Here is a 57527-nt window from a genome sequence, read left to right as displayed (position 1 = left end):
CCCGGATCGGGGCGACGGCCGGCGATCGGACCCGACAGCACAAGCAGGAACAGCGGCCACACACTCGATGTCGGGAAGATCGCCGCGACCACGAGCGCCACGAACAGTCGCGCTGCCGTTCGACATCGCGCTCTCTTGCTCTCTCACCGGGAGCCTGACGGACCCAGCCGGGAATGTCCACCGAGGGCAGGACGAGAAGGGCCAGGCCATCGCCACCACCGCATCCGAGAACGTGATCAATCGACGAAAGACCTCTTCGGTCTGACGTGCAACGGCCATGAAGCGTCACAGCACCGCCAACCGGGCCCCGACGTAGGAAACCTCGGAGTGCGAGACATCAGCCGGGCGAATCCTCAGCGGCCGAACGCCTCCGCGACAGCGGCCTCGGTCAGCCCGTAGTCGGCGAGGCTGTACCGGTGCTGCGGCTTGCGATCTCCCGACTTGCTGTCATCGTCGAGTGCCACCATGGCGGCGCGAGCGTCGTCGGACACCTCGGCACCGAGCGACTCATACACCCGCTCGACGGTCCCGAACGGATCGTTCCGCAGGTCACCGAAGTCGACGTCGACGAACTGAGCCGGGTCGTATTTCGCCCGCGCCGATTCGAACTCACGCAATCCGCGAGACCACAGCTCCAGCTGTGCCGCGCCGATGGTCTCGCCGACGAAGGTCGTCGACCATCCCGGTGTCGCGTTCTCGGCGAGGCTGCACATCGAGGCGATGATCGTCTCCGGAGGACGATGCGTCTGGATCACCAACGCATCCGGGTAGGCCTCCATCAGCGCGTCGAGAGCGAACATGTGACTCGGGTTCTTCAGGACCCAACGCTTCTCCGGATCGTTGAGTCCGATCATCTGCAGATTCCGCCGATGCCGACGATACGTCGGAGTCCAGTCCTGACCGGCCAGCCACCGCGAGTATGTGGGCAGGTAGGCCAATGACTCGTACGAGATCGACATGACGTTCTGCCGCAACAACTGCCAGCATTCCTCGACCTCGGCGGCGTCCATGTAGTGCAGGCCCATGAACTCCGGGTTGTCGACGTGGTGCTTCTCGAGACCCGCGTTGATCTGCTCGAACACCGGATTCGACGACCAGGTGTCGCGCGGCGGTCGCGGCTGCGGGAACTCCGCCAGCCACATCTCGAGGCCCTGATGGGACGGGTCCGCGGTGAGCAGTCGGTGCAGCGCGGTGGTACCGGTGCGTGGCAGACCGGTCACGAAGATCGGCCGGGTGATCGGGACGTCGGCGTACTCGGGATTATTCTTCCACGACGCCTCCGACAGCAGGCGGGCGATCAGCGCACCCTTGAGGAAGAACCGGAACATCTTGCTGCCCAGTTCGGTGAGGTCGGCGTCGCGCGCATACGATTCCAACAGCACCTCGAGCGCCTCGATGTAGTCGCCGCGATCACCGAAGTCGTCGAGCCCCGTCGCGCGGGTCGCCGCCTCGTGCAGATCGTCGACGGTGCCGACGTTTCTACGCAGCCCGCTCGCTTGGCTCCCGGCGCCTGGTGTACGCGGCCCGCTCGCTTCGCTCCCGGCGCCTGGTGTACGCGGCCCGCTCGCCGTCGGACTAGTCATGGTACTCACCGCAATTCACGTCCAGCGTGTGGCCGGTGATCGCACTGGCCATCGGCGAGGCCAGGAACACCACGGCCTCCGCGATCTCGTCGGGCTCCGGCAGCCGCTTGAGGTCCGATTTGCTCGCCGTCTGTTCGTAGACCTGTTCGGGGGTGATCCCGTACTTCTTGGCGACCTCGCCGAAGTACCACTTGAGCTGGTCGTCCCAGATGTAGCCGGGTGCCACCGTGTTCAGACGGATGCCCTTGTCACCCAGCTCGGTGGCGAGCGTCTGCGACATGGCCAGCATCGCCGATTTCGCCAGTTTGTAACTGCCGTAACGCGGTTCGGAGTGCCGGATCACCATCGAGTTGATGTTGACGATGGCACCCTTCGTGTTCGCGAGGGGCTCGGTGAAGGCCTTGATCACACGCAGTGTTCCCAGCACGGTGAGGTCCAGACTGGCAGCGATGAGGTCGAAGTCGGTGCGGGCCAACGGTTTCATCGACGGCAGCGCAAATGCGTTGTTGACGACGACGTCGACCCCGCCGAAGTGCTCGGTGGTCGCGGCGACCAGAGCGTCGACCGCGGCGTCGTCGGTGATGTCGGTCGGCACCACGAACGAGGTCCCGCCGGCCACGTCGATCTCGGCGGCCACCTCTTTCAGCCGCGACTCGGTGCGGGCCGCGAGCACGACCTTCGCACCCGCAGCCGCGGCGCGCAGACAGATGGAGCGGCCGAGCCCCGGTCCCACCCCGGAGACGACCACCACCTTGCCGGCGAGCAGGCCGCCCGTCGCGACACCCCCGGTCGTACGCTCGGCCGTCATCCCAGCATCCTCTCGGCGAAGGCGCGTTGACGCGCGGCGATGCGGTCGGCCCACCCGGCAGCATCGATGGAGTTGTGTGCGAAGTACGGCAGATGCGCCTCGACGTCGTCGAGGTCGATCACCTGGGCGCTCGGTCCGCCCTCCACCGGGATCGGGTGATCGACACGCTGCCACCGGAACTGCATGATGCCGGTGACACGGCCGGTGGTCTCGATCCAGTTGGCGACACCGGGATCTCGGCGCGACACCACCATCCGGATCATCCCGTCCGGATCGACCTGCGCCTGAGCGGAGTTGAGACTCGTCTGGTGGTTGACGTAGTCCAGCGAGATGTACCACATGCTGCCGAGCTGGAACCCCTGATAGGGGGCATCCGAGCGCGGCACCGTGATCACCATGGCCTCGTTGTCGGCGAGTCGAAAGTGCCCGACCGACGAGTACTGCGTGGCCAGGCCACCCGGCGTCAGCCGCGGGGAGGTGAACGTGTTGACCGGTTCATCGAGGTAGAACCACTTGGGAAAGTTGAACCAGGTGTTGATGCGGGAGGTCAGCATCTTGCCGGCGGTCACGTAGCGACGGGTCACCCGCGCCAGATCCGGCTCCTCGGGCGGCGTGCCGACGGTGTCCACACGTTCGATCGAGATCGTGCCCTTGGTCTGCGTCCAGTCGCCGTACACCTCCCGCACGGCCAGCATCGACGCGCCGTCGGGCAGGACGAAATAGTCGTCCCGCTCCTCGGCGATCGGCGGACCGAAGGTGATGGTGAAGTCACCGGCGGAGTCGATCGGGATGCGGCGGTCGTCGAACGCCTCGTCGCCACCCGGTACCGCGTCCGGGGTGTAGTCACCACTGAGCACCTGGAAGCTGAGGTCGGCCGTCGTACCCCGATGTCCGCGAACCAGATACGTGCCATCGGGCTCGACGTCGGCGTGGTAATAGAGGGTGTCGGGATTGTCGAGCCCCATCTTCGTCGTCGGCCCCGTCGACGTGATGAAGTTGGGATGGCTCTTCTGCCGCGACCGCACGAGCTGCACGATCGCGGCGATGCTCCCGGCCAGATAGTCGTAGCCCTCGGCGAGATCCTGCTCGCTCTCCACGAACTCCGCGGAGGCGATGAGCTTCTCGGATTCCGCGATGGCGTCGGTCAGCGGACGGGTGACGTCCACGGGTCGTTCGACGGCGGTTCCGGCCGTCGTCTGCGCCTCGGTGCTCATAGCCAGGTGTCGCCTCCGGTCCAGGTGAGGAAGTTCTCCAGTTCGGCCTGTGCGGGCGTGACCCGCGGATGCTCGGTGGACAGGTAGCCGCCGCGATAGAACAGCAATGGCTTGTCCTGCAGCACTTCTCCCAACGTGAGAGCACGCCCGATGACGATGTGATGGTCCCCGCCGTCGGCGATCTGGTCCACGTCGCACTCCACCCACGTGAGCGCGTGCCGGATGACGGGCAGCCCCGCAGGCGACGGATCCCAGGTGACGTTGCGGAACTTGTCGTCGCCCGGTGCGCCGAACGCAGCACTGACATCCTGCTGCCGATTCGACAGCACGTTGACGCAGAACTTGCCGGCCGACTCGATCACCGGCCAGCTGCGTGAGGTCTTCTTGGGACAGAACAGGACCAGCGGCGGGTCGAGTGACAGAGCGGCAAAGGACTGACAGGCGAAGCCGACCGGGGCTCCACCGGGGTCGATCGTCGTGATCACGGTGACGCCCGTGCAGAACTGGCCCATCGCCGTCCGGAACTGGCGCGAATCGAACTCCGCGGAACCGTAGGGAGTACGAGTCATGTCGGGACTCGCCATCTCAGCGGAATCCGACGGTGAAGTCATGGCCCCACAGGCTGACCGCGGTGCTCTCGCGGGCGATCCACTGGTTGTCGTCGACAGTTCTTCCCTCACAGCCGAACTCGATGTCGAATCCTCCCGGTGTCTTCATGTAGAACGACAGCATGAGGTCGTTGACGTGGCGGCCCAGCGTCGCCGACATCTTCACCTTCTTGCGTAGGGCGCGGTCCAGGGCGAGCCCGACGTCGTCGGAGTTCTCGACCTCGACCATCAGGTGGACGATGCCGGTGCTGTTCGGGATCGGCAGGAACGCCAGCGAGTGGTGACGCGGGTTGCATCCGAGGAATCGCAGCCACGGCGCCTCGTCGCCCTCTTCCCGACCGACCGCCTGCGGCGGGAGCCGCATCGAATCACGCAGCGAGAACCCGAGGACGTCGCGGTAGAACGCCAGTGCTGCCTTGTCGTCGTCGCAGGTGAGGACCACGTGCCCGAGTCCCTGCTCCTCGGTGACGAATCGATGTCCGTACGGACTGACGACGCGTCGGTGTTCGAGTGCGACACCGTGGAAGGCCTCGATGGTGTTGCCTGCCGGGTCGTCGAAGACGACCATCTCGACCACGCGACGGTCGGCGAGTTCTTCTTCCTTCCCCTCTCGGAAGATGACTCCCGCCGCCGCCAGTCGATCACGGACATTCTGCAGCGCTTCGGCATTCGGGCACTCCCAGCCCGAACTCCGCAGTCGGTCATGTTCGCCCGGCACGATGACCAGGCGCGCGGGGAAGTCGTCCATCCGCAGATACAGGGCACCCTCGGTGAGGCCCTTCCCCTCGATCATGCCGAGTACCTTGAGCCCGTATTCGCGCCACGCCTCGACGTCGGTGGCCTCGATCCGCATGTATCCGAGCGACCGGATCGGACTGTCACTCATGTGTTGATCCCTCTGTGTTCTGCCCCGTGCGGGGCGAGCGTGTCCCGAACTGCTCCCCGAGGAGCGAGCCTGCGAGCGTCACGAAGGGCGGCCCTTCGTGACGCTTGCTCGTTCCTCGCGGGCTCCTCATGGACCGGACGGACGTTCGACGGTGACATCGGAGAACTCAGACCATGGTGTCGCCGATGGGAATCCCGAACTCGCCGTTGCCGAAGGCGACATAGGCGCGTTCCGGATCGTTGGCGGCATGGACGCGCCCGGCGTGTGCGTCACGCCAGAATCGCTGGATCGGCGTGCCGTTCTCGAGCGCGTGGGCGCCGGAATTCTCGAACAGCAGGTCGATCGCGGCGATCGCGCGTCCGGTGGCGCGCACCTGGTCGCGGCGTGCGGCCAGACGCAGTTCCATCGGGATCTCCTCGCCGGCGAGGACGAGGTCGTATTCGGCCTGCAGGTTGCCCGACAGCTGCCGCCATGCGGCGTCGATGTCGCTGGCCGCCTCGGCGATCCGCACCTTGGCGAACGGATCCTCCTTGGCCTTCTCCCCCGCGTAGGCGGCGCGCACGCGCTTGCCCTGGTGTTCGACGTGGGCATGGTAGGCGCCGTAGGCCATGCCGACGATCGGCGACGCAATGGTGCTGGGATGGATGGTGCCCCAGGGCATCTTGTAGACCGGGGCGGTGTTCTGCTCGAGCCCGGGACTCTCGCCCATGCTCATCGTGCGCATGCTGAGCATCCGGTGACGCGGCACGAAGACGTCCTTGACCTCGATCGTGTTGGAGCCCGTGCCCCGCAGACCGACGACGTTCCAGACATCCTTGATCGTGTAGTCGCTGCGCGGGATGAGGAAACTCACGAAGTCGACCGGCTTGCCGTTCTTGATCACCGGACCACCGACGAAGACCCAGTCCGCGGTCTCGCAGCCCGACGACCATGCCCACGAGCCGTTCACCTTGTATCCGTCGTCGACGACCTCACCCATGCCCATGGGCGCGTACGACGATGAGATCCGGACGTTGGTGTCAGAGCCCCACACGTCTTCCTGTGCCTGCTGGTCGAAGAGGGCGAGGTGCCAGTTGTGGATGCCGATGATGCCCGACACCCAGCCGGTGGAGCCGCACGCCGAGGCGATCCGGCGGACCGCCTCGTAGAAGGTGACCGGGTCGACCTGGTAGCCGCCCCACTGTTCGGGCTGCATCAGTTTGAAGAAGCCCGCACCCTCCAGGCTCGAGATCGTCTCGTCCGGGATGCGACGCAGGTCCTCGGTCTGCTGGGCCCGCTGCTCCAGTTCCGGGAGCAGGGCGCTGATCTTCTCCAAGACCTGCTCGGCCGCTTCGCTCCGTCCGTGGCCGGACCCGCCGGCTGCGCTCCCGGCGCCGAATTGTGCTGGCATGTCGCCCGCTCCTACTCGTTGCTCGACGACCCTCCGGTCGCCCCTTATTCTCGTCTGTTCATGAGATTAGAACACGTTCTCATTTATGTCGAGCACGGGGCCTTTGTGCCCATTTCCTGGCCTGATCACGACCCGGGGCCGGGATCGGCTCCCCATTTTTGTAACATGTTCTAGTATTGGATCGAGGCGATTCGCACCGAACGAGCGAGTCACGCGCCAGAGGACAGGAGTGAGGGATGTCAGCGACACCCGAGACGATGACCGGCCAGGCAGCCCCTGGCGACGACGTCGACGTACGAGAGATCGACACCGGGGCACCCCCGACGCGTTTCGCGCGCGGATGGCACTGCCTCGGACTGGCCGAGGAGTTCCGGGACGGCACGCCGCACTCGGTGCACGTCTTCGGCACCAAGCTGGTGGTGTGGGCAGACCAGAGCGGTGAGGTCAACGTCCTCGACGCCTACTGCCGGCACATGGGTGGAGATCTCTCCCAGGGCAGCGTGAAGGGCGACAATGTGGCCTGCCCGTTCCATGGCTGGATGTGGAAGGGCAACGGACGCTGCGCGGGCGTGCCCTACGCCAAGCGCAACCCGAAGCTCGCCAAGACCCGGGCGTGGCCGACGATGATCCGCAACGGGCAGGTGTTCGTCTACAACGATCCCGAGGGCAACCCGCCACCGGACGAGTGCATCATCCCCGAGCTCGACGAGGTCGAGTCCGACGAGTGGACCAACTGGACGTGGAACCGGATCGTCATCGAGGGCTCGAACTGCCGCGAGATCATCGACAACGTCGTCGACATGGCGCACTTCTACTATGTGCACTTCGCGCTGCCCGACTACTTCAAGAACGTCTTCGAGGGTGAGATCGCCGCGCAGTACATGAACTCACACGGACGCCCCGACGTCACCCTCGGTACCAACTACGGCGACAGCCGCCTCGAGTCAATCGCCGCGTACTACGGTCCGTCCTACATGCTGAACCCGATGGTCCAGTACTACGGCGGGTACGCGGTCGAGACGATCCTGACGAACTGCCATTACCCGATCGACTCCAACTCGTTCGTGCTGATGTACGGCGTGATGGCCAAGGTGCCCGACGGGCTCACCGCCGAGCAGGCAGACAAGATGGCGAAGAAGATCACCGCGGGCGTCGAGGTCGGCTTCCTACAGGACGTCGAGATCTGGAAGAACAAGACTCGGATCGACAACCCGCTGCTCGTCGAAGAGGACGGCCCCGTCTACCAGCTCCGCCGCTGGTATGACCAGTTCTATGTCGACAAGGCCGACGTCGACGACGACATGACCCAGCGCTTCGAGTACGAGATCGACACCTCCAAGGCACTCGAGAGCTGGGGCATCGAGATCGAGGAGAACCTGAAGCGCCAGCAAGAGGAGGCAGCCGAGGACTCGGACTCCTCGGAGAAGTCCGGGTCGTCGGAGAAGGCGGAGGTCTGATCTCATGACGCGGGCGGTCGAGCGCGACGGGATCACCGGCGGGGAGTGGGCGAAAGCACCCGACTTCCACGGTGACCCCGATCGGCTCGCTGCGGTCAGCGCGGCGACTGCACGCGACCGCGCCCACTACCTGCGAGGCGGGATGAGCGAGATCGAGTGCCGATCGTGCCATGCCTGCGTGCTGGTGAAGAAGACCAGCTCGTTCCACACCAGCGTGCAGTGGACGACCGATGCGCGCGAACGATGCAACGAACTCGAGCCGGCCGACGACTCCGGCAAGGCACTGCTCCCGGGTGCGATGATGCCGACCTGCCCGCGACTGTCGGCGAGTATCGATCACGGGGTGGCCGAGGGGATCATCCCCGCAGAGTCGCCGGAGGAGGACCCGGACGGTTACTGGTGAGCGGACTCCGTTCGCCACTTCGGTAACATCTTCACCACTCTCCAGCGAAGGTCGAGACAAGTGGAGAACGGTCCGTCACCCTGAGGGCATGCCCAGTCTCCGGTGCCGCGCGGTCGGCGTTCTCTGCACCGCGTGCGTGGCCGCGGGCGTCTCGGTCACCTCGACCGGTCCGGTGTTCGCCGACACCGGATCCTCCGGGTCATCAGGGTCGGTCGAGATCTACCTCCCGGTCTCCAGCCCGGCCGGCATGCAGGCCCTGACGGCCGCGATGACGCAGGTCGGCCGACCGTACAAATGGGGCGGGACGGGCCCCTGGGCGTGGGACTGTTCGGGATTGGTCCAGTGGGCCTTCTCGACCGCGGGGATCCGCCTGCCCCGCACGAGCCAGCAGCAGGCCAGGGTCGGGCACGCCATACCGCTGTCGGCGCTGGCGCCCGGCGACATCATCGTCTTCTACCGGGACGCGAGCCACGTCGGCATCTACGCCGGGTTCGGTCAGGTGTTCAACGCCTACGGCCCGAACGGGGTGCCGATCGGCTTCACGCCGCTGAACCACTGGTCACACATCAAGACGATCCGGCGGTTCGGTTGACGATGCGGCGGGCAGACCGCGCACGCCGAGACGCATGACGATCGCGGTCACCGAACCGACGAGCACGACGGCCGCGACGACGAGCGTCCCGATCAGCCCGTAGCCAGGCATGAGGATCGTCGACGGCGCGTCGAGCGCCCCGAGCACACTGTCGTCGAACAGGTGCTCGTCGGGCGCGGTCAGCACGATCGCGGTCCACACCGTCACCGCCGCGGAACCCGAGGCCACTACCAGGATCGCCGGCCAGAACGCCGACTGCCGCCACCATCCGACAACGGCCGCGATGGCGATGACGGCCGCGAGCATGATCACGACCAGCGCCGGCCGCTGCGTGTGGTTCTCCAGGAACGCCACATCCTCGGGGGCGGCACCCGGCACCGAGACACGGCCCACCCCACTGACTTTCGGTCGGACACCCTGGTCGGACACGCCCCACGGCGCGAGGCCGAATGCGACGAGCAGCAGTCCGCCGACGAGTGAGGCGGGCCACAGGAAGCGGCGGACCGGATCGATACGAGATGTCAGGCCCACCCGGTCGGCGGGATCGGTCGGGTCGGTCACCCCTCCAGGGTGCCATGCGGCCAGAAGGGTTCCCGGCCACAGAGGGCGAGAAGACGGTCGAGCAGAGGTGCGTCGTCGGGCACCTCCACGACCGGACCGAACATGCCGTCGCGCTCGCTCTGCGGTTGGGGTGGATGGTGCAACTCGAAGACAGGTGCCAGCACGTCGTCGGCGACGCGATAGTCGCCGCCGACCGCCCGAGACACGTCCCATCCGTGCAGCACGAGCTCACTCAGCGCTGTCGTGCCCATGATCTCGGCCGGCGCGTCGACTCCGCCCGCCTGTGTCATCCCCTCCCACGCCTCGGCTCCACGCCAGCTCTGGACGAGATCGCGGAGGTTGATGGTCAGCTGTTCGCGCCAGTCGGCGGGCAGTTCGGCCGCGGCGGGATCGGGTGGCGTCGAGGTGAGCGGGCCGAACTCCTTGCGGCCCGCCGCCGCGAACGCCTGGCACAGTCCGATCACGTGGCCGAACAGTGCGGAGAGATCCAAGGCGTCACATTGTGTCGGACGGTGCAGCTCGTCGTCGGTCACCTTCGAAGCGAGGTGCAGCATCTCCTCCGCGGCCGCCTGCAGCTGATCGGTGCGGGTCGTCGGTTCGGTGCGGGTCGTCGGTTCGGTGTGCATGGTCGGTCCTGTCGTCGGCGGGTCGTCAACAGGTGTGACCGCGTTCGTCGTCGGAACTCACCGCACGAACAGATGACGAACACACGAATCAGCGACGCCGGCGATGAGTTCTGCGCACGCTGGGTGTCAGTCGCTATGAATCGACACCCTCTCGAAAGGATCTGTCATGTCCGACTACTCCGCGCCCCTCGGGGCGCCGATCTGGTTCGACCTCATGAGCAGCGACACGGGCAAGGCCGCGGGCTTCTACAACGCGATCTTCGGCTGGGAGGTGGAGGGTCCGCCCCAGGAGGAGTTCGGTGGCTATCAGAACTTCACCAAGAACGGGAAACGCGTCGCGGGACTGAGTCCGTACTGGGAGGCGGCGGGTGGCCCGCCCAACATCTGGTCGGTGTACCTGCACACGGCTGATGCCGACGCGACCATGAAGGCGGCTGAAGGCGCCGGCGCATCGACGATGGTGCCGCCGATGCCGATCGGCGACATGGGTTCGATGACGGTCGTGACCGACCCGGCCGGGGCCGTCATCGGTTTCTGGCAGCCGGGCAGTCACGTCGGGTTCACCGAGTGGGGCGACCACGGCACCCCGTACTGGTTCGAATGCCAGAGCAAGGACTACAAGAAGTCCATCGAGTTCTACACCGACGTCATCGGCGCGAGGGTCGAGGAGGTGGGCACCGGTGGCGACCCGCACGCGGTCGGTCCGGATTTCTACGGCCAGGTGTTCGTCGGCGAGAGCTCATATTCCGGGATCATGGACGCAGTCAAACTGTTTCCTGCCGAGGTCCCGTCGTTCTGGCAGGTGTACATCACCGTCGACGACGTCGCCGCGACGGTGAAGCAGTCCGAGTCGCTCGGCGCCGAGATCCTGATGGGCGGCGAGGTCACGCCGTACGGCACGCTCGCAGCCATCAAGGATCCCAATGGCGCCCTCATCTGCCTGGGGCATCCGCCGGCCGGGATGTAGACAACCGGACGCATGAAAGTCACCGCAGCGGCGGGCTGGGTGGATAGTCCACTTGTCCGCGCTCTGTGGTGACTTTCATGCGCACATCGACCTTTCGTCTTCTCAGACGCCGGCGTTCGCGTCCTGCTTCTTCTTCAGCTCGAGAGCGATGTCGATGAGCTGATCCTCTTGTCCGCCGACGAGTTTGCGATTGCCCGCCTCGATGAGGATGTCTGCCGCCGAGACGTTGTAGCGCTCGGCGTGACCTTCGGCGTGCTTGAGGAACGAGCTGTAGCACCCGGCGTAACCCATCATCATCGACGACCGATCGACCAGGCACTCCGACGGCATCACCGGACGCACCACATCCTGGGCGGCATCGGCGATCTTGAGGAAATCGACACCGGTGGTGATGCCCAGCTTGTCGCACACCCCCACGAACGCCTCGGTCGGCGTGTTACCCGCACCGGCACCGAAACGACGGATGGAGCCGTCGATCTGCTGCGCACCCGCACGGATCGCGTTGATGGAGTTGGCCACCGCGATATCGAGGTTCTCATGTCCATGGAACCCGACCTGGGCGTCGTCGCCGAGTTCGGCCCGCAGCGCCTGCACACGGTAGGTCACATCCTCGAGCACGAGCGCACCCGCCGAGTCGACGACGTAGACGCACTGACATCCGGCATCGGCCATGATCCGTGCCTGCTCGGCCAGTTTCTCCGGCGGCTGGGAATGACTCATCATCAAGAAACCGACGGTCTCGAGCCCGAGGTCACGGGCAAGCCCGAAATGCTGGATCGACACATCGGCCTCGGTGCAGTGCGTGGCGATCCGGCAGATCTGCCCACCGTTGTCCTGCGCCGCCCGGATGTCGTCCTTCGTACCCAGACCCGGCAGCATCAAGAACGCGATCTTGGCCTGCGTCACCGTCTCCGCGGCGGCCGTGATCAACTGCTGCTCCGGCGTCTTGGAAAACCCGTAGTTGAACGACGACCCACCCAACCCATCGCCGTGCGTCACCTCGATCACCGGCACACCCGCACCGTCGAGCGCGCCGACGATGTCGCGCACCTCCTGCTCGGTGAACTGATGCCGCTTGTGATGACTGCCATCACGCAACGACGAATCGGTGATGCGGATGTCGAGGGTGTCAGAGTATTTGCGTGCGTTCGCCATCAGGTCAGATGCCGCGGTCATGCCGAAACTCCCAACTTTGTCTTCGCGATCTCTTCGCCGACCTTGGTGGCGGCGGCGGTCATGATGTCGAGGTTGCCCGCGTACGGCGGCAGGAAATCGCCTGCACCTTCGACCTCGACGAAGATCGACACCCGCGCATGGCCGCCGTTGATCGTCGACGGCGGATCGAACTGCGGATCCTGCAACAGCCGATACCCCGGCACGTAGGCCTGGATCTCCTTCTCCCGCCGGTGGATCGACTCGGCGATCACGTCGGTGTCGGCATCCTCGGGGATCGCGCAGAAGATGGTGTCGCGCATGATCATCGGCGGATCGGCCGGGTTGAGGATGATGATGGCCTTGCCTCGCGAGGCACCACCGATCGTCTCCACCCCTTTCGACGTCGTCGCCGTGAACTCGTCGATGTTGGCCCGCGTGCCGGGACCGGCCGACACCGACGCCACCGACGCCACGATCTCGGCATAGGCCACCGGCACCACCGACGACACCGCATGCACCATCGGTATCGTCGCCTGCCCGCCACAGGTGATCATGTTCGTGTTCGGCGCATCCAGATGCTCACGCAGATTCGCCGGGGGTACCACCGCAGGACCCACCGCCGCAGGCGTCAGGTCCACCGCGACGATCCCGGCCTCCTCGTACTTGGGGGCATACTCGCGATGCACATACGCCGAGGTCGCCTCGAACAACAGATCGGGCCGCTCCGCCGACCCCAGCAGCTCATCGGCCCCGCCACTCATCGTGATCAACCCATGATCGGCGGCCCGCTTCATCCCCTCGGAATCGGCGTCGATCCCCACCATCCAGCGCGGCTCGATCACCTCGGATCGTTCCAGCTTATACATCAGGTCGGTACCGATGTTGCCCGATCCGATGATCGCTGCGGTCAGCTTCGCTGCCATGTACAACTCCTCTCGTTGGTTTCGCCCCGGTTCCTGAGGAGCCCGAAGCCCTGCGGAGGGCCGTCACGAAGGACCTGCCCTTCGCCTTCGTGACACTCGCAAGCTGCCTCCTCAGGGACCGAAAAGTCTGCTAGTCGAAATCGAGGGTGACCGAGCCGAGCCCGGCGAACTCGGCGACGAAATGATCACCCGAGGCGATGTCGATGGCGCGGGTCGCCGTGCCCGGCAGGATCACATCACCCTTGCGCAGACGCACACCGAAACCCTCGACCTTGCGCGCCAGCCACGACACCGCGTTCAGCGGGTGGCCCAGCACCGCCGACGAGTTGCCCTTCGCCACGATCTCCCCATTGCGGTGCAGCACCGCATCGATGTCCCCGGTGTCGATCTCGCTGATCGGGACACGCTGTTCCCCAAGAACCCAGCCGCACGACGACGCGTTGTCGGCGATCGTGTCGCACAGCGTGATCTTCCAATCGGTGATGCGCGAGTCGATCAGCTCGATCGACGGCACCACCCACTCCACGGCGTCGATGACGTCCTCGTTGGTGCAGCCCGCACCGGGCAGATCCTTGCCGAGGATGAACCCCACCTCGACCTCGACCCGCGGAAAACACAGCCGCGACCGATCGATCGGCGTCGACTCGAAGTACTGCATCACATCGAGCAGATGACCGTAATCGGGCTCGTCGACGTTCATCATCTTCTGCATCGCCTCGGACGCCAGCCCCACCTTGTGCCCGGCCACCGTGGCGCCGGCGTCGAGCCGCTTGCGGATGTTGATCAGCTGGATCTCGTAGGCGTCGACGACATCGAGCCCGGGATGGGCATCTGTCGGCCGGTCGATCGCCACCGCGGCCCGCTCCGCGTTCCACAGATCAGTCGCGATCTGCTCGCGAATTACCTGATCGACCGCCATTTTCTCCCCAATCCCATCGAGTGAACATGTTCTAGTTTAGAACATGTTGCAGTTCGGCGACATGCCCGATCAGCGACACGGTGTCATTCACCCGTGCGAACCGCCGTCGACCCGGATCCCGGCCCCGGTCATGGACGACGCGTCCTGACTCGCCGGCATCGCGACGACAGCGGCGACCATCTCGGGTCCGGCGAAACCCTGACCCAGGACCAGGGAACAGCGAGAACTCCGCATCGTCGGTCATCACCCGAGGCCATCGAGCCCGGCTCACGGCGGTGAACCCGGACACCCGCCTTGCCGCACTCCGCCGCCAGCGCGTGGGTCACCGCCATCGATGCCGCCCGGGCACGCAGCGCCCGCACTCACAGACATGCTCGCGGGTTGCTCCAGCGAAGTCCATCACGCCCGCAGCGGGACTCAGGCAGCGACCGGCAGCGACCGGCAGCGCCGGATGGGCACTCCATCCGGCCCGCCCCTGGCGCCCCATTTCTGTAACGTGTTCTAATTCTAGGGAGAACACGTTCCACCCGTGGCGCATGAAGGGACCCCCATGGCCGGCGCGACCGAACCCGCAGCACAGAACACCACCACTCCCGAGACGTTCGACGTCATCGTCGTCGGCGCCGGCGCGGCCGGCCTCAGCGCGGCCATCACCGCGGCGGCGAGCGGGCTGAAGACCGTGATCATCGAGAAATCCCCGTATTGGGGCGGCTCGACGTCCCGCTCGGGTGGCGGCGTGTGGATTCCGAACAACTCGGTACTGCGGCGCGACGGCGTCGACGACACGGTGGCGAAGGCGCGTGAGTACGTCCATGCCATCATCGGCGAGCACGCGCCGGCCGAGCGGATCGACACCTACATCGATCGTGGCCCGGAGGCGCTGGACTTCCTGATGAAGCACGCCCCGCTCGACCTGGAATGGGTGAAGAACTACTCCGACTACTATCCCGAGGCCCCCGGCGGCCGGCTCGCCGGGCGGTCCGTCGAGCCCCGCCCGTTCGACGCCCGCGCCCTCGGCGACGACCTGAAGACGCTGCACCCGCAGTACACCAAGGCCCCGCTGAACATGGTCGTGCTGCAGTCCGACTACCGATGGCTCAACACCGGTCTGCGCCACTGGCGGGGCCCGGTGCGGATGGCGAAGGTCGGTTCGCGGTTCTTCTGGGCCCGCTCGCGGGGCAAGAAGCTCATCGCGATGGGTGCCGCGCTGGCGGCCGAACTCCTGCTCGGCGTCCGACAGCTCGGGGTTCCGCTGCGCCTGAACACCGGCCTCACCGATCTGATCACCGACGACGGACGGGTCGTCGGCGTGATCGCCGAATCCGGCGGTGCCACCTACCGGATCCACGCCCGGCACGGGGTGATCCTGGCGTGCGGCGGGTTCGAGAACAACCCCGAGATGCGCCGTAAGTACCAGCGGGAGCCGATCGGTTCGGACTGGACGACGGGTGCACCGTCGAACACCGGTGACGGGATCAACGCGGGCCTGAAGATCGGCGCGTCGGTCGCCCTGATGGACGACGCCTGGTGGGGACCGACGATCCCACTGCCCCGCGGGCCGTGGTTCGCGCTGTCCGAACGCGCCGTCCCCGGCACATTCATGGTCAACGAGCGTGGTCAGCGGTTCATGAACGAGTCGCTGCCCTACGTCGAAGCGGTTCATCAGATGTACGGCGGCGAGTACGGCCAGGGCGACGGTCCGGGTGAGAACGTGCCGGCCTGGCTGATCATGGATCAGACCTGCCGCAACCGCTATCTATTCGCCGGAATCAATGCACGGCAACCGCTTCCGAAGAAGTGGTTCGACTCCGGTGTCGTCGTGAAGGCCGGCTCGATCCGGGAGCTCGCCGAGAAGATCGGCCTGCCTGCCGACGCGCTCGCACAGACGACGGAACGCTTCAACGGATTCGCACGTTCCGGTATCGACGCCGATTTCGGTCGTGGCACAAGTGGATACGATCACTACTACGGCGACATCACGAACAAGCCCAATCCGAGTCTGGGCACACTCACCAGGGCCCCGTTCTACGCGGTCAAGATGGTGCCCGGTGACCTGGGGACCAAGGGTGGCCTCGAGACCGATTCCGCCGGACGCGCTCTGCGAGCCGACGGATCGGTGATCGAAGGTCTGTACGCCGCCGGCAACACCAGTGCGCCGGTCATGGGCCACACCTATGCGGGCCCCGGGGCGACCATAGGACCAGCGCTCGTGTTCGGCTACCTCGCCGCGCTCGACACTGCCGCGAAGGCAGCGGCCACCTCCACCACATCGACCAGCACAGGAGCCTGAGACCGTGGCCATCGATCCGTCCGTGGCGCTCGGCGCCGAACTGCCCGAGGTCAGCTTCGAGTGGTCGGCGTCGGACGTCGCGCTCTATCACCTCGCCGTCGGAGCGGCCGCCGACCCGATGGACACCGCAGGACTCGCCTACGTCGACGACGTGTCGCCGAAGGTGTTGCCCTCCTTTGCCACCGTCGCCGCGTCGTTCCACGCGACCGAAGCGCCCAAGGTCTCCTTTCCGGGGATCGACATCGACCTCGCGAAGGTCGTGCACGGCAGCCAGCAGGTGACCGCGCACCAGCCACTGCCCGCGAGCGGCAAGGCGACCACCCGGACCACCATCGCGGAGATCCAGGACAAGGGATCGGCCGCGGTGATCATCCAGGAGTCGGTCACGGTCGACGAGGCCGGCAGCCCGCTCTGGACAGCCAGGTCTTCCATCTTCGCCAAGGGCGAGGGCGGTTTCGGCGGCGAACGCGGGACGTCGACGAAGATCGCCTACCCGGATCGCGTGCCGGATCACCGACTCTCGGTTCCCACCCTTCCGCAGCAGGCCCTCCTCTATCGGCTGTGCGGCGACCGCAATCCGCTGCACTCCGATCCCGCGTTCGCCGCGAACGCCGGATTCCCCCGCCCGATCCTGCATGGCCTGTGCACCTACGGCACGGTGTGCCGAGCGGTCACCGATGCTGTCCTCGACGGGGAAGCCGCGGCCGTTGCCGACTTCTCGGCCACCTTTGCCGGCGTGGTGTTCCCCGGCGAAACACTCGATGTCGAGATCTGGGACGAGAACGGCCGACTCCTGATCACCGCATCGGTGGCCGCCCGCGACGGCTCGCCCGCGCTGAACAATGTCGTTCTGTCCGTGGCGGGTTGAGGTCGTCGCGACGACCAGGTCACCACAGTGCCCGAAGAGCACCGTCACCACAGTGCCCGAAGAGCACCGTCACCACCGTGCCCGAAGAGCACCGTCACCACAGTGCCCGAGGAGCGAGCTTGCGAGCGTCACGAAGGCCCTTCGTGACGCTCGCCCCTCAGCGTCGTCGGCCTGACCCGCAACTCCGGGATCGAATACGGGCAGTACGGCATCACCGTGAAAGCCATTGCGCCCGGGTCGATCATGACTCCGATGGTCGAGGGATCGCTCAAGCAGATCGATGCCGACAACGGGGAAGAGGTCGGACGTGAGTTCGTGAGCAGCAGCCCGATGAAACGCTTCGGCCGCCCCCGGAGGTGGGCGCCCTCGTCGCCTTTCTGCTGTCCGGCCAGGCGTCGTTCATCAATGCCACCGTCGCGCCGGTCGACGGAGGTCAGGTCAGAGAAGTACTGATCGGCTAACCTCGACGCGGACCACATCCGCCGAGAAGTTGATGCCCGCCCGGGCGCCGAGGAGATCCCACATGAGTGATTCGCTTCAGTCCCTGCTCGACACCGACCGCACCGCCGTGGTCGCCGATCTGGCCGACGTGATCGACGCGGAGGTGTCCGACCAGAGGGGATTGGGCGGTGCCGCCGTCAAGACGGCCTATGCGGCCGCACAGAAGGTCAAGCCGGGCGTCGTGGCGTCCGCGACCGACAAGATGCTGCCAGACTTCCTGTCGGCTCTCGCACCGTTCTGGGATTCGCACCCGGCCGGGGTTGCGTTCGCCGATCATCTGGTCGCCAACGACGATGCGGTCGCCGAGGCCCTGCTGACCGTCACCGACGATCAGGCAGCCACTGCGAAGCCCGCCCTGGCCAAGGCCTACAACTCCTTGCGCGGTAAGGCCAAGGGCTATGTCATCGCGGCGCTGCCCCGTGTCGGCGGCGTCATCGAGAAGCACGCCGCCTGAATCACGACTTCACACTCTGCGCCTCGTCGAGTCCACTCGGCGGGGCGCAGTTGCGTCTCAGCCGGTCAGGCTGCCGACGTCACGATGACGAGAAGGCCCGCGACGACCGCGACCAGCGCCGCGAGCATCGACACCACACGCCATACATGTACGCGAACAGGTGTGTAGTCGGTACCTTGTGAAGAGGCGACCTGAGGTGAGGCCATGATCTCTCACTTTCGGTAGTCCCGGACGATTGACCAAGAGGACAGCTACCGGGTTCTTGTTACTGCAGTGATAAATGTGTCACATGTTGCATCAAGATGGTGGTCGCCCACACTGCGTGTCGCGATAACGATCAGGCAACACGTTCGGCAGGTACTGCTTCGAAGGGTGACGATGACGAGGTTGCGCTCCGCCGATCTCCGCTCGATCTGGTTGATAGCCATCGCGTGCGCCGCGGTCAGCATGGTCGTCGCCGCGATGGCCGCGCTCAACACCGCGCTGCCCGACATCGCGATCGACACCGGTGCCGACTCGGGCCAGATGACCTGGATCGTCGACGGCTACACCCTCGCCCTCGCCGCGCTCCTGCTACCGGCAGGTGCGGTCGGCGACCGTTACGGACGACGCGGCGTCCTGATCGTCGGACTGTTCGTCTTCGCCATCGCGTCCGTGCTGCCCGTGTGGATCAGCGATCCGACGCAACTGATCGCCACCCGGGTCCTCGCGGGCGTGGGCGCCGCGCTGATCATGCCGACGACGCTGTCCTTGATCACCTCCGGTGTCCCGGAGAGTCGCCGCGCGCTGGGGGTGAGCATCTGGGCCGCCGTCGCCGGTGGCGGCGCGATCGCCGGTTTCCTCGTCACCGGCATCCTGCTGGAGTTCTTCACCTGGCATTCGATCTTCATCACGTTCGCCGCGTCCGCGGTCCTGACCGCAGCACTGTGTTTCACCATCGGCAGTTCGCGCGACAGCAGCCCCGGACGATTCGACGTCGCCGGTTCGCTCACCTCGATCCTCGGCATCACCGGCATCGTGCTGGGCTTGCTCGAGGCCCCACATCGCGGCTGGGCCGATCCGCTGGTCCTGATCGGGCTGATCGGAGGGATCGTCCTCGTCGTGGCGTTCGTGTTCCTCGAACTGCGCCGCGCATCACCGCTTCTGGACGTCCGCCTCTTCACCAATCGCGCGTTCGGCTCGGGCTCCCTGGCCATCGCCATGCAGTTCTTCGCATCGTTCGGCGTGTTCTATCTGATGCTGCAGCAACTGCAGCTCGTCTTCGGCTACTCACCGCTGCAGTCGGCGTTCGCCCTCATGCCGATGGTGGCGGGAGTCGGGATCTTCGCGCTGCTGGGCAACTGGCTGGCGGTCCGCTTCGACGCCCTGCGCTTCGTCCTGGCCGGCGGCATCCTGCTCGCCGGCGTGGGCATCGTCCTGCTCGGGATCGTCCACTACGAGACGTACTGGACCGCCATCTGGATCATCGTGTTGTGCGCCATCGGCATCGGGCTCGCGACGGCGTCGTCGACGACCGCCATCATGTCGAACACCCCACTGGACAATCAGGGCGTCGGCTCCGCGGTCAACGACACGGCACGAGAGATCGGCGCGGCCATCGGGATCGCCGTGGCGGGCAGCATCATGGCGGCCGGCTATTCCAACCGGATCGGTGCCGTCGCCGACAACGCCCGCACCCAGCTGACCGCGGCCGGTGAACAACGCATAGCGGCCGGCGATCAGCTCGGCGGCCAGATGCTGGTGCAACAGGCGGGCCAGGCCGCCGACCACATCCGACGCTCACTGGCCGAGGCGACCGCCGTCGTCGAACGCCTCGCGGACCGTGCCGGACCGCTGGCGGCGCAGATCGCCCACGACGCCCAGGACGCGTTCCTGGAGCCGATGCGGCAGGCCTACATCGTCCTCGGGGCCGTCCTCGTCGCGAGTGCATTCGTCCTGGCGTGGCTCGCCCCTCGCCGGGTGGTGACCGTCTCCCCGGATGCTCCGACCGCCGGCGACGACATCCCAGCGGCCGACGGTGCGGCACAGGAGAATGTCGGTGTCGGTGCACGAGCGGCGGACGCGTCCGCTCCGCCGCGCACGGACACCGCTCCGGACTGACGGTCGTGTCGGCCTCCGGCGTCGTCGGCAGCATCATCGCCGTCGCGCTCCTGGTGATCGTCATCATCACGACGGTCGGTGCCCGGCGCATGCCGGCCGCGCTGGTGGCGGTGCCCGTCGCGATACTCGTTGTGCTGCTGGGTCTGACGGGGCTCGACGACGCGGTCGACGAGATCCGTTTCATGGCACCGACCATCGGTTTCCTGGCGGCGATGCTCGTGGTCGCGGATGTGTGCGCGCGTACCGGGGTGTTCACCTGGATCGGAGCAGTGCTTGCCACGTGGAGTCGGTCGTCACCGAACCGCCTGCTGCGCATCGTCTTCCTGGTGGCCGCCGTCACGACCGCCGTCCTGTCGATCGACACGACGATCGTGTTGCTGACACCCGTCGCGGTCGCCACGGCCCGCCGAGTCGGTGCGCGGATCGCACCAGTCGCCTACGCCAGCAACCATCTCGCGAACAGCACCTCCACGTTGTTGCCCGTCTCCAATCTGACCAATCTCCTGGCGTTCGGCGCGACGGGCCTGACGTTCCTGGGCTTCACCGGCCTCATGGCCGCGCCGTGGGCGGCCGCGATCATCGTGGAATATCTGATCTTTCGATGGTTCTTCGCCGACGCTCTCGCGGCGCCGTCGCCGCGACCGGCCGAGAGAGACGACACCGAGAGCGTCACCGGCTCGGCGACGGCCCCAGACGTGTCGGCCCCGCACGCACCGCGGGGAGTGCTGATCGCGCTGTGCCTGCTGCTGGTGGCCTTCGTCGTCGCCGAACCGCTCGACATCCCGCTGGCGGCGGTCGCCGGCGCCGGGGCGCTGATCATGGTGATGCCGTTGCTGTTCCGCGCGCCTGCGGAGACCCTCGCCCATACGGTCCGCGCGGTGAACGTCCCGTTCCTGGCCTTCGTCGCCGCACTGGGCGTCATCATCCTGCCCGTCCGAGAAGGGCCACTCGGAGATGTCGTGAGTTCGTTGATCCCGTCGGGTACCGGACTTCTGGCACTCCTCGGCGTCGCGGCGCTCGCGGCGGTGCTGGCGAACCTGCTCAACAACCTGCCCGCGACACTGCTGCTCGTGCCCCTGGTGGCCCACCAACCGGCCCTGGTGCTCGCCGTACTCCTGGGAGTGAACATCGGGCCGAACCTCGCCTACTTCGGGTCATTGGCGAATCTCCTGTGGCGCGACGTGATGCACCGCCAGGGCACGCACCCGGCATCGCGTCAGTACCTGATGCTGGGTGCGTTGACGGTACCGCCGACGTTGGCCGCGGCGGTCGTCGCGCTCTGGGCGGGGTTGTCGATCAGCTAGCGGCGCCTGCGGTCTCACCCGCCGCTGCCGCCGCAGATTTCGCCCACCGATAGTCGGCCTTGCCTGCCGGGGTCCGCTTGACCTCGTCGACGTAGACGACGGTACGCGGCACCTTGTAGCGGGCGAGGGTCTCTCGACAGTGCTCCTGGATCTCGTCCAACGACGGTTCGATCGCACCGTCGGCGACCGCGATGACCGCTGCGACCCGCTGACCGTAGCGTTCATCCGGCACCGGCACGACCAACGCATCCGCCACCGCCGGGTGGGCGTGCAGCGTCGCCTCGACCTCTTCGGCGTATACCTTCTCGCCGCCGGTGTTGATGCACTGCGAGCCGCGACCGAGGAACACGATGCTGCCGTCGGCCTCGACGGCGCCCATGTCACCGAGGATGGAGATCCGCGTACCGTCGGCCAGAGTCGGGAATGTCTTGGCGCTCTTCTCCTCGTCCTTGTAGTAGCCGAGGGGAACATTGCCGATGCGGGCGATGTAGCCGACCTCGCCGGAACCGGGCTCGATCCTGTTGTGCCGTTCGTCGACGACCATCATCTTGTCGGTCGGAGGCACCCGCAGGTTGCCGTTGTCGTCCATCATGATCTCGCCGTCGTTACCGGACTCCGACGCGCCGAAGTTGTCCCGCAGCACCAGATCCGCTTTCACCCCGAGGAACCGGTCGCGTACGTGCTGCGACCAGATCGCGCCGCCCGAGGTCACCGAGAACAATGACGACAGGTCGACCTCTCCGGCGCGGCGCTCGAACTCCTCGACCAGCGGCATACCCATCGCGTCGCCGACGATGAGGATGATCTGCACCTTCTCCTTCTCCACCTCGGACACGATCGCCGCCGGGTCGAAGTCCCGTTGGATCACGAGCCGCCCGCCCAGGGTGAAGAACGTGAACAGCGAGTACGACGCGGCACCGTGCATCAGCGGCGCCGCCAGCAGAAATGCCATCGACGGAAAATCCTTGACCGCCGAGGCGATCTCGTCGAGATCCTTGCGCGCTTCACCATACGGGTTGCCGCCCGAGAGCGGCTTGCGGAAGAAGTCGTCGTGCTGCCACATGACGCCCTTCGGGTAGCCGGTGGTGCCCCCCGTGTAGAGGAGGTAGAGCTCTTCACCGTTGCGGGCCTCGAAGTCGCGCTCGGTGGACTGCCCGGCGGTGTCGGCGAAGGACACGATCTGCACCGTCCGCCCGTCGGGCAGGCCCGCGGCGGCCGCCGCCAGTGCATCGTCGACCTCACCGATCACGAACACGGCCCGCACCGTGGACAATTCGGGCAGCAGGGCGGCGACGCTGCGCTGATGTTCGGGCACCTCGACGATGATCGCGCGTGAGTCGGAATTGTCGAAGATGTACTGCAGCTCGGCGTTGGTGTAGCGGTAGTTGATGTTGACCGGTACGGCGCGGATCTTGAGCAGACCGAGCAGACTCGTCACGTGTTCCACACTGTTCTTGAGGAACAACGAGACGTTGTCGTGCGCACCGATCCCGGCACCCGACAGCAGATGCGCGACCTGGTTGGCGAGACCGTCGAGTTCGGCGTAGCTGATCTGCCGACCCTCGTAACTCAGCGCGATGCGCTCGGGCACCGCGTCGGCGACCGTCTCGAACACGTCGGCCAGATTGAACTTCATCTCTACTCCCTCTGCTGAGCTCGCCGCTATCGGCTGGACTGCGTGAGTACCAGTCCGCTGGTGGGAACGCCCGTACCCGCGGTGACCACGATCTTCTCGGCATTCTCGACCTGATTGACCGAGTCGCCGCGTATCTGCCGGACCGCCTCGGCAATGCCGTTCATCCCGTGGATGTAGGCCTCACCGAGTTGTCCCCCATGGGTGTTCAGCGGAAGCTGACCCCCGACCTCGAGTGCACCCGGTTGGCGCACAAAGTCTTTCGCCTCACCGCGACCACAGAAGCCGAGCTCCTCGAGCTGCATCAGTGTGTATGGCGTGAAGTGGTCGTAGAGAATCGCCATGTCCATGTCCGACGGCCCGAGCCCGGACTGCTTCCACAGTTGCCGTCCCACCAGACCCATCTCGGGAAGGCCGGCGAGATCGTCCCGGTAGTAGCTCGACATGATGAACTGATCGTCAGCGCTTCCCGCCGCGGCGCCGGCGATGACGGCCGGGGTGTGCGGGAGGTCTCGCGCACGCTCGGCCGACACGACGACGATCGCAACGCCGCCGTCGGATTCCTGGCAGCAGTCCAGCAGATGCAGCGGCTCGGCGATGTACCGCGACGCCTGGTGGTCCTCCAGGGTGATCGGCTTGCCATGGAAGAAGGCGTTCGGGTTGACCGCGGCGTGCTTGCGATCGACGACGGCGATCCGTCCGAAATCCTCACTGGTGGCGCCATACTCGTGCATGTACCGCTGCGCGACCATCGCGACGAACGCTGCCGGGGTCGAGAGACCGTGAGGATAGACGAACGCGTTGTCGGTGCCCGACGAGTTCTCCTGGTTGGCGACGGCGCTGTTCACCTGACCGAAGCGCAGTCCCGACCGCTCGTTGAAAGCGCGGTAGGCGACCACGACGTCGGCGACGCCCGTCGCGACCGCCATCGCCGCCTGCTGCACCGTGGCGCAGGCCGCGCCACCCCCATAGTGGATTCGGGAGAAGTAGGTCATCTCCTTGATCCCGACCGCACGCGCCACCGCGATCTCGGCATTGGTGTCCATGGTGAACGACACCAGTCCGTCGACGTCCTCCGGCTTCAGTCCCGCGTCGGCGACGGCCGCCGACACAGCCTCCGCGGCCAGTCGCAACTCGCTGCGGCCCGAGTCCTTGGAGAACTCGGTCGCCCCGATACCCGCGATCGCCGCCTTACCCGAGAGGCCGGCCATCAGAAGTCACCACCGATGGTGAGGGTGACCGTGGAGATCACGTGTTTCCCCAGCGAATTGGTGCCGGTGACCGATACCGTCATCACGTCGTCGGCGATCTCGGTGACCTCACCGGTGAAGGTCACCGAGTCGTAGGCGTACCAGGGCACGCCGAGTTTGAGGTTGATCGACCGGATACGGGCCGTCGGGCCCGCCCAATCGGTCACGAACCGCTCGACCAGACCGGTGTCGGTGAGGATGTTGACGAAGATGTCCTTGGAGCCCTTGGCCTGCGCGAGGTCACGGTCATGGTGGACATCCTGGAAGTCACGGGTGGCCAGTGCAGTCGCCACCACGAACGTCGGACTGGCGTCGATGGTCAGCGGCGGGAGTGTGTCGGCGACCCGGACCGGTTGTGTCGCAACGCTGGTCACTTCTGCTCCTCGGTGTCGATCGGCGTCCACGCGTACAGACTCCACGCTGCGGTCCCGGTGTCGTCGTCGGCCGGGAAATCGAGGAAGGTGACCTCGACGGGCAGTCCGATCCGAACCTGCTCGGGCGCGATCCCACGGAGCTCACCGAGCATACGCACGCCCTCCTCGAGTTCGACGAGCGCCACCACGAAGGGCAGCTGTCGGCCTGGGACCTTCGGTGCGTGATGCACCACATGACTGAACACGGTGCCGCGCCCTGAAGCGACGACGTAATCCGTCTGCGGGACAGTGCCATCGGACTGTCGAGCCTTCCAGATCGCGGGGATCGGCGGATGCCGCAAGCTACCGTCCTCGAGTTGCTGGATGCGCAGTTCGTGCGCCGCGACGCCCTGCCAGAAGAACCCGGTGTCGCGGGAAGAACTGGGGCGCAGCATCCGTGAGGGATCGAGGTCGTCGGGCACCGACGACTGCTCGGCATCTCCGGCCGCGGCGTCGTCCTGCTCTGGCGGACGGAACTTGAGGATGCGGAACGACATCTCCGCGACGACCTCGTCTCCGACCGACCAGACGTTGCGGGTGGTGAAGAACCATCCCTCACCGAGCGCGGTGTTCTTCGGCCCGGCCACATCGGTGAGTTCGGCGGAGAGCGTGACCTCTTCGCCGGGACGGGTGTAGCGGTGGTAGACCGTGTCACAGTTGGTCGCGACGACCGAGGTGTAGCCGGCCTCGTCGAACATCTCGGTGGCCCTGGCCAGCGGATCGTCGGCGGTGCGACGGCCGTGCAGGCCGCGCATCGTCCACACCTGCGCCATCGCGGGCGGCGCGACGATGCCCGGGTGCCCGGCGGCACGGGCCGCGGATTCGTCGACGTAGATGGGATTCTCGTCACCCATCACCTCGACCCAGTTGTGGATCATCGGCTGATTGATCGGGTCACGCCCCGCGGTCGGCGCGCCGGGCCCGTCGGCCTTGATGGCGTCCGCGGCCGCGTGGATCTCGTCGCCGGTCGAGATGGTCATCGCTTGGCCCTCGGCAATCCCAGTCCGGCGGTGGCGATCATGTCGCGCATGACCTCGTTGACGCCGCCGCCGAAGGTGATGACGACGTTGCGCTTCTGCTGCACATCCAGCCAGTCGACCAGCGCGGCGGTCGCGGGATCGGTGAAATCGCCGTGCCGGCCGACGATCTCGTTGATCAGTCGGCCGATGTGCTGGAGTCGCTCGGTGGCGAAGACTTTGGTGGCCGCGGCGTCCGCCATCGAGATCGCCTCACCCGTCGAGGCCACCTGCCAGTTGAGCAACTCGTTGATCCGGGCATAGGCCTCGATCTCGGCGAGGGCGCGTCGGACGTCGGGATGCTTGGCGATGACGGTGCCGTCGGGTCCGGGCTGCTGGGCCCAGGCGCGTACCCGCGCCGCCAGGCCATCGATGCGACCGGCCGGGCCGAGCATGACGCGCTCATGGTTGAGCTGAGTGGTGATCAACTTCCACCCCTCGCCCTCGGCGCCGACCCGCATCGACACGGGCACCTTGACATCGTTGTAGTAGGTGGCGTTGACGTGGTGGGCACCGTCGGCGGTGATGATCGGCGTCCAGCTGAACCCCGGATCCGTGGTGTCGACGATGAGGATCGAGATGCCCTTGTGCTTGGGCGCCTCTTTGTCGGTGCGTACGGCGAGCCAGATGTAGTCGGCGTCGTGCGCGCCGGTGGTGAAGATCTTCTGTCCGTTCACCACATAGTGATCGCCGTCGAGAACCGCACTCGTGGTGAGCGACGCGAGATCGGTACCGGCGCCGGGCTCGGTGTAGCCGATCGCGAAATGTACCTCACCGGCGAGGATGTCCGGCAGGAACCTCTGCTTGAGCTCATCGGTGCCGTGCTCTTGCAGCGTCGGACCGACGGTCTGCAGGGTGACGGCGGGCAGCGGGACGTCGGCACGGACGGCCTCGTTGGTGAAGATCTGCTGTTCGATCTGTCCGAACCCTTTGCCGCCGTACTCTTTCGGCCAGCCGACTCCGAGCCAGCCATCCTTGCCCATCTGGCGGATGACCTTGCGATAGGTCTCGCCATGACGTTCGGTGAGCATGACCTCCGCGTCGGCGGGGCTCACCAGCCCGGCGAAGTACTCACGGAGTTCGGCGCGCAACGCCGCCTGCTCCGGGGTCAGATCAATGAACATGTGCTGCCTGCGCTTTCGGGTCGAGCCGCGCATCGGAGTCGTCGGCGACCTCATCGAGGCGCGCGTCGGCGCCGCCGACGAGACGGGCGAGGTCCTTGGCGATGGAGAAGTGCCGGTGCAGCGGGTAGGTGACGTCGACGCCGATCCCCCCATGCAGGTGTGTCATCGTCCGCAGAGTCGCCGGGACCTCCGCCGCCAGCCAGTAACCGGCGATCCCGAGATCCTGCGCGGCGTCGAGACCTTCGGTCATCCGCCAGGCGGCCGCCGTGGTGGCGAGGCTCAGCGACCGGCCGACGATGTAGACATCGGCGAGTTGCTGGCCCACCGCCTGGAACAGCGCGATCGGCTTGCCGAACTGCTCGCGTTGCGTGACGTGCTCGGCGGTGAGGCGCGCGGCGCCGTCGACGAGTCCGTCCGCGTAGGCCGCCAACAGCAGGCGGTAATGGTCACGCAGCACATCGACGTCGGCGGTCAGCACGTCCGTCTCGTCGAAGGCCACATCGTCGAAGCGGACCGTGTACTCACCCCACCCGGCCGACGACGGGGTGCGCGTGAGCGACACCCCTGGACTGTCGGCGCCGACGACGACCACACCACCGTCGGTCGCGACGACGAGAGCCGACGCACCGTCGGCGTGCAGCACACCGGTCTTGGTCCCGGTCAGCCTGCCGTCGCGGATGGTGGTGTGCGGTGTGGAGGTGAGCGCGTCGCCCTGCTCGCCGATCGCGATCGCGTGCCACCCGCCGTCGGCGAGCGTGCGACCCCACTTCGCCATCGCCGCGTCCGACGCATGGCGCAGCGTCAGCGCCGAGACGAGCGTGCCGATCGCCGGCGTCACCGCCGCGGCCGACCCCATGGCCCGTAACAACGGGAGCAGATCGTTCACCGCCACCTCGTCGCCGTCGAAGTCGGCGGGCAGCGGCAGCGCCAGCAGTCCGGCGGCCTTGACCGACGCCCAGAGGGTGTCGTCGAAGCCGCCGCCCCCGGGCGTGTCGAACCTGCTCTCCCAATCCGGCTGATGCCGGGCGAATACCTCCGCGGCCGCATCGCGAACAGCGACGGCCGTGTCGTCGAGGGCGAAGTCCACCCCACTGCCTCCTTGCGACAAATTAGAACTTGTTCTAGTTGTATCAGACGCCACGACCTCAGGGGTCGGTATGGGTCCTCAACTGCCGATTCGAGGCATTCTCGGGGTGTCGCGGACAGTCAGCCGCGCGGCAAACCGAGAATGCGTTCGGCCGCGGCGGTGCGCAGGATCTGCGTGGTTCCACCCGCGATGGACAGGCACCGGTTCTGCAGGAACGCCTCGGAGGCGTCGCCGGCGGCCACGCCGTCGGAACCCAGAAGGTCGAGAGCGAACTCCGGGACCGCCTGGCGATGCCGGACCCCGATGAGCTTGCGCACGCTCGACAGCGCGCCCGGATCGTGGCCGGCCAGCCGTTGGGTGACCGCACGTGCGTCCAGGACACGACCGACGTGCGCCTCGGCGACCAGGCCGCCGAGCGCCGCCAGTTCTCCCGGCTCGAGGTCTCGGCCCGAGTCGGAGATCTGGGTGAGCACGGCGTCCATCTCCTTGCCGAGCCCCGAGCCGCCCATCGCGACACGTTCGTTGGCGAGGGTGGTGCGGGCGAGTCTCCAGCCGCCGTTGATCTCCCCGACCACGCAATCGTCGGGGACGAATACGTCGTCGAGGAAGACCTCGTTGAAGTTGGCCCGGCCGGTGAGTTCGCGCAGCGGGCGGATGTCGATGCCCGCGGCGGCCATGTCGATCAGGAAGTAGGTGATGCCCTTGTGCTTCGGCGCGTCCGCGTCGGTGCGGGCCAGGCACACACCCCAGGTCGCGTTGTGGGCCTGCGACGTCCAGATCTTCTGACCGGTCAACGACCAGCCCCCGTCGACGCGGATGGCCCGGGTGCGCAGGGCTGCCAGATCCGACCCCGCCTCGGGCTCACTGAACAGCTGGCACCACACGAGATCACCGGCAAGCGTGGGCCCGACGAACCGTTCCCGCTGGGCGTCGGTGCCGTGTTCGAGGATCGTCGGGATCGCCCAGGCACCGATCACCAGGTCGGGTCGGGCCACGTCCGCGCGGTCGAACTCGGTGTCGATCAGCAGTTGCAGTGCCGGTTCCGCGGCCAGCCCGTACGGGCGCGGCCAGTGCGGCATCAGGTAGCCGGACTCGGCGAGGACCTGCCGTCGCCGGTCGGGCTCGGTCGCCGCGATACGCGCCACCTCCTCCCGGATCTCGGCCCGCCGATCCTCGACCGACGACAGGTCGATCTCGAAGTCGCGTCGGGCGCCGTCGAGGCCCAACTGCCCGAGAGCCCGTCGTGAGCGCGTCGCCCGAGCGAGCGCCGACCGGGCCGTCGTCGCCGACCGCAGGTACAGATGTGCGTCGTGCTCGAACGTGAAGCCGATGCCTCCGAGGATCTGCACGCAGTCCTTCGCGTTGGCGACGGCGGCGTCGGCGACGACCACGTCGGCCGCATACCGGCTGAGGGTCAGCTGCGCGATGGCGTCCTCGTCGGCTGCGCCGGAGAGCATCTCATCGACCGCGCGCGCGAGATCCCACGTGGCCGCGGTGAGTTCCTCACTGCGACAGAGCATGTCCGCGCAGATGTGTTTGATGGCCTGGAACGACCCGATGGGCGAGCCGAACTGCGTACGCACCTTCGCGTAGTCGACGGCCGTGTCGAGCGACCAGCGCGCGACGCCGCTCTGATACGCCGCCGACATCGCCGACAGCACGCCCGCCACCAGGGCCGTATCGCCGGGACCACCCGCACCGAGCGCAATGAGATCGTCGGCGACGAGGCCCGACAACCGGACCTTCGACACCGATTCGGTGCCGCTGACGGGAGCGTGCGGCGCGACGTCGCGGGTACCGACACCCGGCGGAACGATCCACCACACGCCTGCGCGGTCGGGCACGGTCATCGGCATCATGAGCGCGCCGTCGTCGACGGCAGCGGGGACGAGCCCGAGGTCGATGCCTCCGTCGACGAGCTCGAGTGTGTCGTCGCCCCCGTATGCGCGGGCCGGCACCGCCACCGCCACCTCGCCCGCGACCACCCGTGCCAGCAGGTCCGCGGCGCCGTCGTCGGTGCTGCGGGACAGGCCGATGGCGGCCGCGACCATCGGGCCGATCGGACCCGGCACGAGACTGACGCCGCATTGCTCGACCATCGCGGCGACATCGGTGAACGTGGCACCGAAGCCGCCGTGCTCCTCCGGCAGGGCGCCGGCGAAGACACCGAACTCGGCGAGCTGCGGCAGGAGACCGGACCACTGGTCGGTCGGTTTGTCGATGTCGGCGCGCACCAACCCGGTCGTGTGGACGCCCTGCGCCCAGGTGGAGATCGCGTCGCAGACGGCGATCTGCTCGGTAGACGTGGCGATTGTCACGTGATTCCTCTGTATGTCAGGTTGTGACGGGCAAATAGAACCTGTTCTAATATGCCATGGGTGGTTGCCGACCGGTAGGCACCCCGTCACGACCGATCACGTGAGGATGTCTGCGAACACATGGCACGTTCTGCACCGGCCAACGCGTCTGTCGACTCGGCGGCGACCACCGCCCCGTCCACCGGCACGTCGACGTCCGTGGGAACCGAGACCGGCTCGGCGGCCCAGCGTGAACGCCGCCGTCGCATCCTCGACGCCACACTCGCGTTGGCGTCCAAGGGCGGTTACGACGCCGTCCAGATGAGGACCGTCGCCGACAAGGCCGACGTCGCGGTCGGCACGCTCTACCGGTACTTCCCCTCGAAGGTCCACCTGTTGGTCACCTCGCTCGCCCGCGAACTCGGACGGGTCGAATCACGGGTCGACCGCTCACAACTGCGCGGCGACAACGCCGTCGAACGTCTGCGGCACGTCCTCGACATGATCACCTATGCGATGCAGCGCGATCCGCTTCTCACCGAGGCCATGACCCGCGCGTTCATGTTCGCCGACGCCTCCGCGACGGCCGAGGTCGATCAGGTCGCCGGGATCATCGACCGACTGCTCGCCGGAGCGATGGTCGACGAGGGTGAGCCCACCGAGGAGGATCTCGCGATCGCCCGCGTCCTCGCCGACGTGTGGATGTCGAATCTGGTGCAGTGGCTGACCCGACGCGCCTCGGCCACCGACGTCACCAACCGCCTCGAACTCACCGTCCGGCTGCTGCTCAAAGACCGCTTGTAGTCGGAGTCAACGGCGCCGACCGTGTCCGATTTCGCGCCGACCGTGCCCAGAATCTCGCCGATCGGGTCCAGTTGCGCACTCAGCGACCGGCAACCGGCGCGACCTTCTTCGCGGGGGCCTTCGGCGTGAGATCAGCCGCGATCTTCGGCCACGTCCGACGCAGGTCGGACTCCCAGTACTCCCACGAGTGCGTGCCGTTGGGCCGCGACAGCATCGTCATCGGCACCCGCAGGCTCCGCATCCGCTGCGCCATCTGCTGAGTGCACTGGTTCACCGCGGCCTCGATGATCCCGCCGAGCACGACCTGATTGGCCAGCGTCAGCGGATTGCCTTGGATCAGACGGGCTTCCGGCCGATCGTACGGACCCGGCAACCCGGTTCCGGTGGTCATGTAGACCTTCGTCGAGCGCAGTTTGGCGGCGTTGACGAACGGATCGTTCTGTCGCCAGCCGGCACCGCCGACCGGTCCCCACATGTTGTCGAGGTTGCCCTGCCCGCGGTCGGCCACGACCATCCGAATGTAGGCCTGACCCACCGGATCACTGGTCCGCGCGCATCCGCTGTAGGCGGCGACCGACTTGTAGAGGTGCGGAGCGGCGATCGCCAGATTCAGCACGGACGTCCCGGCCATGGAGATCCCCGCGACCGCGTTGACCTTGGTCGTGTCGAACTCCTTGTCGATGAGCGGCGGCAGTTCCTTCGTGAGGAACGTCTGCCACTTGTTGCGACCGAGGACCGGATCGTCGCGCTGCCAGTCGGTGTAGTACGAGAAGGCCCCGCCGATCGGCGTGACCACGTTGACGTTCTTGTCGGCGAAGAACTTCACGTAGTCGGTCTTGGCCGCCCAGGTCGCCGAGTCCTCACCACCGCCCGCGCCGTTGAGAAGGTAGAACGTGGGCCGCGGCTTGCTCGCATCGCGCGGGCGCAGCACCGTGATCGGGATCATCTTCCGCATCGCCGCCGAGTACACGATTGCCGTGACCTGCTGCTTGTTGTCATGAATGATCGTGTCGATCCGAGACACGTTCGGGTCCGGCGTGGGCGCCGCCTGCGCCGCTGCGGCCCCGATGGTCAGCGCGACCGCCGCTGCCACTCCGGCGCCCATCCACGCCAACCGTCCCCGACCCGAACGTGCGCCCACCGCTATTCCCTTCAGTAACAATTGTCACAACTGTCTCAGATCGTATCTGCCGGAGGCGAGACGCCCCAAGTCGAGAACGGCCTTGTTAGGCGTTTGTGACGTGGGGTGTGCGTGGCACCATCAACCCGAACATCACGCGGAGACAATCGGCCAGATCCGCATCGGGCGTGGCCAGCCAGCGCTCGTGGCCCGCCGACGACGCGGCGAGAACCGCATACGCGACGGCCACCGGGTACTCGTCGGCCGCTCGCCCGCCCGTCCGCAGCGCGACGAAGTCCGCGACGACCGAGCGCCATTGCCGGTAGACGGCGTTGGCATGGGCCTGGACGGCCGGAGTGTGCAGGATCAGTTGAGCGCGCTGGCGTGCCCACTCGAGCTCGGCGCCACGGTGATCGATGGCCGCGATGAAGGCCTCTTCGACGACGTCGACAAGATCCGCGGACTCTGGCGCCGCCTCGATCATCTCGCGGAACTGGGCCAGTTCGGCGTCGGACTCCACCCAGACGACATCGGCCTTGGTCGCGAAGTACCGGAAGAACGTGCGACGACTCACCCCGACCGCTGCCGCGATGTCCTCGACGGTGGTCTGATCGAAGCCGTCCCGGAGAAAGAGTCGCTGTGCGGCGGCGGCGAGCGCATGCGCACTGGTACTCGCGGGCCGGCCGCCCCGGTCGACCTCCGCGTGAACGTCGAGCCCCGCTCCGGTCGGCACGCGCTGCTCAGCCATCTGATCATCGTCTCACCCGCGCGGCCGGAAATCCGGGCGTGACACCCTGGCGTTGTGACACCGAGTGACATATCCTTCGGGCGAGACGTGGCTCACACGTCAGAGCGAAAGGGAGAGGTCACATGGGCAAGCTGGACGGCGAAGTCGCCTTCATCACCGGAGCAGCACGAGGCCAAGGACGCAGTCACGCGATCCGCCTCGCGCAGGAGGGCGCCGACATCATTGCGGTCGATGTCAGTGAGCAGATCGCGACGGTCCCCTATGACACCGCGCGTCCGGGCGACCTGGACCAGACCGTCAAGGAGGTCGAGGCGCTCGATCGGCGGATCATCGCCTCCGAGGTCGACGTGCGCGATCTCACCGGCCTGCAGAAGGCGGCCGACGACGGTGTCGCCGAACTGGGCCGCCTCGACATCGTCCTGGCGAATGCCGGCATCAACACCATGTCGCCGACGATCGAGATGTCCGAGGAGATGTGGGACACGATGATCGGCATCAATCTCACGGGCGTGTGGAAGACCGTCCGGGCTGCGGTTCCCCACATCGTCTCCGGTGGCCGCGGCGGGTCGGTCGTCTTGACCAGTTCTTTGGCCGCTGTCATCGCCTACGAGGGCATCGCGCACTACTCCGCCGCCAAGCACGGACTCGTCGGCCTGATGCGCACGCTGGCGAAAGAGCTGGGCCCGCAGGGAATCCGGGTGAACACAGTGCATCCCACGACCGTCGCGACCGACATGGTGCTCAACGACGCCACCTATCAGGTCTTCCGGCCCGATCTCGAGCACCCATCCCGCGCCGACTACGAGCAGGCCGCACGAGAGATGAACACCTTGCCGGTCGCGATGGTCGAGCCGATCGACATCTCCAACGCAGTCCTCTATCTGGTGTCCGACGACGGCCGGTACGTCACCGGAACGACCCACGTGGTCGACGCCGGCGGACGCCTCTGATCCACGCCCGGTCACCACTCCACGACGAAACACTCTCTTCCACAACGACAAAGGAGTCACAGTGGGCCTCTTGGACGGCAAGACAGTACTCATCACCGGCGGCGCCCGCGGACAGGGTCGCGCACATGCCGTGACGTCGGCGCGTGAGGGCGCCGACGTCATCCTCCTCGACATCACCACACAGATCGATTCGGCGGACTACCCCCTCGCCACCGCCGACGACATGGCCGAGACCGTCCGGCAGGTCGAGCAACTCGACCGGCGCGCACTGTCGTTCGACGCCGACGTCCGGGATCAGGGTCAGCTCGACGAGGTCGTCGCCGGAAGTATCGCCGAGTTCGGCAAGATCGACATCCTCATCGCGAACGCGGGCATCTGGACCCGCGCACCGTTCTGGGAGATGACCGGCGACATGTGGCAGGACATGATGGATGTCAATCTGACCGGCGTCTGGAAGTCGGCGAAAGCCGTGGCACCTCACATGATCGAACGTCAGACCGGGTCGATTGTCATCACCTCGTCGGTCAACGGCCTCGAGCCGGGCATGAACTATGCGCACTATGTGGCCACCAAACACGGGGTCATCGGGCTGATGAAGAACATCGCACTGGAGCTCGCCCCCCACGGAATACGCTGCAATTCCATCAATCCGGGTGCGATCCTCACGCCGATGACCAATCAGCAGGGCGCGTGGGACATGTTCGCCGGACACGAGGGCGGCACGCACGATGATCTGATCGCCGGCGGCTACAGCTTCCACGCGCTCAAGGGCACCTCTTTCATGCCGCCCGAGGTCATCGCCAACACCGCGTTGTATCTGAACTCGGACCTCGCCGCGACGGTGACCGGTGTGACCATCCCGGTCGACGCCGGTCACATGCTGCTGACCGGCGTCAACCAGGAACCGGTGACGTGACCGTCAACGCTTCGGCGCGTCACGGTGTCGACGACCTCGCCGCGATCCGGAATCGGATCGCCGCGCAGGTCGTCGGCCGTCACCGTGAACTCGACCTCGTACTCGCCGCCGTCGCCGCCGGGCGCGACCTCATCCTCGAGGGACCGCCCGGCACCTCGAAGAGCACGCTGCTGCGGGCGATCACCGCGGAGTGGGGCATCCCCCTTGTCCTGGTGGAGGGCAATGCCGACCTGACGCCGAGCCGGCTTGTCGGCCACCATAATCCGTCTCGGGTGCTGCGTGAGGACTACAGCGCCGCCAACTTCGTCGACGGACCACTGCTCGAGGCGATGCGCGGCGGCGGGTTCCTCTATGTCGAGGAGTTCAACCGCGCGCCGGAGGACACCATCGACACGCTGCTGACGGCGATGGCCGAGCGGGTCGTCACCGTCCCCCGTGTGGGCGCGGTGACCGCGCACCCGACATTCCGGGTCGTCGCCTCGATGAACCCGTACGACAACGTGGGGACCACCCGCCTGTCGACCTCGGTCCACGATCGGATGTGCCGTCTCGTCGTCGACTATCAGGATGCGGAGGCCGAAAGCGAGATCGTCTCGCGCAGAGCCGCTCCGGTCGGCGCGCGGGTCGTCGCCGACGCCGTCACCGTCACCCGCGCCACACGCGACCGCGACGACGTCCGCCAGGGCAGCAGCGTACGGGGTGCGATCGACCTGGCGCTGGTGGTCACGCAACTGTGCGCGATGCGCGATGTCATGATTCCGACGGCACCGGACGTCGCCCCGCCGTGTGATCTGAGGACGGAGTACACGACCGCATTCCTCGACGCCATGCTGGTGACGCTCTCCGGGCGAATCCACCTCGACGACACCGCCTTCACCACCGCTGAGGGCATCCTCACCGAGATCTGGCAGGATCACTTCCTGCTGCATCCGGCCGCCGCCGAGCCGGGTTGAAGAGCTGTCGAGGCGGACTCGCCGCTGACTCGGCCCTCCACACGGGATCGAACTTCGCGGCCCCTGAAACCCCTGCGCCGACGACCCAAGACCCTCGAGGAGAAGCCCGACCTGCTCGTCGCGTCGTCGTCAGGCGGCGGTTTCGTGGTCGCGGATCATCGGCCCGGGAAGTCCGGCCGGATCTCGCCTCCCGGCGGGCACGGCGCGCCGTCGGTCACCGCCGAGGACGGTGAACTGGACTCGGAGACAGACGCTCTCGTCGTCGTCGACGACGTCGCTCGGCAGCGTGCCCGCCGAATCGCCCGAAAACTGGCACTCGCGCAGGTCCTGCACACGCGCCGCGCGCCACGGGGTGCGACCGGAACACTGGTGACCAGGCGGTGGCGTGGCGACTCCGACGAGATCGACCTCGACGCGACGCTCGAGGCGATCGCCGCGAATCCGCTGCCCACCGACGACGACATCCTGGTCCGGCAGCGGGTTCGCCGCCGTCGGTCGATCATGCTCGTCGTCGACATCTCGGGATCGGCACGCGGAGAACAGGTCCGCACCGCAGCGGCGACGGTGGGCGCGCTGGTCGGCGAGCTGAGTCGAGACGCCGTGGGCGTCGTGGCCTTCTGGTCCGCCGCTGCACTGATCGCCCCGCTCGGAGAGACGATCGAGCCCGATCGCGTTGTCGATCAACTGCTTACACTGCCCTCGCAGGGGTTGACCAATGTGTCGTTCGCCCTGTCGGTGGCGGCCGATCAGCTGCGCGGGACATCTTCCGCTGATGCGCGCGTCCTGCTGCTCAGCGACTGTGTCCACAACGCCGGACCCGATCCACGGATCGTCGCCGCGACCCTACCCCGTCTCGACGTCCTGCTCGATGTGTCCGGTGAGCACGACACCGACCTCGGACGTGATCTCGCCCGGGTCGGGCATGGCCGAATCATCCCGATCCGGACCGATCACGACGTCGCACCGGCGTTGCGTCGGATCTTCACGGGGTGAGAGTGGGGTCAACGCGGTCGCTGAGGAGCGCATCCAACCCTCAGCGATGCGTGAAAGCAGGGTCCCGCTTCTCGACGAACGCAGCCATTCCCTCGGTCTGGTCGTCGGTGGCGAAGGTCGAGTAGAACAGCGCGCGCTCGGCGCGAATCCCCTCGGCCAGACCGGACTCGAAGGAACGGTTGACCGCGTCCTTGGCCAGTGACGCCGCGATGAAGGATTTCGACGCGATCGTCGCGGCGACCTCCTTGGCCGTCGCGAGACAGTCCTCGGCGGGCACCACCCGCGACACGAGACCCAGTCGGTCGGCCTCGTCGACCCTCATGTTCCGGCCGGTGAGGATCATGTCCATCGCCTTGGGCTTGCCGACGGCACGCGTGAGCCGTTGCGAACCACCGATTCCCGGGATCACACCGAGGTTGATCTCGGGCTGACCGAAGACGGCGTTGTCGCCGGCGATCAGGATGTCACAGATCATCGCCAGTTCGCAGCCGCCGCCGAGCGCATAGCCGGTGACGGCGGCGACGATCGGTGTGCGCAGCCGCGAGAGATCGTCCCAGGCACCGAAGAACTGCTCACCGATGACATCGCTGTAGGTCTTGGACGACATCTCCTTGATGTCGGCACCGGCGGCGAACGCACGTTCCGATCCGGTGATGACGATCGCGCCGATCCCGGGGTCCTTGTCGAACTCGGTTGCGGCACCGACGACCTCGGTCATCACAGTGGTGTTCAGCGCGTTGAGCGCCTTCGGCCGGTCCAGTGTGATGACACCGACCCGCCCGTCGCGCTCGACGATGATCGTCTCGTGATCAGACACTCGAATCCTCCTGTGGTGCAGCGTTGATGGTCAGCTCCAGATCATCCGGGAGCGGTGCGAAGTAAGCGTCGACCTCGGCCGCCGGGACATCGCGGTGTTCGGCGTGGCGCCAGGACGGGGTGCGATCCTTGTCGATGACCTGGGCACGGATCCCCTCGGCCATGTCCGGATGCAGCAGGCTGCGCAGCGACACGCGGTACTCGCGCTTGAGCGTCTCGGCCAGGGTGGGCTTCTCGTCACGCAGCGAGCGCAGTGTGACTGCCAGGGCGGTCGGACTCTTCGCCGCGATCGAGGCGGCGGTCTTGTCGGCGTCCTCGGTGCCGACCGCACGGCAACGCTCGATGATGTCGGCCACAGTATCGGCGGCGAACGCATCCCGAATCCAGTCGCGCCGGCCATCGACCGCGGACTCCGGCGGCTCCTGCGCGTACTTCGCCAGGGCGTCGGCCGGTCCCGTCTCGCCGACGGCCCGCAGAAATGCGTCGAGATCCTCGGCGGGGACGAAGTGATCGGCCAGGCCGAGGGCGACCGCGTCGGCGCCCGACAGGTGCGTCGCGGTGAGACCGGCGTACACACCCAGATTGTCCGGGACCCGGGCGAGCAGATGGGTGCCACCGACGTCGGGCGCGAAGCCGATTCCGACCTCGGGCATCGCGAGACGCGTGCGGTCGGTGACCACGCGGGTGTTGGCGTGCGCGGAGATGCCGACGCCACCACCCATGACGATGCCGTCCATGATGGCGATGTACGGCTTCGGGTACCGCGCGATGTCGGCGTTCAGGTGATACTCGTCGGCCCAGAACAGGGCGGACGCGCACGCGGCCGCCTCGTCATCGCCGGCGTTCGACCCGCTCAGGGCGGAAGCGTCGCGGTGGATCGCGACGATGTCGCCACCCGCACACAGACCGCGCTCACCGGCACCGACGAGCACGACGGCGTTCACGTCAGCCTCGGCAGCCCAGCCACGCAGCAGTTCGTCCATAGCGGTGACCATCGGATGGTCGAGCGCGTTGATCGACTTGGGACGGTTGAGCGTCAGGGTCGCGACCCCGGCATCGACCGTAGACAGCACAGATGGTTCGACCGTCATGACCTGGTCTCCTCGCAACCTCGCACGATTGTCCGATTACCTCACCGATAGTTGCATATCCTAGTAAAGGAGTACAGGGGTTGTCCCGTCACCCCTGGACGCACGATCAGGGCCGAGCCCGGACGAGGACCTCGATGACGGTGGTCAGCACCGTGCGCTCGTCCTGATCCACCAGCGCGGCGGCTGCGATGACCAGCGCGCGGCCGCGATCGTCGACGACGATGTCGTCGATGGTCATCGACCCGGTGAGGGCGTCCTCCGGCCGCACGGGTCGGCGGAACTCGACGTCGACGAGCCGTCGGCCCGCGATCACCTGCCAGTCGGCGAAGGCTCCCTGGACCGCGAGCCGCTGGAAGATCGCCAGCGAGTGGATGCCGCTGGCGATCAATCCGCCGAACGCACCGCTCGCCGCCGCGGCATCGACATGGAGGCTCTGCGGATGACCGCGGCCGCCGCCGACGTCCCCAACTTCGCGACCGGCGGCGCCACCCTGTTCACCCGTGAGGAGGTGTCGGTTCTCGATGGCAGCTGACACCCTCACGGTCGACGAACTCGGCGAGCACCGGATCGCACGGAAGATGCTCGCCGACGACGCCGCGGTGGCCGCCCGCGCCGACATCCGGTTCCTGCTGCCGGCGCGCGAGGGCGACGTGCTCGTCGCGGAAGCCGTCGAGCTCCGACGCTTCGGCCGCAGCGGGATCTACGACGTGACGGTGAGCGTCGGCGACGAGGTGGTGGCGGAGTCCGCGGAGACAGCAGGACGATCGCCACCGGCGTCCGCTGACCCGCGTCAGTCGGTCAGGTCGAGGGCGGCGCGCACGATGCTGTCGGTGTCGATCCCGTGGTGACGGTAGACGTCGGCGAGAGAACCGGCCTGCCCGAAGCGGCTGACACCGAGCGCCGCACCGCGAACGCCGTGGATTCCGGTCAGGAACGAGAGTGTGTGTGGATGGCCGTCGAGCACGGTCACCATGGGGGTCGCCCGGTCGGTCGGGAAGACCTGGTCGAGGATCCACGACGGTGCGTCGTCGAGTCCGCGACGGGCCTGGATCGCCTCGAACAACAGCCCCGCGCTGGTCACACAGATCACGTCGGACGGGATTCCCTGCTCCGCCAGGCGATCCGCGGCCTCGATCGTCTCCGTCATCAGAGCGCCCATCCCGACCAGGGTGACGACAGGAGAGTCGGTCCGCCGCAGGGCATACGCACCGGCGATCACCTGTCGTCGTCGGCGTTCCCGGGCCGCGGGATCGTCGGGTACGCGCGCGAGGTTCTGGTCCACCGGCCTGGTCGACAACCGCAGATACGCCGATCCACCGTCCTCGCGGCCGAGGCGACGCATGGCCGCCAGCATTGTCCACTCGGTGTCGAGCACGAACGCGGGTTCGTAACCGACACAACCGGGTTGCTCGAGTCCGATCGACGGGGTGGTGATCGACTGATGCGCCCCGCCCTCGGCGGCCAGCGTCACACCCGACGGCGTGCCGACCAGGATCGACTGACCTCCGGCATAGATGCCGTAGGACCACGGCTCCAACGCGCGTTCCACGAACGGGTCGTACATCACGCCGATCGGGAACAACGGCTCGCCCCACCGACTCCACGTCGCGCCGAGCTCACCCATCAGACCGACGAGATTGGTCTCCGCGATACCGAGCTCCATGTGTTGGCCGGTCGGCTTCTCGCGCCAGTGCATGATCGTCTCGGAGTCGTCGTCGAACCAGTTGCGCCGTTCGGTCGACGACCACACCTCCACCTTGTTCAGCCACCCGGCGAGGTTCGTGGTGGAACTGACATCCGGACTGATCGTGACGATGCGTTCGGCCGCCGCCGGAGCGTCCCGGGTGAGCGCGAGCAGTGCGCGACCGAGTGCCGCCTGCGTGGTCGACGTGCCCGACGGAGTTCGGCCGAGGTCGTCGGGAACTGGGGGCGGAGTGTGCATTTCGACCGCCGCACGGGTGAGCCGCTGCGCCGTCGCGGTGCACAGTCTCCCCGCGGCGGTGTCGTCGGCGAACCGTGCCCACGGGTGCTCGGCGTCAGTGCCCATCTCGTCGGCGAGGGCATCGAACTGCTCGACCGTCAGCAGCGAGGAGTGATTCTGTGGATGCCCCTCCGTCGGCAGGCCGTGACCCTTGATCGTGTAGGCGATGATCACGGTCGGCCGGTCGTCGTCGATCTGGGCGAACGCCTGTCGCAACGCCTCCTGATCGTGACCACCGAGGTTGCGGATCGCGCGGGTCAGCGTGGCGTCGTCGAGTTCCGCGATCAGGCCGGCGATCTCGTCGGCCCCGGGGCCGTCGCCCGGCAGTCGTGTGCGCAATTCGTCTGCACCACAACGCAAGAGACGCTGGTACTCCGGGTTCGGCATGCTCGAGATGCGTTCCCGCAGCGCCTCTCCCCCGGCACGGGTGAACAGATCCTCGAGCAGGGCACCGAACTTGACGGTGAGCACCTGCCATCCGGCGGCGCCGAACATGCTCTCCAACCGGCCGGCCGCAATCTGCGGGACGACCCGGTCCAGCGACTGCCTGTTCAGGTCGACGATCCACACGATCTCACCGAGATCGCGCACCGTCGGATCCAGGATGGCCTCCCACACCGCACCCTCGTCCAGCTCGGCGTCGCCCACCAGGGAGTACTGTCGGCCGGCGCCGGTGGACCGGAACTTCGCGTCGACGTAGCGCCGGGCGATGGCACCCCAGATCGGCGCGGTCGCACCGATGCCGACCGACCCGGTGGAGTAGTCGACCGGATCGGGATCCTTGGTGCGGCTCGGATACGACTGCAGGCCGCCGTAGTCGCGCAGGGTCGTCAGGTATCGCTCGTCGAGTTCGCCCAGCAGATAATTGATGGCGTGCAGCACCGGCGACGCGTGCGGTTTCACCGACACACGATCACCGGCTCGAAGATGCTCGAACCACAGCGATGTCATGATCGACACCATCGACGCACACGAGGCCTGATGACCACCCACCTTCAACCCCGACGTGTTCGGGCGGACCCGGTTCGCGTGGTGGATGATCGCCGTCGAGAGCCACAGCACGCGCTCCTCGATGATGCGCAACGTATCCGGCTGGGAGTTCATGGGGCCATTCTCGCAAGTCCACGGCGCCGGCCGGGCACGGTTTCGCGCCGAGCGTGCCCGCGTGCGGTGTCGGGGCCGGACGCGGACGGTCGTCTGGACACGGTCGGCGCAAAACTGGACACGATCGGCGAAGAACTGGACACGGTCGACGAGGTCACTGGTGGCAGCGATGACGCACAACCGTTCACGCGCCGAATCCGTCGAGCACGGCGACCAGGCGGTCGCGGATCGTCTCGCGCACCCACGCCGGCTCGATGATGGTGAATGTTCGGTCGAAGCATCCCGTCCACAGCACCCGTATCGCGTGACTGCGGTCGGCGAAACGGAGCCGCAGACGCACCCGATCATCGTCCTCTTCGGTCTGCGAGAGGACGTCCGCGAAACCGACGAGGCCGTCGACGTCACTTGCGCGACAGTCGATCACCACATCGACGAACTCGAACGACGACCGGAACTCCTGCCGACGTCGCTCCCAGATCGTCTCGAGGTCGACGACGGCGGGCCGTCGCGCATCCTCCTCGAGGACCTCGACGTCCGTCATCCGCGAGACGCGATACATGCGTTCGTCACCGTCGACCGTCGCGACGAGGTACCAGGTGTCGCCCGCGACGATGAGGCCGATCGGATCGATCGTGCGTTCGCGGCCGACATCATCTCCACGGCGCCGATAGCGCACTCGCAGGCGCCGGCCGTCGAACACCGCGCGCTGCACGGGCTCGAGCGCCTCGAGCCGGTCGGGTTCGCGGACGAAGCCCTCCGGACGCACCAGGACCCGCGCCGCGGCACCGACCGCGCGATCGCGATGGGCGTCCGGGAGCGCGGCTGTCACCTTGCGCATCGCACTCGCGAACGCCGGTGAGTCAAGGCGCCCGGTACCAGCCAGCAAGGACGTCGCCTCGTCGACGGTCAGCCCGGTCAGATCGGTCCGGTAGCCCGGCAGCAGCGCGAACCCGCCGTGCCGACCGCGTTCGGCGTACACCGGAACACCGGACAGCGACAGTGCGTCGATGTCGCGCAGTACCGTCCGCTCCGAGACCCCGAGCTCGGCGGCGATGGCGGTCGCTGTGAGTCGGTCATGCTTCTTCAACAGCATCAGGACCGCGATCAGACGTTCGGCTCGCATGATTCTCATCCTCTCGCAAAAACATGACAGAAGATGTCATGTTTCCGCGATTGACTGGTCCCACCAGCCCAGAACGAGAGGAATGATCATGACGAACACACAGATCGCCGACCCCCGCCCGGCCTACGCGGCCGCGACCGCATGGGTGACCGAACTGCTGAACGGGGTGACCGACGAGCAGTGGACGGCACCGACACCGTGCGAGGAGTTCGACGTCCGCACCCTGGGCGCACACCTGATCGCCACCGCCAACCGCGCGGTCGCGCTGGCCGAGGGCGCCGACGCCCTGGCCCTGCCCCGTCTCGCCGATGGGCACGATGGGCACGATGGGAACACCTACGCGGCCACGGTCGCCACCGCCGTCGGACTGTGGTCCGACGACGCCACGCTCACGACGCCGGTCACGGTCCCGTGGGGCGAGGTGCCCGGCGCAGCCGCCCTCTGGGGGTATGTCAGCGAGACGCTCGTGCACGGATGGGACCTCGCCGTCGCCACCGGTCAGCCCGCAGAGACCGACCCGGCAGTCGCCGAACCGGTCCTCGGCATCGCCCAGCAGTTCATCCCCGCCGAGATCCGGGCCGACGACGAAGTCCCGTTCGGGCCCGTCGTCGAACCGCGGTCCGACCGAGCGGCTCGCGAACTGGACCGGGCGGGACGCGAGCCGGTGGGTCGCCGTCGAGGCCTGAGGTGAGGCGCCACGCTCGCCGGATTTCGGCCCAACCTGCGCATAACGGGTGGTGGAACCGCCACTGAACCAGCGGCATACGATGGATGTCGATGACAGAAGACCGGATGCCCGAGATGTGCGAGTCGGGTACCCGGGCACCCGAAGAAGCCGCGTCGCCCCCCACGGGTGCGTTCGCATCACTCTCGAATCCGAACTATCGGCTCTACTTCTTCGGTCAGGCGCTGTCACTCGTCGGCACCTGGATGCAGGCCACCGCCCAGGCGTGGTTGGTGCTCACGCTCAGCGGATCGGCCTCGGTCCTGGGCCTCATCGTCGCACTGCAGGCCGTGCCGGTACTCCTGCTCGGACCGTATGCGGGCGTGATCGCCGACCGGGTCGACCGCCGACGACTCATGATCATCCTGCAGTCGGTGATGGGTGTGCTCGCCGCCGTTCTCGCGGTCCTCACGGTGGGAGGATGGGTGCAGATCTGGCAGGTCGCCGGTCTCGCCCTCCTCTTGGGCCTCAACAACGCGTTCGAGAATCCGGCCCGCCAGGCGTTCATCCATCAGATCGTCGGCGAATCGCTGATCCGAAACGCCGTGACCCTGAACTCGGTGATGGTCAACGCCGCTCGCGCGATCGGGCCGGGGGTGGCCGGCGTCCTGCTCGCCGCCGTCGGCGCCGGCTGGTGCTTCGCCATCAACGCCGCGAGCTTCGTCGCGGTCGTCGTCTCACTCATCGTGATGAACACGGCATCCATCGAACACGAGGAGCCGATAGCGCGGGCCAGAGGCCAGCTCCGCGAGGGTCTTCGCTACGTCGCCGGGCTGCCGACGCTGTGGATACCGCTGGTGATGATGGCCCTGGTGGGCACACTCGCCTACGAGTTCCAGGTGTCCCTTCCGGCGGCGGCGCGCGACGTGTTCGACGGCGGGCCCCAGGCACTCGGTTTCATGACGTCGGCAATGGGGGTCGGCGCGGTGGTCGGAGGGCTTCTGGTCGCCGCCCGCGGGACAACCGGCCTGCGTCCCCTCACCATCGCCGCCGCCGGCTTCGGCGTCACCATCGCCATCACCGCGATCGCCCCGTCCCTCCCGGTCGCGATCATCGCCCTGTTCTTCGTGGGCTGGCTGAGCGTGTCCTTCATGTCGACCGGCAACGCGACACTGCAACTCAACTCCGACCCGCGGATGCGCGGGCGTGTCATGTCCTTGTGGTCGGTGGCCTTCATGGGATCCACGCCGATCGGAGGACCGATCATCGGTGCCATCTGCGAGGCGACGAACGCCCGTGTGGGTCTGGGCGTCGGCGCCGCGGCCTGTTTCCTCGCCGCGGCACTGGGTGTACTGGTCTGGCGGCGGCGCTCGACGACCCCGCCGAGGATGCGCGAGACCACCGCCGACAACCCGACCGCCTGATCCCTCTTCGCTTTTCGGGCGAATCGGACCCCCGGCATCGGACCTGACATCCAACCACCGCGCAACCCCACCGCCACCTCACAGATTCGGGGAGTACTGTCTCCCCGGGCATCCGACACCGCGTGCCGAAATGCCCGGTGGCCGAACGGAGGAGGGGCAGTCATCGTCGCAGAACCGGTACCCGCACATCCTCCGAAGTCCGTCGAAACAGACGAAAGCGCCAGCGCGACAGCGCAGCCCATCGCACCATCCCGACCACGCGACAAACATCTCCATCAGATCGACTTCGTCCGGTTGGTCACGTTTGCCGGGGTGATTCTCGATCACGTGATCCTCGGCATCGCGACACCGGCCAACGTGGCGGCCGGAGGTGTGGGAATCTTCCTGCGCTACACCAGGTATTCCTTCTTCGCGCTGACCGGTTTCGTGCTGACCTATCAGTATCGTCATCGCGAGCTCCGGCCGGTGCAGTTCTGGCGACGTCGGTACAAACTGATCGGACTCCCCTTCCTCGTCTGGAGCCTGTTCTACTGGGTCTACGGCCGGTACGAGGGTGGCGGTTTCGGCGGCCTACACGACCTCGTCGATTCGGCGGCCGACGTCGAGCTCGCAGCCAAGAGCATCGCGTACGACCTCATCACCGGGAATGCCTGGTATCACCTGTATTTCCTGTCGGTGAGCATGCAGATCTACGCGGTGTTCCCGGCCATGCTGTGGCTGCTGCGCCGGACATGGGGCGCCCACCGATACCTGCTGGCGGTCAGCTTGGCGGTACAAATGACGTTGCTGTACATCATGGTTCACCCACCCATGCCATTTCTGACCCACGGTCCGCAGGAGGTGCTGATGCGGCACCTGGTAGTCACCATCCTGCCGTACCAGTTCTTCATCCTGGCGGGCGGCGTCGCCGCCATGCACTATGCGGCATTCCAGGCCTTCATGATCCGGTGGCGATGGGCGTTTCTCGCCCTCGGCGGCGCCGTCGTCACCGGCACCCTACTGTACTACCTGCACGACGTCGACAGCGGGGAACCGATCGTCCGCGCCACCAATGTCTTCATGGCACACAACTCCTTCGCCTACATCGCGATCATCCTGATGTTGTACTCGCTGGGCACGATGTGGCAGGACCGCCGACGACCCGGCTCGGTCACCGACACCGTGATGCGGACGGCGGCCGACCGCTCCTTCGGGATCTACCTCGCGCACGCCTGGGCTCTCGCCGAACTGGAACCCACCATCCACGAACACCTCGACTCCTCGCCCGGACTGTTGATCGTCATCTCCTTCGTGGCCACCGTCGCGCTCACGGTGTTCGTCGTCGAGGTGCTCCGGCGCAGCCCGATCAGCCTCATCACGACGGGCCGCAGCACCATCGACTGGCGATCACAGACTCCGGTGCGTTCCTTGCTGACCGGGATGGCGGCGGTCGCGATCGGCATCATCGTCCGCGACGGTATGGGTGTCCCGGCAGGCGATCTGCTCACCGCGGCGGGTGCCCTGCTGATGGTGTCCGCCGGCATCGTGTTCGCCAGGCAGTGGACGCATCGGAACGACCGACTCCACGCCGAGGAGATCATCTGATCCCGGCGTCGGGATCCGCGGAAGCTCTCAGCGCAGAGCGGTGCTCTCAGCGCAGAGCGGTGAGCACCAGGCGGGCCACACCCGCCTTGCCCGACGCCGTCGGGTGATACGGGATCGGCAACTCGAATCCGTTCAACCAGGGATCGGTCGAGCACACCGTGTGTGCCGCGCCGGCCTCGGATGCCCGCACGAGGCGCGCTCCCCCACGTTCAGCGGCACGAGCGGTCGCGGCGGCCAGTCCCTCGAAAACGCGCGCGGTCTGCGCGGCCTGCGGCGCGGTCAGCGGGAGTTTGGCGCACAGGGGGCGACCCGGTTCCAGGACCGGCGGATAGTCGACGAGGAGGACGCGGGCCCGTGGCGCTCGGACGTGTACGGCGATGATCAGCTCGGTGAGCGACTTCTGCACGCGCCCGAAGTCGTCGGCATCGGGTTCGGACCGCACGACGTGCTTCTTCACACACCGCCGCGTGGAGTGCGTTGCGGCAGTCAGCGAATTGGCGCAACTGATCGCCGTCAGACGACCGATGTAGTCGATGTCGTTGCCGCCGACCGTGATCGTCACGAGGTCGGTGTCAGGGGTGACGGCAGCGATCTGTGGTACCCGACCACTAGGCGGTTGGGGTTTGCTCAGCACGTTGGCGGTGGTCGCGCTCGAGCACGAGGCATCGGTCAGACGAAGACCTGCGGCCCTTGCGACCTGGTGCGGGTAGTTGTCGGACGTACGCAGACACGGCAGGTTCTCCACCGACGCGGCATCGGGACCTGCGGCGTAGGAACTCCCCAGTGCCACATACTTTTTGCCCGCCATGGCGGAAATGCCCGACTTGGGGCTGCCGTGTGCCTGCGCAGGCGGGCTGGCCATCTCGGTGGCCGCGGTCCCGGGGATCACCACTGCCGCGACCGCGGCACCGGAGGCGACTACGGTCGCGATTCGGGAGAGCAACGCTCGACGCATGCCACGAAGTCTCACACATCCCGGCCACCGATCGGCGCCCGGGCACACGTTGCGATCGCCACACCTCTCGCTGCACCGGCGTTCCTCTGACCGAACGTGTATCCGCGAAGCCGGCGAGCCCGGCCCGCCGAGTGGCCAGGGTCGGCGACCACACATGTGGGTCCTGCGCATGGGGCGAGTCGGGGGATGCCTGGCGATCAGATAATGCGCGCTCGACCTCGTCTGCGGGCCCGCCGACGATTCCGTCTCACGATTGCCGTGGCGGTGATCGGCGTCGACCCTCGCCGCAACGTTCGCGGGCCGACTGCGCGTCCGACACACTGCGTGAGAAGGGCCGCACGTCGCGGCCTGCCGCTGGTTCGACGGTCAGGTCAATCAGCACACGATACCGGTGACCTACGGCGGACGTCCGCACATCGTGACCATCGACGAGCTGGGTTCGGGCGGTGTCAAGTTCTCCGATGTGACCTCGGTGAACAAGCCGCGCCATGTCGCACAGATCAAACTCGAGATCAACCTGCCCAGCAACCTCGACACCACCTGCGGTCGTCGATGGGCGGCGGCGTGTTCAGCAGCAACCCGCACTACTGTGCCGTCGATCGTCCGACGGATCCGACATCCCCTCGCGTGTTCATGGGAGTCGACGGACATCCGCGTCGTCGACATCCGCAACACCAAGAAGATCAAGGGGGTCGGCTACGTCAACCCACCCGCGGTCAACCCATCCGCGCAGAAGAACGCGACCGTCTCCGGCCTACCGAATTCCCCGCACGTGCTGGTGTCGATCTCCGGCGCGCCTGCGGTCGAGTTCCTCAGCTTCGGGATGGCCGTCCTGAACGGCAAGGTCTCGCTCGCCGACACGATCGGCCCGCGCTCGGGAATGGTCGTCGGCGGCGACCTGCCCACCGACTGGTGCTAATCTCCGCCGGAGTGGCGCGGCAATCAACTCTGGACGACCTGTGCCGACGGTGGCTTCTACGCACTGGAGTCGAGCCCGACGGTGTACACCCCTCCCGCAGTCCAGGACTCGCACATGGGATGAGTGCAGGACGGGGATGAGTGCAGGACGGGGATGAGTGCAGGACGGGTTCGGATCGTCGGCGTGACGGGCATCGCGGTGCTGCTGCTCACCGTCGGCCTTGCGACCGGCGTGTGCTGGCAGAGCCAGCAAGACGACGACGCCCGTGGCACGACGTCGAGCGTCACCGATGTCGTTTTCGCACAGGACATGTCGGCGCTAGCTAGGGCGCGTCGTCTCGTCAGAAGATGTCGGGCAGGTCCGTCGACACGCGGTCGGTGAACGCGGCGGGACGCTTCTCCAGGAACGACGTCACCCCCTCGGCGACGTCGGCCATCGTCCCGCGATAGAAGATGGCCTTGGAATCGGCCTCGTGCGCCACCCACGGACTCGGCGCTCCGGCCATGCGCCACAGCAGCTGGCGGGTCAGGGCCACCGACACGGGCGCCGTCGTCGACGTCAGATCCCGAGCGACCGCGATTGCCGTCGACAGCACCTCGTCCTTCGGCACGACCTGCTGGACGAGCCCCCGCTCGTGCGCTTCGGCGACGGGCACCATCTTCGCCCCCATCGCCCACTGCAGCGCCGTCGGCAGTCCGACCAGCTTCGGCAGGAACCATGACGACGCGGCCTCCGGCACGAGCCCCCGCTGCGCGAAGACGAAACCGAACTTCGCATCCTCCGAGGCGATCCGAACATCGGCGGGCAGCGTCATGGTGACACCCACACCAGCGGCCGCACCGTTGATCGCCATCACCACCGGCTTGAGTGACGCGAAGATCCGCAGCGTGACCTGACCGCCCATGTCCCGCGGGACCTCGCCGGGTTCCTGCTGGTCGAGCTCGAAGGTGGTCGCGCCACCGCCGAGGTCGGCGCCGGCACAGAAGGCCCGGCCGGTCCCGGTGATCACGACGGCACGGATCGAGTCGTCGGCGTCGGTCTCGTCGAACACGGCTTGGATCTCCTCGCCCATCTGGTGGGTGAAGGCGTTCAGCCGGTCGGGACGATGCAGTCGGATGATCGCGACATCGTCGTCGCGCTCGAGAACGATGTGCTGGTCGTCGGTCTGCCGGGTGAGAGAGGTCACCGATACAACCTACTCGATGACCGAGCGAACGTTCGTGAAGGCGTCGGATTCCCGAGATGGAGATACCCCGAAAGTGCGAATCCACCTTGCTGGTGAAGCAAGGTGGATTCGCGCTTTCGGGGTATCTGGACTGGCTAGGCGGTTTCGCCCTTGCTGTCGCCGGCACCGGTCAGCTCGGCCGGTGCGTCGGGCAGCTCACGGGGCTTCTCCGAACCGGTGAAGACGAATCGCGCGTCCTCGCCGTCGTCGCCGCCGTCCCAACCCTCGACGTCGACCAACACGATCTGACCGGCGTTCAGCTCGTTGAAGAGGATCTTCTCCGACAGCTGATCCTCGATCTCGCGCTGGATGGTGCGACGGAGCGGACGGGCACCCAGGACCGGATCGAACCCACGACGGGCGAGGAGCTTCTTCGCCTTGTCGGTCAGCTCGATCGCCATGTCCTTGTTCTTCAGCTGGGTCTCGACGCGGTTGATCATGAGATCGACCATCTCGATGATCTCCTGCTGAGTCAGCTGGTGGAACACGATGACGTCGTCGATGCGGTTGAGGAACTCGGGCCGGAAGTGCTTCTTCAGCTCGTCGTTGACCTTCTGCTTCATCCGCTCGTACTGCGACCCCTCGCTGCCGCCCTGGGTGAAGCCCAGACCGACGGCCTTCGAGATGTCGCCGGTACCGAGGTTCGAGGTGAAGATCAGCACGGTGTTCTTGAAGTCGACCGTACGACCCTGACCGTCGGTGAGGCGGCCGTCCTCCAACACCTGCAGCAGCGTGTTGTAGATCTCCGAGTGCGCCTTCTCGATCTCGTCGAACAGGACCACCGAGAACGGCTTACGACGCACCTTCTCGGTGAGCTGACCGCCCTCTTCGTAGCCGACGTACCCGGGAGGAGCACCGAACAGCCGCGACGCGGTGAAGCGGTCGTGGAACTCGCCCATGTCGATCTGGATGAGTGCGTCGTCCTCGCCGAACAGGAAGTTCGCCAGGGCCTTCGACAGCTCGGTCTTGCCGACACCGGACGGGCCGGCGAAGATGAACGAGCCCGACGGACGCTTGGGGTCCTTCAGTCCGGCGCGCGTACGACGGATCGCCTTGGAGACGGCCTTGACGGCATCCTCCTGGCCGATGATCCGCTTGTGCAACTCCTCCTCCATACGGAGCAGACGGGTGGTCTCCTCCTCGGTGAGCTTGAACACGGGGATACCGGTCCAGTTGCCCAGCACCTCGGCGATCTGCTCGTCGTCGACCTCGGCCACGACGTCCATATCTCCACTGCGCCATTGCTTTTCACGCTCAGCCCGCTCGGCGACGAGTTGCTTCTCCTTGTCGCGGAGGTTGGCCGCCTTCTCGAAGTCCTGCGCGTCGATCGCGGACTCCTTCTCCTTGCGTGCGTCGGCGATCCGCTCGTCGAACTCGCGCAGGTCCGGCGGCGCGGTCATCCGGCGGATGCGCATGCGCGCACCGGCCTCGTCGATCAGGTCGATCGCCTTGTCCGGCAGGAACCGGTCGTTGATGTAGCGGTCGGCCAGGGTGGCCGCGGCCACGAGCGCGCCGTCGGTGATCGAGACCCGGTGGTGGCTCTCGTAGCGGTCGCGGAGGCCCTTGAGGATCTCGATGGTGTGCTCGACGGACGGCTCGCCGACCTGCACCGGCTGGAACCGGCGCTCGAGAGCGGCGTCCTTCTCGATGTACTTGCGGTACTCGTCGAGGGTCGTCGCACCGATGGTCTGCAGCTCACCGCGGGCCAGCTTCGGCTTCAGGATCGACGCAGCGTCGATTGCACCCTCCGCGGCACCCGCGCCGACCAGCGTGTGCAGCTCGTCGATGAACAGGATGATGTCGCCGCGGGTGTTGATCTCCTTGAGCACCTTCTTCAGACGCTCCTCGAAATCACCGCGGTAACGGCTGCCGGCGACCAGCGACCCGAGGTCGAGGGTGTAGAGCTGCTTGTCCTTCAGCGTCTCCGGCACCTGACCGTTGACGATCGCCTGGGCGAGGCCCTCGACGACCGCGGTCTTGCCGACCCCGGGCTCACCGATCAGCACCGGGTTGTTCTTGGTGCGGCGGGACAACACCTGCATGACCCGCTCGATCTCCTTCTCGCGCCCGATGACCGGGTCGAGTTTGGCCTCGGCGGCGGCAGCAGTCAGGTTGCGGCCGAACTGGTCGAGCACCAGCGATGTCGACGGCGTGCCCGTCTCGCTGCTGCGTCCTCCCGTACCGGCCTCCTGCGGCTCCTTGCCCTGGTAACCCGAGAGCAGCTGGATGACCTGCTGGCGGACGCGGTTGAGGTCGGCGCCGAGCTTGACCAGGACCTGGGCGGCGACACCCTCGCCCTCGCGGATGAGACCGAGGAGGATGTGCTCGGTGCCGATGTAGTTGTGGCCGAGCTGCAGCGCCTCGCGCAACGAGAGCTCGAGGACCTTCTTGGCACGCGGCGTGAACGGGATGTGGCCCGACGGCGCCTGCTGACCCTGGCCGATGATCTCCTCGACCTGGCTGCGGACGCCCTCGAGCGAGATGCCCAGCGACTCGAGGGCCTTGGCGGCGACGCCCTCCCCCTCGTGGATGAGACCCAGGAGGATGTGCTCGGTGCCGATGTAGTTGTGATTGAGCATCCGCGCTTCTTCTTGCGCCAGGACGACGACCCGACGTGCGCGGTCGGTGAACCGTTCGAACATTGTTCTCCCTCACATAGCTTGCGCCCCGGCCGTCGGTGACCACAGCGGCGACAAATGCGGCGGTGTCGATAGAGACCACCAGCTTGAGTTCAGTCTAGTGGTCGCTTCGCGTGCAGCTACAGTTAACGTCGCTCCAGGGACATTTCTGTTACTGCTCCGGCGGGGATCTGCGCAGTACAACCAGGCAGGTGGGGGCTGTGTTCCATGGCCGCTACGCCGACAGCGAACGGGCGCCCCGACCAGCGTTTCGACGCCCTGTGCGACACCGAACCGACCAGTCGCGGCGCAAGTCCAGCCGGAATCGGACATCGCGGGTAGTCTCCCCCAGATGAATGACGGCGGTCGTCCGCATTCCGATTCCATCTCCCCGACGCACCCCGAGGCGACCCGGGGAACGACGAACAGGGTGGTCTTCGGCACCTCGGCGGCCATCGTGCTCGCCTTCGCGATCTGGGCGCTGGCGGCGCCCGACACCGCGGAGTCGGTCATCGGCGACGTCCGGGACTTCATCACCCGCTGGTTCGGTTGGTGGTACTTCATCCTGGCCACCGGTATCGTCGCCCTGGTCGTGTTCCTCGGCGTCAGCCGCTACGGCCGCTACCGTCTCGGGCCGGAGGAATCCCGCCCCGAGTACAGCCTGTTCACCTGGACGGCCATGCTGTTCGCCGCCGGTATCGGCATCGATCTGATGTTCTTCTCGGTCGCCGAGCCGGTCACCCACTTCCTCGCGCCGCCCGTCGGACCGCCGGAGACCAACGACGCCGCACGTGAGGCGGTCACCTGGACGGTCTTCCACTACGGACTGACCGGATGGGCGATGTACGCGCTGATGGGCGGCGCACTCGCGTACTTCGCGTTCCGTCACAACCTGCCGCTGACGATCCGGGCCGCGCTCTATCCGATCTTCGGAAAACGGGTCGAGGGACGCTGGGGTGACGCGATCGACGTCGCCGCCGTGCTCGGCACCATCTTCGGAATCGCCACGTCGCTGGGCATCGGGGTGGTGCAACTCAACTTCGGTCTCAACGAGATCTTCGGCATCCCGCAGGGCAAGGCCGCGCAGATCGGACTGATCGTGCTGTCGGTCGTCATCGCGACGGCGTCGGCGACCTCGGGCGTGGACAAGGGCATCCGGCGACTGTCCGAACTCAACGTCATCCTGGCGATCCTGCTTCTCGTCTACATCCTCGTCGCCGGCCGGTCCGACTTCCTGCTCAACGGCCTGGTGCAGAACACCGGCGACTACATCTCGACATTCCTGGACCGCACGCTGGACACCTTCGCATGGGATCAGGTCAACCCGCCGCCGGGCAACGACGCCCAGGGATTCGTCGACGGCTGGACACTGTTCTTCTGGGCCTGGTGGGTCGCGTGGGCACCGTTTGTCGGGCTGTTCCTGGCGCGGATCTCACGCGGCCGCACCCTGCGACAGTTCGTGTTCGGGGTTCTCGTCGTGCCGTTCAGCTTCATCCTGCTGTGGATCTCGATCTTCGGGAACAGCGCGCTGGAGGTCGCCCGCGGCGACGCGTCGTTCGCCGAGGTCACCGCGTCCACCCCGGAAGCCGGTTTCTACACGTTGCTCGAGCAGTACCCGGGCGCGCCGCTGCTCATCGGGGTCGCCACCATAACCGGGTTGTTGTTCTACGTGACCAGCGCCGACTCGGGATCGCTGGTGATGGGCAACTTCACCTCGCGGTTGCCCGATCCGATGGCCGACTGCGCGCGCTCGCTCCGTATCTTCTGGTCCGTCGCGATCGGCCTGCTGACGCTGTCGATGCTGTTCGCCGGCGGCGGCGACGGGTCGATCCTCACGCTGCAGGCGGCCACGGTGATCATGGGTCTGCCGTTCTCGTTCGTCCTCGCGCTGATCGGCGTCTCGTTGCTGAGGTCGGTGCGGGCCGAGTCCTACAAGGGCGACAGCTTCCGCACGACCCTGCCCAAGGTGATCGCCGCGGGTCGCGGCCCCAGCGAGCACGGCAGTTGGCGACAACGACTCCTGGGCACCATGCGCTATCCGGGTCCGACGGCGACCGAGAAGTTCATCAGCAAGTCCGTGATCCCCGCGATGCGCGAGGTCGCCGCCGAGTTCGCCAAGGAGGGCATCACCGCCGCCGTCGACGAGTCGGCGAGCAACGACGGACTGCCGTCGCCGCGACTGGTCGTCGAACTGGCCCACGAGCCGCGCTTCGACTACTGCGTGTGGCCGGTGTCCGCGCCGACCCCCACCTACGCCGTGCTCTCGCAGCGGTCCGACGACCGGTACTTCCGGTGCGAGGTCTACCTCGCGGAGGGGTCACAGGGCTATTCACTCAACGGCTACAGCCGCGAACAGATCATCGGCGACATGCTCGACCAGTACGAACGACACCTCGGCTACCTGCACCTGCGTCGGTCCGCCAATGGACACCAGACGACCGATAGCGTGGTCGACATGCCCGACAGCGACCCTGAAGGAACCCCGGCCCCATGAGCGACACCCTGTTCATCGGCGGCGAGTGGAGATCAGCCGAATCCGGCGAGACCCGCGAGATCCGTTGCCCCGCAGACAACGCACTCGTGGGAGTGGTCGCCGAGGCGGGCGCGGGCGACACCGAGGCCGCCATCGCCGCGGCCCGGACCGCGTTCGACGACGGCCGCTGGCGGTCCGTCCCGGCCGCCGAGCGCGGGGACCTGCTCCTCCGTGTGGCTGACGAGATCGTTACGCGACGAGACGAGTTCGTGCGCGCCGAGACTCTCGACACCGGTAAACGTCCGTACGAGTCCGATCTCGACATGACCGACATCGCCAACTGCTTCCGCTATTTCGGCAAACTCGCCGCCGACGACGCCGGGCGGGTCGTCGACGCCGGCTCACCCGACGTCGACTCCCGCATCGTGTACGAACCTGTCGGCGTCTGCGGACTGATCACGCCATGGAATTACCCTCTGCTGCAAGCGGCCTGGAAGATCGCGCCCGCACTGGCCGCCGGGAACACGTTCGTCCTCAAGCCTGCGGAGCTGACCCCGCACACCTCGATTCTGATCATGCGCGTGCTCGATGATCTGGGCCTGCCACCCGGGGTCGCCAATCTCGTCACCGGAGCCGGTGCGTCCGCGGGGGCACCGCTGTCCTCCCATCCCGACGTCGACCTCGTGTCGTTCACCGGCGGGCTCGCCACCGGCAAGGTCATCGCGCGCGAGGCGGCGGCCACGGTCAAGAAGGTCGCCCTCGAACTCGGCGGCAAGAATCCCAACGTGGTGTTCGCCGACGCCTGTGACGCCGCCGAGCGACTCGCCGCCTCGGTCGACAACGCCCTCAACGCCGCATTCCTGCATTCCGGTCAGGTGTGTTCGGCGGGTGCACGACTCGTCGTCGAGGCCGCGGCGCACGACCGCTTCGTCGACGAACTCGTCCGGCGCGCAGGCCAGATCAGGCTCGGGCTCCCGTTCGCCGAGGGCACCGAGACCGGTCCCCTCATCTCCGCAGCGCACCGCGACAAGGTCCACGCCTACGTCGAGCAGGCGCGCGCCGACGGGGCCACCATCCGGACCGGCGGCGGATTCGCCACCGGCGACCAGGGTTCGGGTGGTCTCGACGACGGCTGGTTCTATCTGCCGACGGTGATCGACGACGCCGACAGATCCATGGCCTGCGTCCATGACGAGGCGTTCGGCCCGACCGTCACCGTCGAGACGTTCACCTCCGAGGAGGAGGCGGTGGCCATCGCCAACGACACCGAGTACGGTCTCGCCGGTGCCGTGTGGTCCTCCGATGCCGCTCGCGCCCGCCGCGTCGCCGGCCGACTTCGCCACGGAACGGTGTGGGTCAATGACTTCGGGCCGTATCTGCCCCAGGCCGAATGGGGCGGATTCGGGCACTCCGGCGTCGGGCGCGAACTCGGCCCCACCGGGCTCGACGAGTACCGCGAGGCCAAACACGTGTACGAAAACCTGCGACCGGGCGTCACCGGCTGGTTCGATGACCGAGGAGATCCGGCGTGAACGACACCTTCGACTATGTCGTCGTGGGCGGTGGGTCGGCCGGGGCCGCCGTCGCGGCGCGACTGTCCGACAATCCGGACGTGACGGTGTGTCTGCTCGAGGCCGGTCCGTCCGATGTCGACGACGATGCCATCCTGCAACTCGACCGGTGGATGGATCTCCTCGAATCGGGATACGACTGGGACTACCCGATCGAACCGCAGGAGAACGGCAACGACTTCATGCGGCATGCCCGCGCGAAGGTCCTCGGCGGATGCAGCTCCCACAACAGCTGTATCGCGTTCTGGGCGCCGCGGGAGGATCTCGACGACTGGGAGCGCGAACACGGCTGCACCGGTTGGGGTTCCGATTCTCTGTACCGACTGTATCCACGGATCGAGACCAACGACGCACCCGGCGACCACCATGGCCGCAGTGGTCCGGTCCATCTCATGACCGTGCCACCCGCCGATCCGTGTGGCGTCGCGGTCCTCGACGCGTGCGAGGCCGTCGGCATCCCGAGGGCGGAGTTCAACAGCGGCACCACGGTGATCAACGGCGCCAACTTCTTCCAGATCAATCGCCGACCAGACGGAGTCCGGTCATCGTCGTCGGTGAGCTATCTCCATCCCATCCTCGACCGGGCGAATCTCACGATCCGGACCGGCGCGTGGGCGAAGAAGATCATCCTGGAGCGAGGCGACGGTCGCCTGCGCGCAGTGGGCGTCGACATCACCGACAATGCGTTCGGCCGCACCACCACCGTGCGCGCCCGCCGCGAGGTCATCGTCTCGACGGGTGCGATCGACTCGCCGAAGTTGTTGATGCTGTCGGGGATCGGCCCCACCGTCCATCTTCGTGAGCACGGCCTTGACGTCCTCGTCGACTCGCCCGGCGTCGGCGCGAACCTGCAGGACCATCCCGAGGGAGTCATCGGCTTCGAGACCACCCGCCCGATGACACGAGAATCCACCCAGTGGTGGGAGGCCGGGATCTTCACCACCACCACCGACGGTCTGGACCGTCCCGACCTGATGATGCATTACGGCAGTGTCCCGTTCGACATGCACACCCTCCGGCAGGGCTATCCCACCAGCGAGAACACCTTCTGCCTCACGCCTAACGT

At 66.9% G+C, this 57527-nt stretch carries 50 protein-coding genes and 4 pseudogenes (2 of these 54 running past the window's edge); 23 read left to right on the top strand and 31 right to left on the bottom strand.

Features of this window, described 5'->3' with window-relative positions:
* Positions 1–158, top strand: a pseudogene (locus tag QSJ19_RS07910) (LacI family DNA-binding transcriptional regulator) (it extends 667 nt beyond the left edge of the window).
* A gap of 195 nt (positions 159–353) precedes the next feature.
* On the opposite strand, the gene QSJ19_RS07905 reads toward QSJ19_RS07910, so the two are convergent.
* The 6 genes from QSJ19_RS07905 to hsaA all read right to left on the bottom strand — a co-directional run bounded on the left by QSJ19_RS07905 (position 354) and on the right by hsaA (position 6489).
* Complete coding sequence (locus tag QSJ19_RS07905; protein WP_286319519.1) at positions 354–1583, bottom strand: sulfotransferase family protein; 1230 nt, start codon at positions 1581–1583, stop codon at positions 354–356.
* Positions 1576–2391 (bottom strand): SDR family oxidoreductase, encoded by an 816-nt coding sequence (locus tag QSJ19_RS07900; protein WP_286319518.1) that lies wholly within the window; start codon positions 2389–2391, stop codon positions 1576–1578. The genes QSJ19_RS07905 and QSJ19_RS07900 overlap by 8 nt, the downstream gene beginning before the upstream one ends.
* On the bottom strand, positions 2388–3605 hold the full coding sequence (locus tag QSJ19_RS07895; RefSeq protein WP_286319517.1) for a hypothetical protein: 1218 nt from the start codon (positions 3603–3605) through the stop codon (positions 2388–2390). Before QSJ19_RS07895 ends, QSJ19_RS07900 begins: the two co-directional genes overlap by 4 nt.
* Positions 3602–4174, bottom strand: coding sequence for a 3-hydroxy-9,10-secoandrosta-1,3,5(10)-triene-9,17-dione monooxygenase reductase subunit (hsaB, locus tag QSJ19_RS07890; protein ID WP_286319516.1), 573 nt, complete (start codon positions 4172–4174; stop codon positions 3602–3604). The genes QSJ19_RS07895 and hsaB overlap by 4 nt, the downstream gene beginning before the upstream one ends.
* Before the next feature lie 16 nt (positions 4175–4190).
* Complete coding sequence (gene hsaC, locus QSJ19_RS07885; protein ID WP_286319515.1) at positions 4191–5099, bottom strand: iron-dependent extradiol dioxygenase HsaC; 909 nt, start codon at positions 5097–5099, stop codon at positions 4191–4193.
* 166 nt (positions 5100–5265) lie between these two features.
* Entirely contained in the window at positions 5266–6489 is a 1224-nt protein-coding gene (gene hsaA, locus QSJ19_RS07880) for a 3-hydroxy-9,10-secoandrosta-1,3,5(10)-triene-9,17-dione monooxygenase oxygenase subunit (protein WP_286319514.1), read from the bottom strand.
* 236 nt (positions 6490–6725) lie between these two features.
* Here hsaA and QSJ19_RS07875 point away from each other — a divergent pair, with 236 nt between their 5' ends.
* From QSJ19_RS07875 to QSJ19_RS07865, 3 genes are all read left to right on the top strand, one after another.
* Positions 6726–7946 carry a 3-ketosteroid-9-alpha-monooxygenase, oxygenase component gene (locus tag QSJ19_RS07875; RefSeq protein ID WP_286319513.1) on the top strand — a complete coding sequence of 407 codons (1221 nt, stop codon included), beginning with the start codon at positions 6726–6728 and terminating at the stop codon, positions 7944–7946.
* Positions 7947–7950: 4 nt separating this feature from the next.
* Positions 7951–8349 carry a hypothetical protein gene (locus QSJ19_RS07870; protein ID WP_286319512.1) on the top strand — a complete coding sequence of 133 codons (399 nt, stop codon included), beginning with the start codon at positions 7951–7953 and terminating at the stop codon, positions 8347–8349.
* Positions 8350–8437: 88 nt separating this feature from the next.
* Positions 8438–8941, top strand: a complete 504-nt coding sequence (locus tag QSJ19_RS07865; protein WP_286319511.1) for an NlpC/P60 family protein — start codon at positions 8438–8440, stop codon at positions 8939–8941.
* On the opposite strand, the gene QSJ19_RS07860 is transcribed toward QSJ19_RS07865, so the two are convergent.
* Together QSJ19_RS07860 and QSJ19_RS07855 are read right to left on the bottom strand one after the other, a co-directional pair.
* A complete protein-coding gene (locus tag QSJ19_RS07860) occupies positions 8909–9502 on the bottom strand; it encodes a hypothetical protein (protein ID WP_286319510.1) in 594 nt (197 codons plus the stop codon). The genes QSJ19_RS07865 and QSJ19_RS07860 overlap by 33 nt on opposite strands.
* Positions 9499–10128: a TIGR03086 family metal-binding protein gene (locus tag QSJ19_RS07855; protein ID WP_286319509.1), complete on the bottom strand. Its 630-nt coding sequence runs from the start codon at positions 10126–10128 to the stop codon at positions 9499–9501. The genes QSJ19_RS07860 and QSJ19_RS07855 overlap by 4 nt, the downstream gene beginning before the upstream one ends.
* 166 nt (positions 10129–10294) lie before the next feature.
* Between QSJ19_RS07855 and QSJ19_RS07850 the strand changes: the two genes are divergently transcribed.
* Positions 10295–11095 carry a VOC family protein gene (locus QSJ19_RS07850; protein WP_286319508.1) on the top strand — a complete coding sequence of 267 codons (801 nt, stop codon included), beginning with the start codon at positions 10295–10297 and terminating at the stop codon, positions 11093–11095.
* Between the two features lie 102 nt (positions 11096–11197).
* On the opposite strand, the gene dmpG is transcribed toward QSJ19_RS07850, so the two are convergent.
* The 4 genes from dmpG to QSJ19_RS07830 form a co-directional block, all read right to left on the bottom strand.
* Positions 11198–12271: a 4-hydroxy-2-oxovalerate aldolase gene (dmpG, locus tag QSJ19_RS07845; protein ID WP_286319507.1), complete on the bottom strand. Its 1074-nt coding sequence runs from the start codon at positions 12269–12271 to the stop codon at positions 11198–11200.
* Positions 12268–13173, bottom strand: a complete 906-nt coding sequence (locus QSJ19_RS07840) for an acetaldehyde dehydrogenase (acetylating) (protein ID WP_286319506.1) — start codon at positions 13171–13173, stop codon at positions 12268–12270. The genes dmpG and QSJ19_RS07840 overlap by 4 nt, the downstream gene beginning before the upstream one ends.
* A 130-nt stretch (positions 13174–13303) precedes the next feature.
* A complete protein-coding gene (locus QSJ19_RS07835; protein ID WP_286319505.1) occupies positions 13304–14092 on the bottom strand; it encodes a 2-keto-4-pentenoate hydratase in 789 nt (262 codons plus the stop codon).
* Positions 14093–14179: 87 nt separating this feature from the next.
* Positions 14180–14326 carry a hypothetical protein gene (locus tag QSJ19_RS07830; protein ID WP_286319504.1) on the bottom strand — a complete coding sequence of 49 codons (147 nt, stop codon included), beginning with the start codon at positions 14324–14326 and terminating at the stop codon, positions 14180–14182.
* Positions 14327–14642: 316 nt separating this feature from the next.
* Between QSJ19_RS07830 and kstD the strand changes: the two genes are divergently transcribed.
* Together kstD and chsH3 are read left to right on the top strand one after the other, a co-directional pair.
* Positions 14643–16382 carry a 3-oxosteroid 1-dehydrogenase gene (gene kstD, locus QSJ19_RS07825; RefSeq protein WP_286319503.1) on the top strand — a complete coding sequence of 580 codons (1740 nt, stop codon included), beginning with the start codon at positions 14643–14645 and terminating at the stop codon, positions 16380–16382.
* Positions 16383–16386: 4 nt separating this feature from the next.
* Positions 16387–17250 carry an enoyl-CoA hydratase ChsH3 gene (gene chsH3 / locus QSJ19_RS07820; protein ID WP_286319502.1) on the top strand — a complete coding sequence of 288 codons (864 nt, stop codon included), beginning with the start codon at positions 16387–16389 and terminating at the stop codon, positions 17248–17250.
* Between the two features lie 128 nt (positions 17251–17378).
* Here chsH3 and QSJ19_RS26950 read toward each other — a convergent pair whose 3' ends face one another.
* Entirely contained in the window at positions 17379–17729 is a 351-nt protein-coding gene (locus QSJ19_RS26950; RefSeq protein WP_502876114.1) for a hypothetical protein, read from the bottom strand.
* Positions 17730–17773: 44 nt separating this feature from the next.
* On the opposite strand from QSJ19_RS26950, the gene QSJ19_RS07810 reads away from it, so the two are divergent.
* Complete coding sequence (locus QSJ19_RS07810) at positions 17774–18205, top strand: DUF6918 family protein (protein WP_286319500.1); 432 nt, start codon at positions 17774–17776, stop codon at positions 18203–18205.
* Between the two features lie 65 nt (positions 18206–18270).
* Here the strand turns inward: QSJ19_RS07810 and QSJ19_RS07805 are convergent, their stop codons facing one another.
* Positions 18271–18411 carry a hypothetical protein gene (locus QSJ19_RS07805; RefSeq protein ID WP_187585959.1) on the bottom strand — a complete coding sequence of 47 codons (141 nt, stop codon included), beginning with the start codon at positions 18409–18411 and terminating at the stop codon, positions 18271–18273.
* 172 nt (positions 18412–18583) lie between these two features.
* Here QSJ19_RS07805 and QSJ19_RS07800 point away from each other — a divergent pair, with 172 nt between their 5' ends.
* Positions 18584–20305: an MFS transporter gene (locus QSJ19_RS07800; RefSeq protein ID WP_286319499.1), complete on the top strand. Its 1722-nt coding sequence runs from the start codon at positions 18584–18586 to the stop codon at positions 20303–20305.
* A gap of 5 nt (positions 20306–20310) precedes the next feature.
* A complete protein-coding gene (locus QSJ19_RS07795) occupies positions 20311–21609 on the top strand; it encodes an SLC13 family permease (RefSeq protein WP_502876113.1) in 1299 nt (432 codons plus the stop codon).
* Here QSJ19_RS07795 and QSJ19_RS07790 read toward each other — a convergent pair.
* The 7 genes from QSJ19_RS07790 to QSJ19_RS07760 form a co-directional block, all read right to left on the bottom strand.
* Positions 21602–23245 carry an acyl-CoA synthetase gene (locus QSJ19_RS07790; protein WP_286319498.1) on the bottom strand — a complete coding sequence of 548 codons (1644 nt, stop codon included), beginning with the start codon at positions 23243–23245 and terminating at the stop codon, positions 21602–21604. The two genes, QSJ19_RS07795 and QSJ19_RS07790, sit on opposite strands and share 8 nt — an antisense overlap.
* A 26-nt stretch (positions 23246–23271) precedes the next feature.
* Complete coding sequence (locus QSJ19_RS07785) at positions 23272–24453, bottom strand: lipid-transfer protein (protein WP_286319497.1); 1182 nt, start codon at positions 24451–24453, stop codon at positions 23272–23274.
* Positions 24453–24866, bottom strand: a complete 414-nt coding sequence (locus QSJ19_RS07780) for a MaoC family dehydratase (protein ID WP_286319495.1) — start codon at positions 24864–24866, stop codon at positions 24453–24455. Before QSJ19_RS07780 ends, QSJ19_RS07785 begins: the two co-directional genes overlap by 1 nt.
* Positions 24863–25885 (bottom strand): bifunctional MaoC family dehydratase N-terminal/OB-fold nucleic acid binding domain-containing protein, encoded by a 1023-nt coding sequence (locus tag QSJ19_RS07775; protein WP_286319494.1) that lies wholly within the window; start codon positions 25883–25885, stop codon positions 24863–24865. Before QSJ19_RS07775 ends, QSJ19_RS07780 begins: the two co-directional genes overlap by 4 nt.
* Positions 25882–27045 carry an acyl-CoA dehydrogenase family protein gene (locus QSJ19_RS07770; RefSeq protein ID WP_286319493.1) on the bottom strand — a complete coding sequence of 388 codons (1164 nt, stop codon included), beginning with the start codon at positions 27043–27045 and terminating at the stop codon, positions 25882–25884. The genes QSJ19_RS07775 and QSJ19_RS07770 overlap by 4 nt, the downstream gene beginning before the upstream one ends.
* Complete coding sequence (locus QSJ19_RS07765) at positions 27035–28132, bottom strand: acyl-CoA dehydrogenase family protein (protein WP_286319491.1); 1098 nt, start codon at positions 28130–28132, stop codon at positions 27035–27037. Before QSJ19_RS07765 ends, QSJ19_RS07770 begins: the two co-directional genes overlap by 11 nt.
* A gap of 119 nt (positions 28133–28251) precedes the next feature.
* Entirely contained in the window at positions 28252–30450 is a 2199-nt protein-coding gene (locus QSJ19_RS07760) for an acyl-CoA dehydrogenase family protein (protein ID WP_286319490.1), read from the bottom strand.
* Between the two features lie 120 nt (positions 30451–30570).
* Here QSJ19_RS07760 and kstR point away from each other — a divergent pair, with 120 nt between their 5' ends.
* A complete protein-coding gene (gene kstR / locus QSJ19_RS07755; RefSeq protein ID WP_286319489.1) occupies positions 30571–31233 on the top strand; it encodes a cholesterol catabolism transcriptional regulator KstR in 663 nt (220 codons plus the stop codon).
* A gap of 79 nt (positions 31234–31312) precedes the next feature.
* On the opposite strand, the gene QSJ19_RS07750 is transcribed toward kstR, so the two are convergent.
* Together QSJ19_RS07750 and QSJ19_RS07745 are read right to left on the bottom strand one after the other, a co-directional pair.
* Positions 31313–32338 carry an alpha/beta hydrolase gene (locus tag QSJ19_RS07750; RefSeq protein WP_286319667.1) on the bottom strand — a complete coding sequence of 342 codons (1026 nt, stop codon included), beginning with the start codon at positions 32336–32338 and terminating at the stop codon, positions 31313–31315.
* A 121-nt stretch (positions 32339–32459) separates the two neighbouring features.
* Positions 32460–33101, bottom strand: a complete 642-nt coding sequence (locus QSJ19_RS07745; RefSeq protein ID WP_286319488.1) for an acyl-CoA-like ligand-binding transcription factor — start codon at positions 33099–33101, stop codon at positions 32460–32462.
* A 122-nt stretch (positions 33102–33223) separates the two neighbouring features.
* On the opposite strand from QSJ19_RS07745, the gene QSJ19_RS07740 reads away from it, so the two are divergent.
* From QSJ19_RS07740 to QSJ19_RS07725, 4 genes are all read left to right on the top strand, one after another.
* Positions 33224–34051 (top strand): mycofactocin-coupled SDR family oxidoreductase, encoded by an 828-nt coding sequence (locus QSJ19_RS07740; RefSeq protein WP_286319487.1) that lies wholly within the window; start codon positions 33224–33226, stop codon positions 34049–34051.
* A gap of 61 nt (positions 34052–34112) precedes the next feature.
* Positions 34113–34967, top strand: coding sequence for a mycofactocin-coupled SDR family oxidoreductase (locus QSJ19_RS07735; RefSeq protein WP_286319486.1), 855 nt, complete (start codon positions 34113–34115; stop codon positions 34965–34967).
* Positions 34964–35920, top strand: a complete 957-nt coding sequence (locus QSJ19_RS07730; RefSeq protein WP_286319485.1) for an AAA family ATPase — start codon at positions 34964–34966, stop codon at positions 35918–35920. Before QSJ19_RS07735 ends, QSJ19_RS07730 begins: the two co-directional genes overlap by 4 nt.
* Positions 35921–35944: 24 nt before the next feature.
* Positions 35945–36913 carry a vWA domain-containing protein gene (locus tag QSJ19_RS07725; RefSeq protein ID WP_502876119.1) on the top strand — a complete coding sequence of 323 codons (969 nt, stop codon included), beginning with the start codon at positions 35945–35947 and terminating at the stop codon, positions 36911–36913.
* A gap of 40 nt (positions 36914–36953) precedes the next feature.
* Here QSJ19_RS07725 and QSJ19_RS07720 read toward each other — a convergent pair whose 3' ends face one another.
* From QSJ19_RS07720 to QSJ19_RS07710, 3 genes are all read right to left on the bottom strand, one after another.
* The gene (locus tag QSJ19_RS07720; protein ID WP_286319484.1) at positions 36954–37730 is read right to left on the bottom strand and encodes an enoyl-CoA hydratase; all 777 of its coding nucleotides are present in this window, start codon (positions 37728–37730) and stop codon (positions 36954–36956) included.
* Entirely contained in the window at positions 37723–38820 is a 1098-nt protein-coding gene (locus tag QSJ19_RS07715; RefSeq protein ID WP_286319483.1) for an enoyl-CoA hydratase/isomerase family protein, read from the bottom strand. The genes QSJ19_RS07720 and QSJ19_RS07715 overlap by 8 nt, the downstream gene beginning before the upstream one ends.
* Before the next feature lie 106 nt (positions 38821–38926).
* Positions 38927–39355: a MaoC/PaaZ C-terminal domain-containing protein gene (locus QSJ19_RS07710; protein WP_286319482.1), complete on the bottom strand. Its 429-nt coding sequence runs from the start codon at positions 39353–39355 to the stop codon at positions 38927–38929.
* A gap of 52 nt (positions 39356–39407) precedes the next feature.
* Here QSJ19_RS07710 and QSJ19_RS07705 point away from each other — a divergent pair.
* Positions 39408–39604: pseudogene (locus QSJ19_RS07705) on the top strand (hotdog domain-containing protein); the annotation flags it as partial.
* 6 nt (positions 39605–39610) lie between these two features.
* Here QSJ19_RS07705 and QSJ19_RS07700 read toward each other — a convergent pair.
* Positions 39611–41905, bottom strand: coding sequence for a thiamine pyrophosphate-binding protein (locus QSJ19_RS07700; protein WP_286319481.1), 2295 nt, complete (start codon positions 41903–41905; stop codon positions 39611–39613).
* A 184-nt stretch (positions 41906–42089) separates the two neighbouring features.
* Positions 42090–43028, bottom strand: a complete 939-nt coding sequence (locus tag QSJ19_RS07695) for a helix-turn-helix transcriptional regulator (RefSeq protein ID WP_286319480.1) — start codon at positions 43026–43028, stop codon at positions 42090–42092.
* An 88-nt stretch (positions 43029–43116) separates the two neighbouring features.
* Here QSJ19_RS07695 and QSJ19_RS07690 point away from each other — a divergent pair.
* From QSJ19_RS07690 to QSJ19_RS07680, 3 genes and pseudogenes are all read left to right on the top strand, one after another.
* Positions 43117–43714: pseudogene (locus QSJ19_RS07690) on the top strand (TIGR03086 family metal-binding protein).
* A 91-nt stretch (positions 43715–43805) separates the two neighbouring features.
* Positions 43806–45116 carry an MFS transporter gene (locus tag QSJ19_RS07685; RefSeq protein ID WP_286319479.1) on the top strand — a complete coding sequence of 437 codons (1311 nt, stop codon included), beginning with the start codon at positions 43806–43808 and terminating at the stop codon, positions 45114–45116.
* Between the two features lie 312 nt (positions 45117–45428).
* Positions 45429–46700 carry an acyltransferase gene (locus QSJ19_RS07680; protein ID WP_286319478.1) on the top strand — a complete coding sequence of 424 codons (1272 nt, stop codon included), beginning with the start codon at positions 45429–45431 and terminating at the stop codon, positions 46698–46700.
* Positions 46701–46746: 46 nt separating this feature from the next.
* Here the strand turns inward: QSJ19_RS07680 and QSJ19_RS07675 are convergent, their stop codons facing one another.
* Complete coding sequence (locus tag QSJ19_RS07675) at positions 46747–47655, bottom strand: SGNH/GDSL hydrolase family protein (RefSeq protein ID WP_286319477.1); 909 nt, start codon at positions 47653–47655, stop codon at positions 46747–46749.
* 334 nt (positions 47656–47989) lie between these two features.
* On the opposite strand from QSJ19_RS07675, the pseudogene QSJ19_RS07670 reads away from it, so the two are divergent.
* Positions 47990–48697: pseudogene (locus tag QSJ19_RS07670) on the top strand (hypothetical protein); the annotation flags it as partial.
* Positions 48698–48914: 217 nt separating this feature from the next.
* Here QSJ19_RS07670 and QSJ19_RS07665 read toward each other — a convergent pair.
* Positions 48915–49760 (bottom strand): enoyl-CoA hydratase-related protein, encoded by an 846-nt coding sequence (locus QSJ19_RS07665; RefSeq protein ID WP_286319476.1) that lies wholly within the window; start codon positions 49758–49760, stop codon positions 48915–48917.
* Between the two features lie 134 nt (positions 49761–49894).
* Complete coding sequence (locus tag QSJ19_RS07660) at positions 49895–52441, bottom strand: ATP-dependent Clp protease ATP-binding subunit (RefSeq protein ID WP_286319475.1); 2547 nt, start codon at positions 52439–52441, stop codon at positions 49895–49897.
* 328 nt (positions 52442–52769) lie between these two features.
* Between QSJ19_RS07660 and betT the strand changes: the two genes are divergently transcribed.
* The 3 genes in view from betT to QSJ19_RS07645 are tightly spaced (each overlapping or abutting the next) and all read left to right on the top strand, a layout consistent with a single transcriptional unit that may run on beyond the window.
* Complete coding sequence (gene betT / locus QSJ19_RS07655) at positions 52770–54911, top strand: choline BCCT transporter BetT (protein ID WP_286319474.1); 2142 nt, start codon at positions 52770–52772, stop codon at positions 54909–54911.
* Positions 54908–56422, top strand: a complete 1515-nt coding sequence (locus QSJ19_RS07650; RefSeq protein WP_286319473.1) for an aldehyde dehydrogenase family protein — start codon at positions 54908–54910, stop codon at positions 56420–56422. The genes betT and QSJ19_RS07650 overlap by 4 nt, the downstream gene beginning before the upstream one ends.
* Positions 56419–57527 carry the 5' portion of a GMC family oxidoreductase gene (locus QSJ19_RS07645; RefSeq protein ID WP_286319472.1) on the top strand. It continues 460 nt past the right edge of the window, so only the first 1109 of its 1569 coding nucleotides appear in the window; the start codon lies at positions 56419–56421; its stop codon lies beyond the right edge, outside the window. The genes QSJ19_RS07650 and QSJ19_RS07645 overlap by 4 nt, the downstream gene beginning before the upstream one ends.

The sequence above is a fragment of the Gordonia sp. ABSL11-1 genome (assembly GCF_030315685.1).
GTDB lineage: Bacteria > Actinomycetota > Actinomycetes > Mycobacteriales > Mycobacteriaceae > Gordonia.
This window is presented reverse-complemented; position numbering and strand designations above follow the sequence as displayed.

Coding starts and splice junctions, on each gene's coding strand:
- QSJ19_RS26950 (WP_502876114.1), bottom strand. CDS start 17,729: ATGTGGTCCGCGTCGAGGTTAGCCGATCAGTACTTCTCTGACCTGACC.
- QSJ19_RS07770 (WP_286319493.1), bottom strand. CDS start 27,045: ATGTTCATTGATCTGACCCCGGAGCAGGCGGCGTTGCGCGCCGAACTC.
- QSJ19_RS07750 (WP_286319667.1), bottom strand. CDS start 32,338: ATGGGCGCCGGAGTGGCAGCGGCGGTCGCGCTGACCATCGGGGCCGCA.
- hsaA (WP_286319514.1), bottom strand. CDS start 6,489: ATGCCAGCACAATTCGGCGCCGGGAGCGCAGCCGGCGGGTCCGGCCAC.
- QSJ19_RS07805 (WP_187585959.1), bottom strand. CDS start 18,411: ATGGCCTCACCTCAGGTCGCCTCTTCACAAGGTACCGACTACACACCT.
- QSJ19_RS07900 (WP_286319518.1), bottom strand. CDS start 2,391: ATGACGGCCGAGCGTACGACCGGGGGTGTCGCGACGGGCGGCCTGCTC.
- QSJ19_RS07870 (WP_286319512.1), top strand. CDS start 7,951: ATGACGCGGGCGGTCGAGCGCGACGGGATCACCGGCGGGGAGTGGGCG.
- QSJ19_RS07855 (WP_286319509.1), bottom strand. CDS start 10,128: ATGCACACCGAACCGACGACCCGCACCGAACCGACGACCCGCACCGAT.
- QSJ19_RS07650 (WP_286319473.1), top strand. CDS start 54,908: ATGAGCGACACCCTGTTCATCGGCGGCGAGTGGAGATCAGCCGAATCC.
- QSJ19_RS07660 (WP_286319475.1), bottom strand. CDS start 52,441: ATGTTCGAACGGTTCACCGACCGCGCACGTCGGGTCGTCGTCCTGGCG.
- QSJ19_RS07840 (WP_286319506.1), bottom strand. CDS start 13,173: ATGGCAGCGAAGCTGACCGCAGCGATCATCGGATCGGGCAACATCGGT.
- QSJ19_RS07685 (WP_286319479.1), top strand. CDS start 43,806: ATGACAGAAGACCGGATGCCCGAGATGTGCGAGTCGGGTACCCGGGCA.
- QSJ19_RS07850 (WP_286319508.1), top strand. CDS start 10,295: ATGTCCGACTACTCCGCGCCCCTCGGGGCGCCGATCTGGTTCGACCTC.
- QSJ19_RS07715 (WP_286319483.1), bottom strand. CDS start 38,820: ATGACGGTCGAACCATCTGTGCTGTCTACGGTCGATGCCGGGGTCGCG.
- QSJ19_RS07810 (WP_286319500.1), top strand. CDS start 17,774: ATGAGTGATTCGCTTCAGTCCCTGCTCGACACCGACCGCACCGCCGTG.
- QSJ19_RS07790 (WP_286319498.1), bottom strand. CDS start 23,245: ATGAAGTTCAATCTGGCCGACGTGTTCGAGACGGTCGCCGACGCGGTG.
- betT (WP_286319474.1), top strand. CDS start 52,770: ATGAATGACGGCGGTCGTCCGCATTCCGATTCCATCTCCCCGACGCAC.
- QSJ19_RS07785 (WP_286319497.1), bottom strand. CDS start 24,453: ATGGCCGGCCTCTCGGGTAAGGCGGCGATCGCGGGTATCGGGGCGACC.
- QSJ19_RS07740 (WP_286319487.1), top strand. CDS start 33,224: ATGGGCAAGCTGGACGGCGAAGTCGCCTTCATCACCGGAGCAGCACGA.
- QSJ19_RS07875 (WP_286319513.1), top strand. CDS start 6,726: ATGTCAGCGACACCCGAGACGATGACCGGCCAGGCAGCCCCTGGCGAC.
- kstD (WP_286319503.1), top strand. CDS start 14,643: ATGGCCGGCGCGACCGAACCCGCAGCACAGAACACCACCACTCCCGAG.
- QSJ19_RS07800 (WP_286319499.1), top strand. CDS start 18,584: ATGACGAGGTTGCGCTCCGCCGATCTCCGCTCGATCTGGTTGATAGCC.
- hsaB (WP_286319516.1), bottom strand. CDS start 4,174: ATGACTCGTACTCCCTACGGTTCCGCGGAGTTCGATTCGCGCCAGTTC.
- QSJ19_RS07745 (WP_286319488.1), bottom strand. CDS start 33,101: ATGGCTGAGCAGCGCGTGCCGACCGGAGCGGGGCTCGACGTTCACGCG.
- dmpG (WP_286319507.1), bottom strand. CDS start 12,271: ATGACCGCGGCATCTGACCTGATGGCGAACGCACGCAAATACTCTGAC.
- QSJ19_RS07775 (WP_286319494.1), bottom strand. CDS start 25,885: ATGACCATCTCGACCGGCGACGAGATCCACGCGGCCGCGGACGCCATC.
- QSJ19_RS07865 (WP_286319511.1), top strand. CDS start 8,438: ATGCCCAGTCTCCGGTGCCGCGCGGTCGGCGTTCTCTGCACCGCGTGC.
- QSJ19_RS07895 (WP_286319517.1), bottom strand. CDS start 3,605: ATGAGCACCGAGGCGCAGACGACGGCCGGAACCGCCGTCGAACGACCC.
- QSJ19_RS07905 (WP_286319519.1), bottom strand. CDS start 1,583: ATGACTAGTCCGACGGCGAGCGGGCCGCGTACACCAGGCGCCGGGAGC.
- QSJ19_RS07830 (WP_286319504.1), bottom strand. CDS start 14,326: ATGCGGAGTTCTCGCTGTTCCCTGGTCCTGGGTCAGGGTTTCGCCGGA.
- kstR (WP_286319489.1), top strand. CDS start 30,571: ATGGCACGTTCTGCACCGGCCAACGCGTCTGTCGACTCGGCGGCGACC.
- QSJ19_RS07835 (WP_286319505.1), bottom strand. CDS start 14,092: ATGGCGGTCGATCAGGTAATTCGCGAGCAGATCGCGACTGATCTGTGG.
- hsaC (WP_286319515.1), bottom strand. CDS start 5,099: ATGAGTGACAGTCCGATCCGGTCGCTCGGATACATGCGGATCGAGGCC.
- QSJ19_RS07700 (WP_286319481.1), bottom strand. CDS start 41,905: ATGAACTCCCAGCCGGATACGTTGCGCATCATCGAGGAGCGCGTGCTG.
- QSJ19_RS07675 (WP_286319477.1), bottom strand. CDS start 47,655: ATGCGTCGAGCGTTGCTCTCCCGAATCGCGACCGTAGTCGCCTCCGGT.
- QSJ19_RS07695 (WP_286319480.1), bottom strand. CDS start 43,028: ATGCGAGCCGAACGTCTGATCGCGGTCCTGATGCTGTTGAAGAAGCAT.